The sequence below is a fragment of the Streptomyces sp. NPDC021225 genome (genome assembly GCF_044332865.1).
Classification (GTDB): Bacteria; Actinomycetota; Actinomycetes; order Streptomycetales; family Streptomycetaceae; genus Streptomyces.
In genome coordinates this window covers 1-57,671 of record NZ_JBIRPV010000017.1, presented here as the reverse complement: position 1 = coordinate 57,671, position 57,671 = coordinate 1, and the positions used below count along the sequence as shown (strand labels likewise).

At 69.1% G+C, this 57,671-nt stretch carries 44 protein-coding genes and 1 pseudogene; 28 read left to right on the top strand and 17 right to left on the bottom strand.

The window, feature by feature from the left end:
• Positions 1-85: 85 nt before the first annotated feature.
• From ACH4S9_RS42325 to ACH4S9_RS42315, 3 genes are all read right to left on the bottom strand, one after another.
• Positions 86-1,030, bottom strand: a complete 945-nt coding sequence (locus ACH4S9_RS42325) for an aminoglycoside phosphotransferase family protein (RefSeq protein WP_358847624.1) — start codon at positions 1,028-1,030, stop codon at positions 86-88.
• Positions 1,031-1,140: 110 nt separating this feature from the next.
• On the bottom strand, positions 1,141-1,644 hold the full coding sequence (locus ACH4S9_RS42320; RefSeq protein ID WP_311727730.1) for a ferritin-like domain-containing protein: 504 nt from the start codon (positions 1,642-1,644) through the stop codon (positions 1,141-1,143).
• A gap of 55 nt (positions 1,645-1,699) precedes the next feature.
• Positions 1,700-2,332, bottom strand: coding sequence for a hypothetical protein (locus ACH4S9_RS42315; protein WP_398376991.1), 633 nt, complete (start codon positions 2,330-2,332; stop codon positions 1,700-1,702).
• Between the two features lie 185 nt (positions 2,333-2,517).
• On the opposite strand from ACH4S9_RS42315, the gene rimP reads away from it, so the two are divergent.
• From rimP to ACH4S9_RS42275, 8 genes are all read left to right on the top strand, one after another.
• On the top strand, positions 2,518-3,054 hold the full coding sequence (rimP, locus tag ACH4S9_RS42310; protein ID WP_358847622.1) for a ribosome maturation factor RimP: 537 nt from the start codon (positions 2,518-2,520) through the stop codon (positions 3,052-3,054).
• 2 nt (positions 3,055-3,056) lie between these two features.
• The gene (nusA, locus tag ACH4S9_RS42305) at positions 3,057-4,049 is read left to right on the top strand and encodes a transcription termination factor NusA (protein WP_398376990.1); all 993 of its coding nucleotides are present in this window, start codon (positions 3,057-3,059) and stop codon (positions 4,047-4,049) included.
• A 97-nt stretch (positions 4,050-4,146) separates the two neighbouring features.
• Positions 4,147-4,437, top strand: coding sequence for a YlxR family protein (locus tag ACH4S9_RS42300; RefSeq protein ID WP_311727726.1), 291 nt, complete (start codon positions 4,147-4,149; stop codon positions 4,435-4,437).
• A gap of 156 nt (positions 4,438-4,593) precedes the next feature.
• Complete coding sequence (gene infB, locus ACH4S9_RS42295) at positions 4,594-7,728, top strand: translation initiation factor IF-2 (protein WP_361186560.1); 3,135 nt, start codon at positions 4,594-4,596, stop codon at positions 7,726-7,728.
• A 138-nt stretch (positions 7,729-7,866) separates the two neighbouring features.
• Positions 7,867-8,163, top strand: a complete 297-nt coding sequence (locus ACH4S9_RS42290) for a DUF503 domain-containing protein (RefSeq protein WP_398376988.1) — start codon at positions 7,867-7,869, stop codon at positions 8,161-8,163.
• A 112-nt stretch (positions 8,164-8,275) separates the two neighbouring features.
• Positions 8,276-8,782, top strand: a complete 507-nt coding sequence (gene rbfA / locus ACH4S9_RS42285) for a 30S ribosome-binding factor RbfA (protein ID WP_311727723.1) — start codon at positions 8,276-8,278, stop codon at positions 8,780-8,782.
• Positions 8,779-9,693 carry a tRNA pseudouridine(55) synthase TruB gene (gene truB / locus ACH4S9_RS42280; protein WP_398376987.1) on the top strand — a complete coding sequence of 305 codons (915 nt, stop codon included), beginning with the start codon at positions 8,779-8,781 and terminating at the stop codon, positions 9,691-9,693. Before rbfA ends, truB begins: the two co-directional genes overlap by 4 nt.
• 309 nt (positions 9,694-10,002) lie before the next feature.
• Positions 10,003-10,986, top strand: a complete 984-nt coding sequence (locus tag ACH4S9_RS42275) for a bifunctional riboflavin kinase/FAD synthetase (protein WP_311727721.1) — start codon at positions 10,003-10,005, stop codon at positions 10,984-10,986.
• Between the two features lie 111 nt (positions 10,987-11,097).
• Here the strand turns inward: ACH4S9_RS42275 and ACH4S9_RS42270 are convergent, their stop codons facing one another.
• Positions 11,098-14,643: an SCO5717 family growth-regulating ATPase gene (locus ACH4S9_RS42270; protein WP_398376984.1), complete on the bottom strand. Its 3,546-nt coding sequence runs from the start codon at positions 14,641-14,643 to the stop codon at positions 11,098-11,100.
• Between the two features lie 550 nt (positions 14,644-15,193).
• On the opposite strand from ACH4S9_RS42270, the gene ACH4S9_RS42265 reads away from it, so the two are divergent.
• Positions 15,194-16,576 carry a hypothetical protein gene (locus tag ACH4S9_RS42265; protein ID WP_398376982.1) on the top strand — a complete coding sequence of 461 codons (1,383 nt, stop codon included), beginning with the start codon at positions 15,194-15,196 and terminating at the stop codon, positions 16,574-16,576.
• Positions 16,577-16,608: 32 nt separating this feature from the next.
• Here the strand turns inward: ACH4S9_RS42265 and ACH4S9_RS42260 are convergent, their stop codons facing one another.
• From ACH4S9_RS42260 to eccE, 3 genes are all read right to left on the bottom strand, one after another.
• Positions 16,609-16,839, bottom strand: a complete 231-nt coding sequence (locus ACH4S9_RS42260) for a DUF397 domain-containing protein (protein WP_311727718.1) — start codon at positions 16,837-16,839, stop codon at positions 16,609-16,611.
• Between the two features lie 138 nt (positions 16,840-16,977).
• Complete coding sequence (locus ACH4S9_RS42255; RefSeq protein WP_398376980.1) at positions 16,978-17,826, bottom strand: hypothetical protein; 849 nt, start codon at positions 17,824-17,826, stop codon at positions 16,978-16,980.
• Complete coding sequence (gene eccE / locus ACH4S9_RS42250) at positions 17,826-19,196, bottom strand: type VII secretion protein EccE (protein WP_385347736.1); 1,371 nt, start codon at positions 19,194-19,196, stop codon at positions 17,826-17,828. Before eccE ends, ACH4S9_RS42255 begins: the two co-directional genes overlap by 1 nt.
• Before the next feature lie 179 nt (positions 19,197-19,375).
• On the opposite strand from eccE, the gene eccB reads away from it, so the two are divergent.
• The 9 genes from eccB to ACH4S9_RS42205 all read left to right on the top strand — a co-directional run bounded on the left by eccB (position 19,376) and on the right by ACH4S9_RS42205 (position 33,181).
• The gene (gene eccB / locus ACH4S9_RS42245) at positions 19,376-20,947 is read left to right on the top strand and encodes a type VII secretion protein EccB (RefSeq protein ID WP_385347733.1); all 1,572 of its coding nucleotides are present in this window, start codon (positions 19,376-19,378) and stop codon (positions 20,945-20,947) included.
• Positions 20,948-20,950: 3 nt separating this feature from the next.
• Positions 20,951-22,237 (top strand): type VII secretion-associated serine protease mycosin, encoded by a 1,287-nt coding sequence (mycP, locus tag ACH4S9_RS42240; protein ID WP_398376977.1) that lies wholly within the window; start codon positions 20,951-20,953, stop codon positions 22,235-22,237.
• A 123-nt stretch (positions 22,238-22,360) separates the two neighbouring features.
• Entirely contained in the window at positions 22,361-23,431 is a 1,071-nt protein-coding gene (locus ACH4S9_RS42235; protein WP_398376975.1) for a serine/threonine protein kinase, read from the top strand.
• Positions 23,432-23,471: 40 nt separating this feature from the next.
• Positions 23,472-25,706, top strand: coding sequence for a PQQ-binding-like beta-propeller repeat protein (locus tag ACH4S9_RS42230; protein ID WP_398376974.1), 2,235 nt, complete (start codon positions 23,472-23,474; stop codon positions 25,704-25,706).
• 66 nt (positions 25,707-25,772) lie between these two features.
• Positions 25,773-27,932, top strand: a complete 2,160-nt coding sequence (locus tag ACH4S9_RS42225; RefSeq protein WP_398376973.1) for a PQQ-binding-like beta-propeller repeat protein — start codon at positions 25,773-25,775, stop codon at positions 27,930-27,932.
• Between the two features lie 768 nt (positions 27,933-28,700).
• A complete protein-coding gene (locus ACH4S9_RS42220; protein ID WP_398376972.1) occupies positions 28,701-29,174 on the top strand; it encodes a hypothetical protein in 474 nt (157 codons plus the stop codon).
• A 1,688-nt stretch (positions 29,175-30,862) separates the two neighbouring features.
• Positions 30,863-32,119 carry a type VII secretion-associated serine protease mycosin gene (gene mycP / locus ACH4S9_RS42215; protein ID WP_398376971.1) on the top strand — a complete coding sequence of 419 codons (1,257 nt, stop codon included), beginning with the start codon at positions 30,863-30,865 and terminating at the stop codon, positions 32,117-32,119.
• A gap of 256 nt (positions 32,120-32,375) precedes the next feature.
• Positions 32,376-32,780 (top strand): WXG100 family type VII secretion target, encoded by a 405-nt coding sequence (locus ACH4S9_RS42210; RefSeq protein ID WP_385347710.1) that lies wholly within the window; start codon positions 32,376-32,378, stop codon positions 32,778-32,780.
• Positions 32,781-32,875: 95 nt separating this feature from the next.
• Positions 32,876-33,181: a WXG100 family type VII secretion target gene (locus ACH4S9_RS42205; RefSeq protein WP_358847801.1), complete on the top strand. Its 306-nt coding sequence runs from the start codon at positions 32,876-32,878 to the stop codon at positions 33,179-33,181.
• 212 nt (positions 33,182-33,393) lie between these two features.
• On the opposite strand, the gene ACH4S9_RS42200 is transcribed toward ACH4S9_RS42205, so the two are convergent.
• The 4 genes from ACH4S9_RS42200 to ACH4S9_RS42185 all read right to left on the bottom strand — a co-directional run bounded on the left by ACH4S9_RS42200 (position 33,394) and on the right by ACH4S9_RS42185 (position 37,002).
• Positions 33,394-35,532: a hypothetical protein gene (locus ACH4S9_RS42200; protein ID WP_398376969.1), complete on the bottom strand. Its 2,139-nt coding sequence runs from the start codon at positions 35,530-35,532 to the stop codon at positions 33,394-33,396.
• A 30-nt stretch (positions 35,533-35,562) separates the two neighbouring features.
• The gene (locus ACH4S9_RS42195; RefSeq protein ID WP_398376968.1) at positions 35,563-36,036 is read right to left on the bottom strand and encodes a hypothetical protein; all 474 of its coding nucleotides are present in this window, start codon (positions 36,034-36,036) and stop codon (positions 35,563-35,565) included.
• A 389-nt stretch (positions 36,037-36,425) separates the two neighbouring features.
• Positions 36,426-36,647 carry a DUF397 domain-containing protein gene (locus tag ACH4S9_RS42190; protein WP_398376966.1) on the bottom strand — a complete coding sequence of 74 codons (222 nt, stop codon included), beginning with the start codon at positions 36,645-36,647 and terminating at the stop codon, positions 36,426-36,428.
• Positions 36,634-37,002 carry a Scr1 family TA system antitoxin-like transcriptional regulator gene (locus tag ACH4S9_RS42185; protein ID WP_398376965.1) on the bottom strand — a complete coding sequence of 123 codons (369 nt, stop codon included), beginning with the start codon at positions 37,000-37,002 and terminating at the stop codon, positions 36,634-36,636. Before ACH4S9_RS42185 ends, ACH4S9_RS42190 begins: the two co-directional genes overlap by 14 nt.
• On the opposite strand from ACH4S9_RS42185, the pseudogene ACH4S9_RS42180 reads away from it, so the two are divergent.
• Positions 36,980-37,386, top strand: a pseudogene (locus ACH4S9_RS42180) (transposase); the annotation flags it as partial. The gene ACH4S9_RS42185 and the pseudogene ACH4S9_RS42180 sit on opposite strands and share 23 nt — an antisense overlap.
• 157 nt (positions 37,387-37,543) lie before the next feature.
• Here the strand turns inward: ACH4S9_RS42180 and ACH4S9_RS42175 are convergent.
• From ACH4S9_RS42175 to eccCa, 4 genes are all read right to left on the bottom strand, one after another.
• Complete coding sequence (locus ACH4S9_RS42175) at positions 37,544-38,185, bottom strand: hypothetical protein (RefSeq protein WP_398376963.1); 642 nt, start codon at positions 38,183-38,185, stop codon at positions 37,544-37,546.
• Between the two features lie 20 nt (positions 38,186-38,205).
• The gene (locus ACH4S9_RS42170; RefSeq protein ID WP_398376962.1) at positions 38,206-40,512 is read right to left on the bottom strand and encodes a hypothetical protein; all 2,307 of its coding nucleotides are present in this window, start codon (positions 40,510-40,512) and stop codon (positions 38,206-38,208) included.
• A gap of 21 nt (positions 40,513-40,533) precedes the next feature.
• A complete protein-coding gene (locus ACH4S9_RS42165; protein ID WP_398376961.1) occupies positions 40,534-40,995 on the bottom strand; it encodes a hypothetical protein in 462 nt (153 codons plus the stop codon).
• Positions 40,996-41,166: 171 nt separating this feature from the next.
• Entirely contained in the window at positions 41,167-45,123 is a 3,957-nt protein-coding gene (gene eccCa / locus ACH4S9_RS42160) for a type VII secretion protein EccCa (RefSeq protein WP_398376960.1), read from the bottom strand.
• 175 nt (positions 45,124-45,298) lie between these two features.
• On the opposite strand from eccCa, the gene eccD reads away from it, so the two are divergent.
• The 6 genes from eccD to ACH4S9_RS42130 all read left to right on the top strand — a co-directional run bounded on the left by eccD (position 45,299) and on the right by ACH4S9_RS42130 (position 52,624).
• On the top strand, positions 45,299-46,768 hold the full coding sequence (gene eccD, locus ACH4S9_RS42155) for a type VII secretion integral membrane protein EccD (RefSeq protein WP_311727696.1): 1,470 nt from the start codon (positions 45,299-45,301) through the stop codon (positions 46,766-46,768).
• A 241-nt stretch (positions 46,769-47,009) separates the two neighbouring features.
• Positions 47,010-47,297, top strand: coding sequence for a 30S ribosomal protein S15 (gene rpsO / locus ACH4S9_RS42150; protein WP_030288085.1), 288 nt, complete (start codon positions 47,010-47,012; stop codon positions 47,295-47,297).
• Between the two features lie 431 nt (positions 47,298-47,728).
• Complete coding sequence (locus ACH4S9_RS42145; RefSeq protein ID WP_311727695.1) at positions 47,729-49,966, top strand: polyribonucleotide nucleotidyltransferase; 2,238 nt, start codon at positions 47,729-47,731, stop codon at positions 49,964-49,966.
• Positions 49,963-51,342 carry a pitrilysin family protein gene (locus ACH4S9_RS42140; protein WP_352135243.1) on the top strand — a complete coding sequence of 460 codons (1,380 nt, stop codon included), beginning with the start codon at positions 49,963-49,965 and terminating at the stop codon, positions 51,340-51,342. The genes ACH4S9_RS42145 and ACH4S9_RS42140 overlap by 4 nt, the downstream gene beginning before the upstream one ends.
• A 62-nt stretch (positions 51,343-51,404) precedes the next feature.
• Positions 51,405-52,157, top strand: a complete 753-nt coding sequence (dapB, locus tag ACH4S9_RS42135) for a 4-hydroxy-tetrahydrodipicolinate reductase (RefSeq protein WP_311727693.1) — start codon at positions 51,405-51,407, stop codon at positions 52,155-52,157.
• Positions 52,158-52,165: 8 nt separating this feature from the next.
• The gene (locus ACH4S9_RS42130; RefSeq protein WP_358847787.1) at positions 52,166-52,624 is read left to right on the top strand and encodes a tetratricopeptide repeat protein; all 459 of its coding nucleotides are present in this window, start codon (positions 52,166-52,168) and stop codon (positions 52,622-52,624) included.
• A gap of 37 nt (positions 52,625-52,661) precedes the next feature.
• Here ACH4S9_RS42130 and ACH4S9_RS42125 read toward each other — a convergent pair whose 3' ends face one another.
• Positions 52,662-53,213, bottom strand: a complete 552-nt coding sequence (locus tag ACH4S9_RS42125; protein ID WP_311727691.1) for a hypothetical protein — start codon at positions 53,211-53,213, stop codon at positions 52,662-52,664.
• Between the two features lie 63 nt (positions 53,214-53,276).
• A complete protein-coding gene (locus ACH4S9_RS42120) occupies positions 53,277-53,519 on the bottom strand; it encodes a hypothetical protein (RefSeq protein WP_311727690.1) in 243 nt (80 codons plus the stop codon).
• Positions 53,520-53,708: 189 nt separating this feature from the next.
• Here ACH4S9_RS42120 and thyX point away from each other — a divergent pair, with 189 nt between their 5' ends.
• The 3 genes from thyX (at position 53,709) to ACH4S9_RS42105 (ending at position 57,368) form a co-directional block, all read left to right on the top strand.
• Positions 53,709-54,449: an FAD-dependent thymidylate synthase gene (gene thyX, locus ACH4S9_RS42115; protein ID WP_398376958.1), complete on the top strand. Its 741-nt coding sequence runs from the start codon at positions 53,709-53,711 to the stop codon at positions 54,447-54,449.
• Positions 54,450-54,658: 209 nt separating this feature from the next.
• A complete protein-coding gene (gene dapA / locus ACH4S9_RS42110) occupies positions 54,659-55,558 on the top strand; it encodes a 4-hydroxy-tetrahydrodipicolinate synthase (RefSeq protein ID WP_311727688.1) in 900 nt (299 codons plus the stop codon).
• Between the two features lie 124 nt (positions 55,559-55,682).
• The gene (locus ACH4S9_RS42105; protein WP_311727687.1) at positions 55,683-57,368 is read left to right on the top strand and encodes a ribonuclease J; all 1,686 of its coding nucleotides are present in this window, start codon (positions 55,683-55,685) and stop codon (positions 57,366-57,368) included.
• The last annotated feature ends 303 nt before the right edge of the window (positions 57,369-57,671 follow it).

The window sequence follows — 57,671 nt, the reverse complement described above, 5'->3', positions numbered from 1 at the left end:
GGGCGGAGCCTCCCACGTGGCAGCGGGCGGGGTGGGGGGAAAGATCCGGGACACGGCCCGGCGCCGCCGCGAGGCGAGCCGTGGCCTACAGCCAGCCCGCGAACTCCAGCAGCAGTTCACCCCGCCGCCTGTCGCCGACCGCCGCATGCCGCAGCCCCGCCTCGACCGCCCGGAACAGCGTCCACCCCCGCAGCCGCTCCCGGTCGACGTCCAGGGAGTCCGCCAGCTTCGCGACCCGCCGCCGCACGGCCGCGGCCGGTCCCGACCCGGCGGCCAGGTCCTCAAAGCGGTCGAGCACCAGCTGCGCCAGGTCGTACGCCCGCTCGCCGACAAGCGGCGCGGGCCCGACCGCCAGCCACGGCGCGCGCTCCCCGGCCAGCACTTTCCCCTGCCGGAAGTCGCCGTGCAGCAGGACGTGTTCGGGCGCCTGCCCGGACAGCTCGGCGCGCCGCTCAAGCGCCTCGTCGAGCAGCGGCCGCGCGTCCGCCGCCCAGGTCCCCGCGGCGATCAGCCGCAGCGTCTCGACCCCCGCGCCGGTCCGGTCCGCGACCGAGGCGAAAGGGTGCCCCTCAGCGGGCGGCACCCACAGCCGGCGCATCGTGCCCGCCGCCTCCAGCAGCGCCTTGGCCTCGGGCAGCGAGCGCAGCGACACCGCGCTGTGCAGGCGCTCCAGCAGCAGCGCGCCGTCCTCCGGGTCGGCGCGCAGCAGCTGCGCCGCGCCCCAGCCGTTCCAGTGCGCCAGCGCGGCCCGCTGCTGCTCCGCGTGCGAGCCCGGAGAGGGGAACTTCAGCGCCGCGGGGGTGCCGTCGGCCTGCCGTACGAGCGCGATCAGGCTGCTGCGGCCGCCCGGGCTCGGCACCCGCTCCAGCGTCAGCTCCCAGTCGTGCAGCCGCCGCGCGACCAGCTCGGGCAGCCGGGCCAGCCAGGCGCGGCCCGGGCTCTCGGGGTCGTTGCTCAGCGAGTCCAGCAGCCGCTGCGGCAGGGTGATGGGGGCCGCTTCAGGGCCTCCGGGCTGCGGTGCCGATGCCATCGCCGAGCTGTCCCCTTCATCTCATCTTCATACGTTTCGCGCGCGGTCTGCCGCCGCACCCGTCCGTCCGCCCACCGGGCACACCATGATCCAACAGTCGTGGCCGACCGTCACAACTCGTCCGCGGCACCGCTCGGCGTCGCCGACGGACTTGCCGCGGCGGCGCGTTCGGCGAGCCCAGGGAAGGCTACGCCGCTGCCCCGCCAGCGCACCGCCCGGACCGCCGCCTCACGCAGCGCCCCGGCCGCCTCGCGGCGCAGGGCGCCCTCGGCGGCCCGGACCAGATCGGCGTAGACGGCGGCCACCCGGCTCTCCAGCTCCGCCGCGAGCCGCACCGCGGCCGCGGCGTCCGGCACCGCGAACGGCAGCGCGTACGCGGGCGCCGCGCCCTCGGGCGTGCCGCCCAGGTCGCGCACCGTGCGCGCGAGCGCGTCCCGCCGCGCCCGGTGCGCGGCGTACCCGTCCCGCGCCTCCTGGAGCCGGTCGTCGCCGATCCGCCCGCCGACCACGCCGTATCCGTAGACGGCGGCGTGCTCGGCGGCGAGCGCCGCCTGCGTGGCCTCCAGCGCGAGAGCGCGTGCCCCGCGGCGCGCGCGGGCCGTCGAGGCGGTCATGTCAGTCCCCTTCCGCGGCGGCGCGTGCCGCCGATCGGTGTGGAGGCGGCCGGGGTCATGAGCCGCCCGCCGTGAGGAGGTACGCGTGGGCGGCGCCGCAGGCGGCGACCGAGGCCAGGAGGCGGGCCAGCTCGGGAGGGGCGTCGCGGAGGGCGGCCGTGCGGGCGTCGGCGGTGCGGCGCTCGGCGCGGGCGAGTGCCGTCAGGGCCTGCTTCTCGTCCTTCGGCACGTCCGCGGCACGCGCCTTGCCCCCAGAGGCAGAAGCAGAGGGAGACGCAGACGCGGAGGCAGACGCGGGCCGGTCGGCCGAGCGGAAGGCCTCCAGGTGGCGGGCGGTCTCCTCGCGCAGCGGCCCCAGCCGGTCCGCCAGCCTCGGATGCACGTCCGCGGTCGCGTCGTAGCGTGCCAGGAGCGCGGCGGAGTCGCGCGCGCCCCGGGTCCGCAGCCGCTCCTCGTCCGACCGGGAGCCGGACGCGTCGGGCCGGGACCCGGAGTCGCCCGAGCAGCCGGCCAGCAGCGCGGCGCCCGCCGCCGCGCCGCCGCCCAGCAGAAGGTTCCGCCGACCAGACGAGAATCGGCCAAAGGAGAGCGGGCCAAAGGAGAGCACGCCGGAAGGGCGCGGGGGCGCGTCGGAGGGCAGGGGCGCGCCGGAAGGGCGCGGGTGGGGTGAGGGGGTCGTGATCGTCACGTTCCTCTTTCCGGGCTGCGACCGGTCCCGGCCGCCGTTGGTGATCACAGCAGGCGAGCGTACCCGCGCGCGGGCCGACCGCCGGGCACCAGCCACCGAATCGTCAGTCGGCCGCCGGAACGGATAGGCTTTGACCTGACACGCGACCTTCCCACAACAGCACACGCGGCCGAGGAGTCACCCGGATGAGCACCACCCAGAGCGAGAGGCTGCGCGGACTGCTGGAACCGCTGGTCAGCGCGCGGGACCTGGATCTGGAAGAGGTCGAGGTGACACCGGCCGGGAAGCGGCGCGTGCTCCGTATCGTGGTGGACTCCGACGACGGCGTGCAGCTGGACGCGTGCGCGGAGCTGAGCCGGGCGGTCTCGCAGACGCTCGACGACGCCGATGCGATGGGCCAGCACCCGTACGTCCTGGAAGTCACCTCTCCCGGCGCCGACCGCCCCCTGACCGAGCCGCGCCACTACCGCCGGGCCACCGGCCGGCTGATCAAGGCGCGGCTGGCGGAGGGCGGCGAGCTCGTCGCGCGGATCACCGCGGTGGACGACGAGGGGCTGGACGTGGAGGTGCCGGGCGTGAAGGGGCGCAGACCCACGGCCCGGCGGCTGGCCTTCAAGGAGATCTCCAAGGCGCGCGTGGAGATCGAGTTCAACCGCAAGCCCGCCGACAAGGCCGCGGGCGAGAGCGACGCGAGCAACGACGAGAGCAAGGAGGAGGCGTAGCCGTGGACATCGACATGAGTGCCCTGCGGGGTCTGGTTCGGGAGAAGGAGATCTCGTTCGACCTGCTGGTCGAGGCGATCGAGTCGGCCCTCCTCATCGCCTACCACCGCACGGAGGGGAGCCGCCGCCGGGCCCGTGTGGAGCTGGACCGGGCCACCGGCCATGTGACGGTGTGGGCCAGGGAGGACGCCGAGGACCTGGCGGAGGGCGACGAGCCCAGGGAGTTCGACGACACCCCCTCCGGCTTCGGCCGGATCGCCGCGATGACCGCCAAGCAGGTCATCCTTCAGCGGCTGCGGGACGCCGAGGAGGAGATCACCTTCGGCGAGTACGCGGGGCGGGAGGGCGATGTCGTCACCGGCGTCGTCCAGCAGGGCAAGGACCCGAAGAACGTTCTGGTGGACATCGGCAGGCTCGAGGCGATCCTGCCGGTGCAGGAGCAGGTCCCGGGCGAGGACTACGCGCACGGCACCCGGCTGCGCTCGTATGTCGTACGAGTGGTCAAGGGGGTGCGCGGCCCGTCCGTCACCCTGTCGCGCACCCACCCGAACCTGGTGAAGAAGCTCTTCGCGCTCGAGGTGCCGGAGATCGCGGACGGCTCGGTGGAGATCGCGGCGATCGCGCGCGAGGCCGGCCACCGCACCAAGATCGCCGTTCGGTCCACCCGATCGGGCCTGAACGCCAAGGGCGCGTGCATCGGCCCGATGGGCGGCCGGGTCCGCAGCGTGATGGCCGAGCTGCACGGCGAGAAGATCGACATCGTGGACTGGTCCGACGACCCGGCGGAGCTGGTGGCGCACGCGCTGTCACCGGCTCGGGTGAGCAAGGTCGAGGTGGTGGATCTGGCGGCGCGCTCCGCGCGCGTCACCGTGCCGGACTACCAGCTCTCCCTCGCGATCGGGAAGGAAGGGCAGAACGCCCGGCTGGCCGCCCGGCTCACGGGCTGGCGGATCGACATCCGGCCCGACACGGAACAACCAGCCGATCAAGGCTGATTCACGGGATGGCCCCCGAGGATTCAGCCGAAAACATCTGACTGTTCGATCACATCCCCCAAGGGGTGAGGTCGGCTCAGGGAGGTAGACTTAAGCAGTGTCTGGCCGCGCGCGTGCTGGCGCATGCCCTGAGAGGACCTGTGTGGGTTGCCGGGAGCGGGCGGCCAAGGACGAACTGTTGCGGATCGTGACGGCCGAGGGCGTTTGCGTCCCCGACCGGCGCGGTACGCTGCCCGGCCGGGGTGCTTATGTACACCTCACACGGGTCTGCCTCGACCTGGCGGTTCGCCGCCGGGCTCTTCCTCGGGCCTTCAGGGGGCCGGGGCCGCTCGACACCACGGCACTGCGCCGCTACGTCGAGCACGCCGAGCAGGCAGCGGCGCAGTAAGAAGTTGCAAGAACGGCACGGGACACCGTGCGGTCAGGTACCTCGCGAGTCGGAAGTAGGTCGAGATTGCGATGAGCACTCGATGAGTACGCGATGAGTACGCCCATGAAGTAGCGACGGTCCGGCGGACGACCACCCCGGACCAGAAGGAGCGAAGTGGCTAAGGTCCGGGTATACGAACTCGCCAAGGAGTTCGGAGTAGAGAGCAAGGTCGTCATGGCCAAGCTCCAAGAACTTGGCGAATTCGTCCGTTCGGCGTCTTCGACGATCGAAGCGCCGGTTGTTCGCAAATTGACTGACGCTTTCCAGCAGGGCGGCTCCGGCCGGGCCGCTGGCAAGCCCTCGGCGCCGCGCAAGGCGGCGCCCGCCAAGCCGTCCGCGCCCACTCCGGCGTCGGCGGCACGTCCCGCTGGCCCCAAGCCCCCGATGCCCGGCCCCAAGCCGGTCGTGGCCGAGGGGCCCAAGACCATGCCGTCGGCGCCCACCCCGGGCCCGCGGCCCACCGCCGGTGCCCCTGGCGCCCCTGGCGCGCGGCCGACCCCCGGCCCCAAGCCGGCCCCGGCCCAGCCCGCGGCTCCGGCTCAGCCCGAGTTCACCGCCCCGCCGTCGCCGGCCCCGGCGGCGCCCCGGCCCACCGGCGCCAAGCCGGGCGGCCAGGCCAGGCCCGGCGCCGCTCCCGGCCCGCGCCCCGGCTCCCGTCCGGGCGGCCCGGGACAGGGCCGTGACCAGGGCCAGGGCGGGCGTCCCGGCGGCGCTCCGCGCCCCGGTGGCGAGCGCGCCCCGCGTCCGGGCGGTCCCCGTCCGGCCGGTCCGCGTCCGGGCAACAACCCCTTCACTTCCGGCGGCTCCACCGGCATGGCGCGCCCCCAGGCGCCCCGTCCCGGCGGTGCCCCGCGCCCCGGCGGCCAGGGCGGCGCCGGCCCGCGTCCGCAGGGCGGCCAGGGTGGCGGTCCCCGTCCCGGCGGCGGCCCCGGCGGTCACGGTGGCGGCCCCCGTCCCACCCCGGGCGGGATGCCGCGTCCGCAGGGCGCGCAGGGCGGTGGCCCGCGTCCCGGCGGTGGCCCCGGTGGCCCCCGTCCCAACCCGGGCATGATGCCGCAGCGTCCCGCCGCGGGCCCGCGTCCGGGCCCCGGTGGCGGCGGTCGCGGTCCCGGCGGTGCCGGTCGCCCCGGTGGTGGCGGCGGCGGTCGTCCGGGCGGCGGCGGCTTCGCCGGCCGTCCCGGTGGTGGCGGTGGCGGCGGTGGCCGTCCCGGCTTCGCCGGCCGTCCGGCTGGTCCCGGTGGCGGCGGTGGCGGCGGCTTCGGTGGCGGCGGTGGCCGTCCCGGCTTCGGCGGCCGTCCCGGCGGTCCCGGTGGCCGTGGTGGCACGCAGGGCGCCTTCGGCCGTCCCGGCGGTCCGGCGCGTCGTGGCCGCAAGTCGAAGCGGCAGCGTCGCCAGGAGTACGAGGCCATGCAGGCCCCGTCCATCGGCGGCGTGATGCTGCCGCGCGGCAACGGCCAGACGGTCCGGCTGTCGCGGGGTGCCTCGCTCACCGACTTCGCGGAGAAGATCAACGCCAACCCGGCGTCCCTGGTCCAGGTGATGTTCAACCTGGGCGAGATGGTCACCGCGACGCAGTCCGTCTCCGACGAGACGCTTCAGCTCCTCGCCGACGAGATGAACTACAACATCGAGATCGTCAGCCCGGAGGAGGAGGACCGCGAGCTTCTCGAGTCCTTCGACATCGAGTTCGGCGAGAACGAGGGCGGCGAGGAAGCGCTCGTCTCCCGTCCGCCGGTCGTGACCGTCATGGGTCACGTCGACCACGGTAAGACCCGACTGCTGGACGCGATCCGCAAGACGAACGTCATCGCGGGCGAGGCCGGTGGCATCACCCAGCACATCGGTGCGTACCAGGTCACCACCGAGGTCAACGGCGACGACCGGAAGATCACCTTCATTGACACCCCGGGTCACGAGGCGTTCACCGCCATGCGTGCCCGCGGTGCCAAGTCGACCGACATCGCGATCCTCGTGGTGGCGGCCAACGACGGTGTGATGCCCCAGACGGTCGAGGCGCTGAACCACGCCAAGGCGGCGGATGTGCCGATCGTGGTCGCGGTCAACAAGATCGACGTCGAGGGCGCGGACCCGACCAAGGTGCGCGGTCAGCTGACCGAGTACGGCCTGGTGGCCGAGGAGTACGGCGGCGACACCATGTTCGTCGACATCTCCGCCAAGCAGGGTCTGCACATCGACAGCCTCCTGGAGGCCGTCGTCCTCACCGCCGACGCCTCGCTCGACCTGCGGGCCAACCCCGTCCAGGACGCGCAGGGCATCGCGATCGAGGCGCACCTGGACCGCGGCCGCGGCGCCGTGGCCACCGTGCTGGTCCAGCGCGGCACCCTGCGGGTCGGCGACACGATGGTCGCCGGCGACGCGTACGGCCGCGTCCGGGCGATGCTCGACGACAACGGCAACGCCCTGGAGGAGGCTGGTCCCTCGACCCCGGTCCTGGTGCTCGGTCTCACCAACGTCCCGGGCGCGGGCGACAACTTCCTCGTCGTCGACGAGGACCGCACCGCCCGCCAGATCGCCGAGAAGCGCGCGGCGCGCGAGCGCAACGCGGCCTTCGCCAAGCGGACCCGCCGGGTCTCGCTGGAGGACCTGGACAAGGTGCTCAAGGCCGGCGAGGTGCAGCAGCTCAACCTCATCATCAAGGGCGACGCGTCCGGTTCGGTCGAGGCTCTCGAGTCCTCGCTGCTCCAGCTCGACGTCGGCGACGAGGTCGACCTGCGCGTGCTGCACCGCGGCGTGGGTGCGGTCACCGAGACCGACATCGACCTGGCGACCGGCTCCGACGCCATCGTCATCGGCTTCAACGTGCGCGCCGAGGGGCGTGCCACGCAGATGGCCGAGCGCGAGGGCGTGGACGTCCGCTACTACTCGATCATCTACCAGGTGATCGAGGAGATCGAGGCGGCCCTGAAGGGCATGCTGAAGCCGGAGTTCGAAGAGGTCGAGCTCGGTACGGCGGAGATCCGCGAGGTCTTCCGTTCGTCCAAGCTGGGCAACATCGCGGGTGTCCTCATCCGCTCCGGCGAGGTTAAGCGGAACACCAAGGCGCGCCTCCTCCGCGACGGCAAGGTCATCGCGGAGAACCTCAACATCGAGGGTCTGCGCCGCTTCAAGGACGACGTCACCGAGATTCGCGAAGGCTTCGAGGGCGGTATCAACCTCGGCAGCTACAACGACATCAAGATCGACGACGTCATCGCCACCTACGAGATGCGCGAGAAGCCGCGCGGCTGACGCGCTGCTGCTCATCCGGGGCCGGTCGGCGGAAGTATTTCCGTCGATCGGCCCCGGCCATTGCGTGTACGGTTTTGGAGTCTGCACAGCTGAGCAGGCACACGCCTAAGGCCCCACGGGTGGCTTGACCCGGACCGCATGTATGTAGGGACGCTGTCCTTCGACCTGCTCCTCGGCGACGTTCGGTCGCTCAAGGAGAAGCGCTCTGTCGTCCGTCCGATCGTCGCCGAACTGCACCGCCGCTATGCGGTGAGCGTGGCGGAGGTCGGCGATCAGGACCTCTACCGCAGGGCCGAGATCGGCCTCGCGGTGGTCTCCGGGGACGCGAGCCACCTCACGGACGTGCTCGACCGCTGCGAGCGCTGGGTCGCCGCACGGCCCGAGGTGGAGTTGCTGTCGGTGCGCCGCCGGTTCCACGGCGCTCACGATGAGTGACGCATGACCGCACGGCTGCTTGACCGCGTGACCGTCCCGACCGCGTGGCCGCCCGGACGGGTGAGCGCCCCCGATCACCGATTGTTGAACCGAAGAAGAGAGAAGAAGACGCATGACCGACACCGCGCGGGCACGCAAGCTGGCTGACCGCATCCGGGTCGTGGTCGCGGAGACCCTCCAGCGGCGGATCAAGGACCCGCGGCTCGGCTACGTCACGATCACCGACACCCGGGTCACCGGTGACCTGCGGGAGGCGACCGTCTTCTACACGGTCTTCGGTGACGACGAGGAGCGGGCGGCCTCCGCGGCGGCCCTGGAGAGCGCCAAGGGCGTGCTGCGGACGGAGGTCGGCCGGCAGACCGGCGTGCGCTTCACCCCGTCCCTGACGTTCGTCCCGGACGCCCTGCCGGACAACGCCCGGACGATCGACGACCTGCTGGCCAAGGCCAAGGCGGCGGACGCCCAGGTGCGCCAGGCCTCTTCGGGCGCCACGTACGCCGGTGACGCCGACCCGTACCGGAAGCCCGGCGAGGCCGCCCAGGAGGCCGAGGAAGCCGCCGAGGGCCCCGGCGCCGCAGGCGCCGACAGCACCGACGGCAAGGGCTCCCCGGACGCATGACGCGCAAGGAAAGGGCCCGCTCCACGGCCCCGGACGGCCTGGTGATCGTCGACAAGCCGGCCGGCTTCACCTCACACGACGTGGTGGCCAAGATGCGCCGCTTCGCCGGGACCCGGCGGGTCGGCCACGCCGGGACGCTGGACCCCATGGCCACGGGCGTGCTCGTGATCGGCGTGGAGAAGGCCACCCGGCTGCTCGGGCATCTGGCGCTGACCGAGAAGGAGTACGAGGCGACGATCCGGCTCGGCCAGTCGACGGTCACGGACGACGCCGAGGGGGAGATCACCTCCTCCTCCGGAGTCGCCGGGACCGCCCTGACCACCGTCGAGTCCGGAATCGCGGCACTGACCGGGGACATCATGCAGGTGCCCTCCAAGGTCAGCGCCATCAAGATCGACGGCAAGCGCTCCTACGCGCGGGCGCGGGAGGGCGAGGACTTCGAGATCCCGGCGCGGCCGGTGACGGTGTCGTCCTTCACCCTCCACGCGCACCGCGAGACCAAGGCCGAGGACGGCACGCCCGTCCTCGACCTGGACGTCACCGTGGTGTGCTCCTCGGGCACCTACATCCGGGCGCTGGCCCGCGACCTGGGCGCCGGGCTGGGCTCCGGCGGCCATCTGACCGCGCTGCGGCGCACCCGGGTCGGACCGTACGGGCTGGCCGCCGCCAGGACGCTGCCGCAGCTGGAGGAGTCCCTCCAGGTCATGCCCATCGCCGAGGCCGCGGCCGCCGCCTTCCCGCGATGGGACATCGACGCGGACCGGGCCCGGCTGCTGGGCAACGGCGTACGGATCGGCATGCCGGAGCGCGAGGAGGCCGGGCCGGTGGCGGTCTTCGGCCCCGAAGGGCGCTTCCTGGCCCTGGTGGAGGAGCACAAGGGCAAGGCGAAGAGCCTGGCCGTCTTCGCCTGAGACGCGCGCTCCTGTGGCCGCTCCGCACCGCGGGGCGGCCTTCGCCGTCCCGCGGTGCGTCGCGCCCCCTTTACCCCCCTGAGGTCTCTGTCCACCGCCGAGCCCGAATTCACCCCATCGGGCAGGCGCTCAGGTGGGTTCGAGGGTGTGGAAGGGGGCGCGTTCCGGTTCGCCCGGCGCCGCCGCCACCTGCGGGGACGCCGGTCCGGGCCGCCCGTCGTGCCCACCGATGCGAAGCACACGGCGACGACATGGCAGTCTTAGACCTGCGAAGTCGACATACATGAGTTCGGGCGAGGAGCGGGCACAGTGCAGCGCTGGCGTGGCTTGGAGGACATCCCCGAGGACTGGGGACGCAGCGTCGTCACCATCGGCTCCTATGACGGGGTGCACCGGGGGCACCAGGTGATCATCAGCCGTACGGTGGCGCACGCTCGTGAGCTGGGCGTCCCGGCGGTGGTGGTGACCTTCGACCCGCACCCGAGCGAGGTCGTACGGCCCGGCAGCCACCCGCCGCTGCTCGCCCCGCACCACCGGCGGGCCGAGCTGATGGCCGGGCTTGGCGTGGACGCGGTGCTGATCCTGCCGTTCACGGCGGAGTTCTCCCGGCTGTCGCCCGGCGACTTCGTGGTGAAGGTCCTGGTCGACAAGTTGCACGCGCGGGCCGTGGTGGAGGGCCCGAACTTCCGCTTCGGCCACAAGGCCGCCGGAAACGTCGCGTTCCTGAAGGAGCTCGGCACCACCTACGACTACGAGGTCGAGGTCGTCGACCTCTACCAGCGCGGGGCGGCGGGCGGCGGCGAGCCGTTCTCCTCCACCCTGGTGCGCAGACTGGTCGCCGAGGGGGACGTCGCGGGCGCCATCGAGGTGCTCGGCCGGCCGCACCGCGTCGAGGGCATCGTGGTGCGCGGCGCCCAGCGCGGCCGGGAGCTGGGCTTTCCGACGGCCAACCTGGAGACCCTGCCGCACACCGCGATCCCCGCCGACGGCGTGTACGCGGGCTGGCTGACCGCCCAGGGCGAGGCCATGCCGGCGGCGATCTCGGTCGGCACGAACCCGCAGTTCGAGGGCACCGAGCGCACGGTGGAGGCGTACGCCATCGACCGCGTGGGCCTGGATCTGTACGGCCTGCACGTGCAGGTGGACTTCCTCACCTATCTGCGCGGCCAGGAGACCTTCTCGTCCATCGAGGCGCTGCTGGAGCGCATGGCGGACGATGTGAAGCGGGCCCGCGAGCTGGTCGAGGCGGCCGGCTCCCCCGACACCGCCTTCCGGGCGGACGACGGCCACTGACGACCCCTCCGGCGGCGGCCCGAGCGGCCGACCGGAGCGGCAACCGACGTAGAACGCCGGACGGGCTGGATCCAGCCCGTCCGGCGTTCGCGTACCCGGCGCCCTGGCGGCTCAGCCGCCCTGCGGCCCGCCCGGCTGCTGTGGCTGCTGCCAGGCCTGGGCCGGCTGTCCGGCCTGCCATGGCTGTCCGGGCTGGTTCGGCTGGCCCTGCTGCCCGGGCGCCGCCTGCCCCGGCTGACCCGGCTGCGCCTGCTGGCCAGGGTGCGCCGCGCCCGGTTGGGGCTGCTGATACGGCTGCTGCTGCCATGCCTGTTGCTGCGCCCCCGGGTAACCGGGCTGGCCGGGCTGACCAGGTTGACCGGGCTGCGGATACATCGGCTGGCCCGGCTGGCCCGGCTGTCCGGGGTACTGGGGCTGTTGCTGCTGCGGGTACGGCGACGGCTGCTGTTGCTGCTGAGGCTGCTGCGCGTACCCGCCGCCGTACTGCTGCTGCCCCGGCATGGGCGGCGCCATCTGCGGCGGCTGTGTGTTGCCCTCCGCCGTCCACAGCCCCTGTGCCTGCTGCGCGCGGGCGAAGTCCTCGGCGACCATGGCGGAGAGGTTGAAGTACGCCTCCCGGGTCTTCGGACGCATCATGTCCAGGTCCACCTCGGCGCCCGCCGCGAGATGCTCGTCGAACGGCACGACGACCACACCCCGGCACCGGGTCTCGAAGTGCGACACGATGTCCTCGACCTTGATCGTCTTGCCGGTCTCCCGGACCCCGGAGATGACCGTGATGCTGCGGGCGACCAGATCCGCGTAGCCGTGGGCGGACAGCCAGTCGAGGGTCGTACTGGCGCTGCTGGCGCCGTCCACGGACGGGGTGGAGATGATGATCAGCTGGTCGGCGAGGTCGAGGACCCCGCGCATGGCGCTGTAGAGCAGGCCGGTGCCCGAGTCGGTGAGGATGATCGGGTACTGCTTGCCCAGGACGTCGATGACGCGCCGGTAGTCCTCGTCGTTGAAGGTCGTCGAGACCGCCGGGTCCACGTCGTTGGCGAGGATCTCCAGGCCGGAGGCCGCCTGGGAGGTGAACCGCCGGATGTCCATGTAGCTGTTGAGATACGGGATCGCGGTCACCAGGTCGCGGATCGTCGCGCCCGTCTCACGCCGCACCCGGCGGCCGAGCGTGCCCGCGTCCGGGTTGGCGTCGATCGCGATGACCTTGTCCTGCCGCTCGCTGGCGAGCGTGGAGCCGAGGGCGGTGGTGGTCGTGGTCTTGCCGACACCGCCCTTGAGGCTGATCACCGCGATCCGGTAGCAGGACAGGACCGGCGTACGGATCAGCTGGAGCTTGCGCTGCCGCTCGGCCTCCTCCTTCCGGCCACCGATCTTGAACCGCGAAGGCCCGCTGTTGTTGTTCTTCTTGGGCTTCTGCTTGCCGCGGATCAGCCGGTCCGAGGACAGCTCGACGGCGGCGGTGTAGCCGAGCGGGGCCCCCGCGCCCTGGCCCGCCGGGCGCTGCCGCTGCTCGGGGCTGATGACGGGCCAGCCGCCGGTGCGCGGGTCGAGGGGGGAGTCGTTGCCGCCGCTGGGCGCGCTCGCGCCGTCGCCGGGGCGCGGATAGCCGTAGCCGCCCTGCCCGGGCTGCTGCGGGTAGCCGTAACCGGCCTGCGGGCCGGGCGCGGCGGGGCCCGGCTGCCCGGTCGGCGTGCCGGGGGCGCCGGGCGAGCCCGGGCGCTGTACCGCGGCGGCGGGGACGCCGCCGGTGGGTGTGGGCTCGGCGGCCTCGGCGGGGCGCGGGAAGCCGTAGCCGTCCTGCGGGCCGGGTGCGGCCGGTCCCTGGCCGGGGTGGGGCTGCGGGTTCCCCGGGCCGCCGGCCGGCGCCGGGAAGCCGTAACCGCCCTGCTGGGCCGCCTGGTTCTGGCCGGGCATTCCGGGCTGCGGGTATCCGTAACCACGGTGGTCGGGACCCGGCTGGGCCGGGCCGCCCTGGCCGCCGGGGCCGCCTGGAGCGCCTGGACCACCGGGGCCGCCCTGCGGGAAGCCTCCGTGCGGGCCGGGCGCGTTCACGGCCTGGACAGGCCCGGCCTGCCCGGCGGCGGGGGTGCCGTCGGGGGGAGTGCTGCCGGCGGGGCGCGGGAAGCCGTAGCCGTCCTGCGGGCCGGGTGCGGCCGGTCCCTGGCCGGGGTGGGGCTGCGGGTTCCCCGGGCCGCCGGCCGGTCCCGGGAAGCCGTAACCGCCCTGCTGGGCCGCCGGGTTCTGGCCGGGGACCGCGGGCGAGGGCTGAGGGTTGACCGGGGTGCCGGGGGCGGGCTGCCCCTCGGCGCCCGGGGCAGGCGGCGGCCACGCGGCGGCCTGCTGCGCGAACGAGCCGTCCGGACCGGGCCCGCCGGGACCGCCGGTCGCGCCGGGCGGCTGCTGTGGGGCGTCCGTACGCTGCTGCGGCAGCGGCGCCGGACCCGCGGCACCGGCGCCCTGGCCCGCGGCGCTCTGCGGCGCGGCGGGCTGGAAGTCGGGCGGCAGCGGGGGCAGTCCGGCCTGCGGCGCGGCGGGCGGGGCCCACCCGGCGGGCTGCTGAGGGGGTTGCGGCGGCTGTGCGCCGGGCGGCGCGTCCTGAGGCCCGGCCTCGGCGCCCGCCGCTTCTGTGCTCTTGGCTCTGCGATCGGCGATGTCGCGGCGCAGCGAGGCCGTGGAGAACCGCAGCGTGCCCTCGCTGCGCACATCGCCGCTCTGGGGTCCCTCGGCGGGCGGGGCGGCGTCGGCGGGCGCGGGAGGCGCGTCAGCGGGAACGGTGTTGGACGGTTCGGGTGCGCCGGTGCCGCCGGCCCCGTCGCCCGCCCGATCCGCGATCTCGCGGTTCAGGGCGGCCGGGGAGAACCGCATCGTGGCGTGGGCGCCCAGATCGCCGGATGCGGAGCCGGACTCGGCGGCCTGTGCCGCCCCGTCGTCCCGGACGCCACCGGGAGCGGTGGCGGCCCCTGCGGCCGCGTCGTCCGCCGATGCGGCGCCCTGGCCACGGCCGCCGTCAGCGGCCTCGGGAGCCGCGGGCTCCTGGACCTCGGGGGTGTCGGCCGCCGCCGGGCGCTCCGCGTCGGCCCCGGACGGCGACGCCGCGTCAGTTGCCGGGGCGTCAGCCGCGGGGCGGGCGGGCGCGCTCGGCTGAAGCGTGAAGTCGGATGAATCCGACGAATTTGGCGGCGCACCCGGCGCTTGAGGGCGCTCGGCACCGGGCTCGCGCGCGGCCTCCGCCTGCGCCGCGCCACCCTGCGCGGCCTCCGCCACGGGGGTTCCGGCGGCAGGGGTTGCGGTCGCGGGAGTACTGGCGACGGGAGTTCCGGCGGCCGGGGTTCCGGACGCGGGAGTTCCGGTGGGTGGAGTTCCGGGAGCGGGCGCACCCGCCGCCGGCCACGCGGGCGTGAAGCCGTTCGGCTCGGGAACCCCGGGTGCGGCCACCGGGCCGCCCACCGGGGGCGGGGGCGGCGCCGACGCGCTCCCGCCGATCCCCGTCCCCGTACCGCCCGCCGCCGCCGACGACGAGGAGGCGTTCTGCGTGTACCAGGCAGGCGGGGTGTAATCGATGGTGAATTCGCCCGTGTGCTCGGTCTCCGCGTCGGACCGATCATCGCCGGGTGTGGTTCCGCCCGCGCGGATCTCGTCCCGATCGCTACTCACAATGCCTCCTGGTGTGGTCGAGCACCTTTAAAAATCTTGGCGAGGCCGATCGTTGCCGATCGTTACTGTCGTCCGACCGCTCGGCTTTCCCCGTTGCGACGCCGGGAACCCGAGATCAGGTTCTCCATCGTGCACACCAAGACTAATCACCATGGGCGCCGCAAGGGCAGGCCCGTCCCCGCCCTCAAACCTGTTCAGTACCTCGCGCACGCCTCACGGCAACATCCCGTATGCCGCGCACACACTCTCCCCATGACTTTCCCGGCATCAACGGAAGGCCGCGCGGCCGTCGGTGAGCCCCGGCGCCGGGTGATACAAAGATTCCCCGCTCGATTGCCGTTCGTACAGCGGGATCCCCGACCGACTCGCTCCTTTCCAGGAGGAACGGCCTTCTGGATCGCGGGGGGAGGCCGACCGGTCCGCGGATCCGGAAGAGGTGAGCGCGATGTCCCAGCCTCCCCAGCCCCCCGACCGGCCACCGTCGACGCCGTCGCCTGCGCCGCCACCGGCGGGCGCCGGACCCGAGCGCGGCAGACGGCGGAGGACCCTCGTGGTCGGTGCGGCCGTGGCCGCCCTGCTCGCGGCGGGAGCGGGCGTGTGGGCCATGGCGGGGGACGACGGCGAGCGGCCCGCCGCCGCGTCGAAGCCGTCCGGGACACCGAATACCAATCAAACCGGACAACACGCGAACACCCTCCCGCCCGGCACCACCAGTGGCCGGCACGGCGACAGCGGCGGCCCCGGCGAGGCGCGCCGACCGGGCGAGGCGAGGGTGCTGTTCCGGAAGCCCGCGCCCCGGGCTCTCAAGAGCGGCGCCGAACTCCCCGGCTTCTGGGCGATGGACGGCTATGTTGTGAAGCCCGTCCAGGACAGGGTCATCGCGTACGACGACCACGGCGGGCGGAAGTGGACCGTCAAGCTCGGCAAGGCGGTGTGCGCGGTCCCCGAAACCCCCACCGGCGGCAAGCTGGTCATCGCCTACGGAGGCCGCGGCAAGGACGGCTGCGGCCGGCTGGCGCTCATCGACCTCGACAAGGGCGCCAAGCTCTGGGACCGGCCCGCCCCCGCCGCGGGCGCACCCGGCAGCGATCACCTCGGCATGGGGCTGGCCCAGAGCGGTGATCTGGCCGGTCTCTCCTGGTACGGCGGCTCGGCCGTCATCAGGGTCGGCGACGGCCGCCGGGTCTCGCCGGGCGCACTGGACCGGGGCTGCGCCGTGGACGGCTTCGCGGGCGGCCGGTCCCTGCTGCGCGCCTACTCCTGCGACGACGGCAGCGCCGGGCTCCAGCGGATCAACACCCACACCGGCGCGGTCTCCTGGACGTACCCCGTGCGCAAGGGCTACAAGGTCAGCACCATCTTCTCCACCGCCCCCGTCGTCGTCGCCCTCGCCGACGCCCGCCACAAGTCGGGCGGGATCCTCGCGCTGTCGGACCGCGGCAAGCGGCGCTCCGCCCTCGAACTTGGCAAGCGCTCCTATCAACCCGAGTGCGGACTGGACCTCTTCGGTACGAAGCTGGGCGGCTGCCGGGGCATCGCGGTGTCCCCGGACACCTTCTACCTCCCGACCGAGCTGACGCTGAGCGGCAACGGGGTCCCGACCAGCGAGATCCACGCCTTCGACCTGCGGACGGGCAAGCGGAAGTGGGCGGCCAAGGTGCCCGGCCGGATGCTGTTTCCGCTGCGCGCGGACGGCGGGAACCTGATCGCGTACGAGGAGCCGACGGCCGGGGCGGCGGGCTCCGTCGTCAGCATCGGCGCGGGCGGCGGCAGGCCGAAGACGCTGCTGCGGCTGCCGAGCACGACCAGAGACGAGGAGGCCGGCCTCGCCTCCGCCACCCGGATCTACCGGAACGGCGTTTTCTACCTCGCCTCGGACCGGTTCGCGGGTTCGGGGGCGGCCGAGGAGATGATCATGGCCTTCTGCTCCTGACCGCCCGGCGAACCGCGCCTCACCGCGGGGCTTTACTGCAGGTCGAACTCGCCGTCCCGCGCGCCGAGCACAAAGGCGCGCCATTCGGCCTCGGTGTAGCGCAGCACCGTCTCGGTATCGGCGGAATTCCTCATGGCGACCGCTCCGCCCGGCAGATAGGCGATCTCCACCCGGTCTTCGGAGGCGCTGCCGGGCGCGCTGAGCCACTCGACATCGGAGATGTCGAGCGCGTACAGCTCGGCCTTCTCTTTGGCGTCGGCCATCGGTTCGTACGTCCCTTCGGAAACTGCGGAAACTGCGGAAACCAAGGTGCCCACGGGGGAAGCGGGGTGGACACTGTCGCCGACAGTGTCGTCGGCCGGACGCGCCGAAGCAATCGAACTTGACAGAGCTCCCCGGGCTCAGTCCATACGACGCGGCGTGCCCAGCAGACCCGACTCGGCGTCGGTCGGCTGCGTCGCCACGTACATCCGCGCATGGCGGGTGCACCAGAGGGTGACCCCGTCGGCCAGCGTGGACAGCGCGGACACGTCGACCGCGGGCAGCCCCATGATCCGGCCGATCTGCGTGGCCTCGTCCGGAGACACCCGCTGGACGCCGACCAGGCCCGCGTTCTCCATCAACCTGGGGGCGACCGGGCTCAGATACGGCAGCAGGGTCAGCACGGACTGCCAGGGACCCGCGGTCACCCGGCCGCGCGGCGGCCGCATACCGGCGTCCCGGACGACCAGCACCGGGCTGCTGACCGAGGCGCCCTGCGGCGGCACCCGCCCCACGTCGTGCAGGGTGATGCACTGCTGGTTGTTGTTCGCCGCCTGGGCCAGCGATGTCCACATCTGCTGACGGCCGGTCTCCACGGTCACCCGGGCGCCCGTGGCGACCGCGCGCAGGCCGATCACCTGCGCCGTCCACAGGCCGCCGACCAGCAGGATGTTGAAGGGAGCGGGGCGGTGCAGCCCCAGCACCGCGGGCTGTCCCTGCCCGTCCGCGCCGATCACGATGCCGTCGTCGCCGATGGGCAGCGCGAGCGACTCCAGCTGCTCGGGCGGCACCTCATGGCGCTGGCGGCGCGGCCCGAGCAGCCCGAAGCCGGACCACTGCTTGCGCGGCGGGGCGGGCGCGGGATCCGGCTCGGGGGGCTGTCCGGGGCCGACGGCCGAGGGGAAGCCGGGGGTGGGGCCGGAGCCGGGGAAACCGGGGGTGGGGCCGGGGTGAACGGCCCCGTTCGGGGCGGTCGTGGGCGTGGCCATCAGCGGGTCCCTCCCAGGGGCAGAGTGGCGAGGACGCCGGGCACCTGCTCGCGGTCCAGCCGCACCAGCCCGATCCGCACCCCGCGCGCCGCACGCTCCAGCTCCTTGCGGATGGTGACCAGCTCGTCGGCGCTGCGGCCGGTGATCCGCACATGGCCGCTGATGGTCGGCGCGTGCCGGCCGCCCAGCTTGCCACCGCGGCGCAGGGTGAGGCTGAGGGTCGTCGACAGCGCGGGCAGCGAGGTCAGCAGCGCGACCAGCTGGGGGAGCGGAGCCGTCGCCGGGTCCAGCAGCGGCCAGCGGCCGACCCAGTAAGCGGTGTGCCAGCGGTCGTCGCACCGCCAGGCCCGCGCGCTCTCCAGGGTGCGGCGGTTGAGCGTGTCCCGCCGCCCGGCCTGTGCGGTGGCCCGCTGGTTGGCGCTCGCCGCGGTCGCGACCGCGGCGGTCAGCGACTCCTCCGTCAGCACCGTCACCCCGAAGCCGGCCCCCTGCAACCTGCTCGCCAGCTGGTCCGCGGCGCGCAGCAGACACCGCTGCGCGCCGCCCAGGCCGCCGCCGCGCGCGGCCACGGCCTCCGGGCACAGCTCCGGGTCGAACTTCAGCGCCACCCACGTCATCCGGACCGCGGGCGCGCCGGTCTGCGCCTGGAGCGGCGCGTAGTTGCGCAGGGCCAGCGACTGGGCCGGCAGATGGTACGCGGGCGCGGGCAGCGTGTGCTGGACCACCTGCACCGACTCCAGCAGGATCCCGTCCACCTCCATGGCGTCCCGCAGCAGGGACAGCGGAAGCGGCCGCTGGGCGCGCTGCGGCCGCAGCGGCGCGTCCACCGCCTCCACCTGAAGCACCGCCGTCAGGAAAGTGCCGTCACCGACCATGCCCACTGCGCGCCGGTCGCGGTCGATGAATGTCAGGGTCCGCAGGGCCGGTTCGCACTCCACGGCGATCGCGAAGCCCGGATCCGTGCCCGCGTCGAGCGGCTTCGCCGCCAGCCGCTTGCGCCGCCGCAGCGAGGCGGCGGTGCTCAGCCACTCCGATATGGGCTGCTGCCGGCGGCGTACGACAGCCAGCAGCACCAGCACCAGGCCCACTACCGCGGCCGGCACCAGCAAGAGCTCGTCGACGACCCATGCGACCAGCACGACCGCCGCCGCCACCTCGATCAGCACCAGCTGCTGGAGCCGCACCGGCCCGAAACTGCCCGAATGGGAAGCCACCCGCGGCGTGACGGAGCCCGCCGCACCGCTCGCGCCGGGTGTGGCGGCGGATGCCGGAGCGGGCGGAGAGCCGGAGGGTGTCCCCGAGCGGGACTCGCCCGACCTCCTCCGGCCGGATCCGCTCCCCGCGGTGCGTGCGCGCGTGGCGGCAGCCATCCCCGTCAGCCCCTTAAAGTCCGAAACACACCCGAAAGACCCGGCGGACGTCCGTGGCCGGATCGTCCCCGAGCGACACGAGCCAATTCCTTCCCGGCATAGTAGAGGGTCGGTACGACACCCGGACCGAGGGCAGTGCCCGACGGCCGAGGCCGAAAAGCGGGGAGAAACGGCTAAAGATGGCATCACGGCGGGATGAGCTCAACGCCTACACATTCGCGAAGAAGCGGACAGTCGCCGCGTTCTTGCAACCCTCACCGAGCGGTACCGAGGAGGGCGCCCCGCGCCCGCTGCGCACGGTCCTCCCCGGTGTCGTCATAGGCGCGCTGATCCTCGCCGGGTTCGGCGCCTGGGGCATGTTCAAGCCGATCGCGCCCAAGGGCTGGGACCAGGTGGGCGCCCATGTCATCGTCGGCTCCAACTCGACCACGCGCTATGTGATCCTGAAGACCGACGGCAAGGTGCAGTTGCACCCCGTCCTCAACTTCGCGTCCGCCAAGCTCGTCCTGTCCGGCGACAACTCCAGCGTCGTCAAGGTGAAGGAGTCCGAGCTCGACAACGGCCACATCCCGCGCGGCCCGACGATCGGAATCCCCTACGCCCCCGACCGCCTCCCCGGCGCGGAGGAGGCCAAGGCGCAGAAGGAATGGGCCGTCTGCGAACAGCCCGGCGGCAACGGAAAGACCACCCAAAAGGCGGTTTTCCTCTTCTCCGACCGGGACCCGAAGGGCAAGAAGCTGCGCGGCTCGCAGCGGCTGAGCGGCGCCCAGGCCCTCTACGTCCAGGGGCGGGACGGCGCCCGCTACCTGGTCGACCCCCAGGGCACCAAGTACCTGATCGGCGGCACCAAGTGGAAGCAGCTGCCGCCGAAGGACTACGACCTCCTGCTCCGCACCATCTTCCGGGACGGAGCCAAGCCGCAACGGGTCACCGACGACTGGCTGGCCACCTTCCCGGACGGCGCCCCCCTCGTCTTTCCCGAGGTCCCGGGCCAGATCGGCGCCGGTGCCGGAGTGAACACCCTCCCGGAACGGGCCAACCACGTCGGCATGGTCCTCGAAGCGAACACGGGAACCAGCACCCAGAACTACGTCGTTCTCCAGGGCAAGGTGCAGCGCATCTCGGAATTCGTCGCCAAGTTGCTCCTCAACAGCGAGAAGCTCAAGGACCTCGGCCAGACCGGCAGTGCGCAGCGGGTGAGCACCGCGTCCTTCACGCCGGAGGGGGACTTCTACGGTGAGTACGAGTGGCCGATGCAGGTCCCGGAGCAGGTCAACTCGATCGAGCAGCAGCAGATCGCGGGCAGCGCCGAGCGGGACACCGTCTGCAGCATCATGAGCGGAATGACCTCCAAGCGCACCCCCAGGCTCGCCACCTGGGCGGGCACCGACTTCCCCGCCACCATTCCGGACGGGGCCACCAGCGCCTATGTCACCCCGGGCTCCGGCCTCCTCTACCGCCAGGTCACCGGCCGCCAGACCACGAGCGGCGCCGTCTTCCTGGTCACCGACACGGGCCTGCGTTACGGGATCCAGTTGAACAACGACAGCGGAACGGACAAATCGAAGATCGGTGCCGATGACTCCGACAAGTCGGGAACCGACTCCGCGCAGCAGGAGGCCGATCAGGCTCGGATAAAGCTCGGCTACAAGGACGTCATTCCGGTTCCGGTACCCGCCAACTGGTCGGAGTTCCTGCCGAGGGGACCGCGCCTGGACACCAACAGCGCCAAGCAGCCGCAGGGGTCGTAGCCGATGAGGAACAAGCAGAAGCGGCCCGCCCCGACAACGCGGCGGAACGCGAAGAAGGCGCTCTTCCTGTCGACAGCAGCTGCCCTCACGGCCCTCTCGGCAGCCCAGGGCCCGGTGATTCCGGCGGCTCCCCTCTCCCTCGCGGGCGCGGGCGAGTGCACGTACCCCGCGAAGCAGATCAAGGGCACCCCGTGGTCTCTACAGCGCGTGCTGCTCGACCAGCTGTGGCAGGACACCAAGGGCATCGACAAGAAGACCAGGCGCCCGGTCCTCGTCGCCGTCATCGACACGGGAGTCGACAACAAGAACCCGCAGCTCAAGGACGCGGTCGACACCAAACTCGGCTTCGAGGTCCGCAAGTCCGGCAAGAACGCCCTGGAGAAGGGCAAGAAGGGCGACGGCACGGACGACCTGGTCGGCCACGGCACCAAGGTCGCCGGCATCATCGCCGCCCGCCCCCGCTCCGGCACGGGCTTCGTCGGCCTCGCCCCGGAGGCCAAGATCCTCCCGATCCGCCAGAACGACGAAAAGGGCTCGGGCACCACCGACACGATGGCGGACGCCATCGACAGGGCGGTCGCCAAGGGCGCCCGGATCATCAACATCTCCCAGGACACCGTCAAGCCGCTGCAAGCCAACAACAACCTCCAACGCGCCATCAACGACGCGCTGGAGAAAGACGTCGTCGTGGTCGCCTCCGCCGGCAACGACGGCATTGACGGCAAGGTCAAGAAGACCTACCCCGCCGCCTACGAGGGCGTCCTCGCCGTCGGCTCCTCCGACCGGAACAACGAGCGCGCCCCCTTCTCCCAGGCCGGCGACTTCGTCGGCGTCGCGGCCCCCGGCGTCGATATGGTCTCCACCGTCCCCGGCGGCGGCCAGTGCGTCGACAACGGCACCAGCTTCTCCGCCCCCTACGTCGCCGGCGTCGCCGCCCTCATCCGCGCCAAGCACCCCGACTGGAAGCAGAACCAGGTCGTCGCCCAGATCGAGCAGACGGCCGAGCGCTCCGTCAACGCCCATGACGCCTATGTCGGCTGGGGCGTCGTGGACCCCGTCCGCGCACTCACCGAGGACGACCACCCCATCGACCACGTCACCCTCGACAAAGGCGCCGCCCACAACGTAGACGCCCCCACCCCCGCCCCCCTCACCCTCGGCGAAACCCCTCAGGAACGCCGAGAGCGCCTCGCCACCTACACCCTGGGCGGCGGAGCCCTCCTCGTCGCGATGATCACCGGCACGGCGGTCGTACTCCACGAACACAAGCGGCGCCGCCGAGCTGCGTAGTTGAGTACGAGTACTCACGCTGAGTCGAGCATGATGACTTAGAGTCGTGCCCCGTTGTCATCGTTGTCCTGGCCCGTCGGTAAGGTTGCTCCGCTGGTTTCCGTGAAGGGGGAATCGTCATCCATGGAACCGCTGCGCTCGGACGACCCCCGGCGGATCGGACCGTATGACGTCGTCGCCCGGTTCGATACGGATGGCGGCCAAGTGCCGGTCCCTGAGCGCCGCTTCATCGCATGGCTGTCGGGCGGGGACCGTACGGTCGTGATCAGCACGCCGCTGCCCGGCGTGGACGCGGGGCGCTTCGCAGTGGAGGCGGCGGCCGCCCGGCAAGGGCTGCCCGGGCCCTGGATCGCACCCGTGGTGGAAGTCGGCGGCACGCCCCGAGCCCCCTGGTACGCCTCGCCGTACCTTCCCGCGCTACCACTGACGGAGGCGCTCGCCGCGCATCGGGGCCCTCTCCCGGAGCGCACGGTCCGCGTGCTGGGTGCCGCCCTCGCGGAGGCCCTCGCGGCGTTACACGCGGCGGGCGTGACACATGGCGGCCTCTCACCCACCACAGTGCTGCTCACCGCCGACGGCCCCCGTCTGACCTGCTTCGGCGCGGTACGGGCCGCGGGCCCGGACGGTGAGCAGCGATCGGGACTGCCGGGGCTCGCCTCGGGCAGTCTGCCTCCAGAGCAGATCGCGGGCGGTCGGCCTCGGCCGCCGGGCGACATCTACGCTCTGGGCTCGGTGCTGGCGTACGCCGCGACGGGGCACCTGGTCCCCGAACGGCGCGAACTTCCGGAGGGGCTGCGCAGGACGATCGCGCTGTGTCTCACCCGGGACGCCGCATCCAGGCCGCAAGCGGTCCAGCTGCTCGACGAGTTGCTGCCCGCGCAGGCGCTCGCCGGGATGACGGGGTCCGGCTTCGCGTCACACGGGACCGTTCTGGACGGCGCGGTGAGCCGGGCCTCCGCGGCTCTCGGACCCGGCTGGCTGCCGGGACGGGTCATCGCGGCACTCGCCCGGCAGTCCGCAGAGCTCCTGGCCACGGAGGCCGCGGCACCGAGCCCGTATGCCCCTGTCGCCGGTCTGGACGCGGACAGCATGGTGAGCCATATCCCAGCCCCGCAGCCGTACCCGCCGGCGGCCCTCGGATCGGCGTACCCGCCCCCGGCCTCCACCGGCTTCCCCGTCTCTCCCGCCTCATAACGCCCGCGCGCCGCCCGCGCCCTCACCGTGGACCGACCTGATGGCCCTTCCCCTGACCCATGACGACCCTCAGCAGCTCGGCCCGTTCCGGCTCATAGCCCGGCTGGGCGGTGGCGGTATGGGCACCGTCTATCTGGGCCGCTCACCGCGCGGACGCACGGTCGCGCTGAAGACCATGCATGAGCGGATCGCCTCCGAGGCGACGTACCGCACGCGGTTCCAGCTCGAGATCGATGCCGCCCGCGTCATGGGCGCGCGGTACGGCGCCGGGGTCGTCGACGCCGACCCCTTCGCGGCCGTCCCCTGGCTGGCCACCGAGTACGTGCTCGGCCCGCCGCTGGACGACACGGTGGCCCTCTGCGGCCCGCTCCCGGAGCCGTCGGTACGGGCCCTAGGCGCCGCACTCTGCGCCGCGCTCGGGCAGCTGCACCGTTCGGACGTCGTGCACCGCGACCTCAAGCCCTCCAACATCCTGATCACCGCCCTCGGGCCGAAGGTCATCGACTTCGGTATCGCGCGGGCCATCGGGGACGACAGGCTCACCAGCGTGGGGGTGACCGCGGGCACCCCCGCCTTCATGTCGCCGGAGCAGGCGATGGGCGGGGAGCACACCGCCGCGGGCGATGTGTTCGCACTCGCGGGAGTACTGATCTTCGCGGCCACCGGGCACGGCCCCTTCGGCAGCGGCCAACCGGCCGACCTCCTCTACCGCGTCCGCTTCGCGGAGCCCGACCTCGGCGGGGTCCCCGCGGGGCTGCTGCCAGTACTGAGCCGCAGCCTGAGCAAGGACCCGGCTCAGCGCCCCGGCATGGCCGAGCTCGCAGACCAGCTGAACCATGAAGAAGCCGAATTCACCGACCACCTGCCCGAGGCGGCCCTCGCGGAGATCGGCCGACGGGCCACTGAGGTATGGCAGATCCAGCCGACGCGGCTGCCCGCACCACCCGGGTCCGTCGATGAGGCGGCTCCCCGTCCCGGCATGTCCAGACGGAAGCTCCTGACTCTCTCCGGCGGCGCGGTTCTTGGCGCAGCTGCCGCGGGCGTCGGGACGTGGGCATGGCTGACCCGGCGCGGACAGCACCGCGACACCGTCGGGCCACGGCCGAGCTCCACCGCCCGCCCGGCAAATATCCCTTCACAGGCGGTGTGGTGGGTGAAGGTCAACAGGACGGATGAGACTTTTGTCCCGACTCCGGTCGGGGATCTGATCCTGGTGATGATCGATGACGGCCTTGTGGGGCTGGACGCGAAGACCGGAGAAAAGCGATGGTCCCGCAAGTGGGAAACCTTGTCCGGCGCACAGATCGCCTGGCAAGTCGTCTCGGATGGCGAGCGAGCCTATGCCTTCATACCCGAAACCTCAACCGCGGAAGGGCTGGCAGTTCACTCGATCGACCTCGGGAACGGTAAGCCGAAGCCCCTGATAGGACCGTTCCGGGACTTCTTCGGATCTCGCACGGAGCAGGCGCAACCGCTGACTGTCGCTGACGGAGTGATCTATCTGGTGGCCCAAAGATGGAAGGCGGGCCCCGTGGATAACGAAAAGGGCTGGCATGTGATGGCCGCCGATCTCCAGAGCGGCAAGGAGCTTTGGCGCCAGCCGATCACGGGAGCCTATTATCCGGTCAGCTCCGACGACGGCATTGTCGCCAAGGCCGTCGGCAACTGTCTGGCCGTCACCCGACGAGTCGGCGTGCTCGACATCGTGGACGGGATCGGCGGCCGGGACACCCGTACGGGCCGGATGCTCTGGTCCTGGGACCTGCCCAGGGAACGGCTGGACTCCAAGTCCTACCTTGAGCCGGGCCAACTCGTGGCGGACAACGATCGTGTCTACTTTGGGACCGGGCGGCTCTACGCGTTCCGGCTCTCCAATGGAGACAAGGCCTGGGTGTTCGGCGAAGGCCGGGACAAGGGCGACATCGAGAAGGACACGCGTCCGTACGGCAGACCCGCGGTGAAGGATGGCGTGGTGTATGTGGCCGAGGGAACCCGCGGACTCGTCGCCGTGGAGGCAGACAGTGGCAAGCTGCTGTGGGAGACGAGTTTGGGCGGTGTACCCAGTCTCCTGGTCACGCCCGTTATCGGCAGGAAATACGCCTACGTCGCCATGGACGGCAACGCGAGGATCAGCGCTGTGGACCTGCATACACACAAAGTCGCCTGGACCTTCCGTGTCCCCGATATTTTCGATGGCGCGTTCGTGGCTCACGAGCGTGCTGGAACTCTCGTGTTGATGAGCGGCGATTTCGTGTACGCCCTCCCCTTCGAGTGACCCAACTCACTTACGACATCCGAAAAACCACGGCACCTGACAACTCGGCAGGGAGACATTCACCCCATGAACCCTCTCGGTCCCGGCGACCCCCTTCGCCTTGGCCCGTACCGCCTTGTTGCCGTACTCGGCGATGGCGGTATGGGCAGGGTCTATCTCGGGCGGGACGCAGCCGGCCGGGCTGCCGCGGTCAAAGTCCTCCGGCAAGAGCTCGCGTATGACCAGAACATGGCGCAGCGTTTTGTCCGCGAGGCGCAGGTCGCGCAGGCCGTCACCGGAACCGGCATCGCGCGCGTACTCGGAGCGTGGTACGAAGGGGGCTGGCCGTGGATGGCGACGGAATTCCTGGCGGGACCGACGCTGGACCAGCACATCGAAGAGTACGGGCCCTTCGACGACCAAGGTGTCCGCGAACTGGCCACAGCCCTCGCCCGTGCGCTCCAGGACATCCACGCCGCAGGACTGGTCCACCGTGACCTCAAGCCGTCCAACATCGTGATGACCTCCTCGGGCCCCCGCATCATCGACTTCGGCATCGCGCGCCCCGAGCACGGCCTCACCCTCACCATCACCGGCCAGATACCGGTCACGCCCGGTTACGGCGCACCCGAGCAAGTGCTGGGACAACGTGTCGGCCCGCCCGCCGATGTCTTCTCTCTGGGAGCGGTGCTTGCGTACGCGGCGAGTGGAGAGCGTGCGTACGACGGCGGACACGTAGCGACGGTGCAGTACGAAGTGGTCCACGGAGAGCCCAACCTGTCCGAGGTACCGGAGCCGGTACGCGTGCTCGTTGCTCCTTGCCTCGCCAAGGATCCCACTTACCGGCCTCTTCCCGAGCAGATCGCTGCGGTCTTCGCCCCGCCGCCCGGCTCCAAGCCCGGAGCCAAAAAAATCTGGCAGCTGGGAGAGTTGGCCGCCGACATCAAGCTGCGCGAGGCAGCCGCGAAGAAGTTGATCAGTCTTCCGGAAGCGCGTACACCCTCCGTTCCCTCCCGGCGCCGTCTCATCACCGCGCTCGCGGCGGGTGGCGGCACCGTACTGGCGGCGGGCGGCGGAGGACTCGGCTGGTGGCTGCTGTCCAAGGACACCGGAGCGGGGGAGGCCCGCAAACCGACTGAAGAGGAGAGCGCGGCGCCACCGAAACCGTGGGATGCGAAGCGTCTGACAGCTTCGCAGTACAAGGACGGAACCGCGCCGCCATCGCTGTGGGGGCCGCAGGACGGCCCCTCCCCGGTTGTTATCCAGCCCCTGCCTGTGCGCGATCTCGTCGTGGTCCACGAGGGAGGAAGCAGCAATCTGGGCGCCTATAACGTGATCGAAGGGACACGTAAATGGGGCACTGACTGCGGCTCGTATGCCCACTACGTCGCGCCCTCCGACGAACTCGTTGTGACCGTTGGCCCTTTGACCGGCGACCATAAGGGAGGGCTTCTCGCCCTCGACAGTGCTACCGGCAAGGAGAAGTGGACGGCCCCTGCCAACGCCGTCCATGTCATCGCCGCGGACACCGAGAGCGTCTATTTCACGGCTAGGAGGGACTGGGCATCGACCGATGTCAGCCTCCTAGGCGCCTTCGACATCGCCTCGCGCACCACCCGCTGGACGGTTCCGATGCCTGTGGAGTGCTCACTGGTCACTCCACCCGAGGCGGCAACGGACAGCGGACGCTTGGTTCTCTGCGGCCAAAACGGCAAGGTGGCCACACTCGACACCCAGACGGGGAAACAGGTCTGGACGCTGCCGCGGCAGGCAGTGGCTATCGTGCCCATCGCCCCTGCCGTCTCCGAAGGGATCGTCTACTTGGGTGGGAAATCCCTGACAGCCCGTAAGCTCAAGGACGGAGAAGAGATATGGTCGGTGCCTGCCAGAAGCGAGTTTAAGAAGACGTACGGAGGCTGGGGCGCGCCGACGCTCGACGGCGATGCGCTGTACGCCCTGGACGGCGAGGAGATCAGCCGTCGCGACAGAAGACACGGGAATGCTGACTGGACGCGTTCTCTCGGCGATGTCCTCCAGCGGCTCTATCCTCCAGTGGTCCAGGGTGAGACCCTTTGGGCGAACGTTGACAGTATCGATGAGGGTGGTATCGCGGTCCTGCACAAGGACACAGGTAACCCGGCGTGGACCTATGCTCGGAACGGCAGGGGCGAGTGGGGGATGGCGGCTTCGGGAAACCGTGTGTTCTTGGTGCACAACGGCAAATTGACGGCGATGCCGGTGTTTTAACGTCGTAAGTTCAATGAGCTGCTTGGCAATGTGACGTCGCGGTGCGTGACGGCCCCGCGTCGTGCTTGCTGTGCGAACGGCGACCGCTGAGGATCTTGCGAAGCTGCTTCACGCACGCCAGGACCAATTTGGACCGCAAGGGCACGATCGCGATGGGCTTCTTCAAGTAGGTGGGACTCGTGCCGCAGCGGTGCGTCGGTGTCACCCGGCCGGCTCAACTCGCCCGGGAGCACGGTTTTTCGATTCTGACCGTCAACTGCTGCGCGTTCGTGGACCTGGACGCCCTGGCTCAGCACGCATCGGATCCGTCCACTTCGCTGGAGCGTCCTCTACCGGCAGGGGACGGCCACTTCAACCTTGACGGCGCCATGATCCGCACCGATCACGACGCGACCGCTGGCCCCAGGTGCACCACTCCCCCGGCCGGCTGGTCGCCGTGGGTCTCCTCAGCCAGACCGAGCTGCGGAGGCGCCACCACTTGCACCTGCCCATCCTGGCTGACCTTGGCTACTGGAATGCCTGGCCCAGCTTCCGTCAAGAGGGGAAGTGCGGGTTTACCGGGCGTGAACTGCAAACGTCGCCGGGTGTCGCGTCCCCTGTAGCCGGAGCGTAGACCGATGATTGAGGGGGCGGCGGCTGCCTGGGGTCCGCTGAGTAGCGATCTGTTACAGAGTCGTCGAACTACCTTGACGATATGATAGTTGGGCCACGCAGGCGCGATCGCTAGAGTGGTTCAGGACATCGTTGGTGTCATACGGGGAGGATGCGGTGGCGAAACCAGTCGACCCAGGCGGTTCGGCTCCACAGTCGCACTTGTTCGGCAAGGGCATGGCCAAGGAAGCCGAGACTCTCGCGAAGTTCAAGAGCCGGATTGACAAGGTTTTGTCCGATCTTGAGAAGTCGCCTGCGTCCAAGACGAAACTTGATGAGCAAACTATCTCCCGGGCCGCCTATGGCGACGGAACCCTCACATCTGCCGATAAATTGTCGGAGTTGTACGACCAAGTTCACGAGAAGATCAAGATTTACTCCAAGACCTTCGGTGACCAGCTTGAGGCAATGGGCCTCGCGGCCCTGATCGCCGAAAACGGATACGACGGTATCGACGCCGAACAAAGGCGCCGAATGCAGGAGATCCAGGCCGAGGCGCAGAAGTACTACCGTGCCCCGAACGCCGATCAGTCGGGGGCGTCGGGCAACTCGCCGCAGGATGGTAAGTCCGTTGGCCCGGACGCAAGCTGAGGGGGTAGACGCAGATGAGCGAGGAAAGTTCCATCGAGTACGATGGAATGAGTCACTATCGGCTCTACCAAATAGTACAGGGCGCCGATCCGATCAAGTTGAGCGATGCCAGTTCTGCACTGATGGACGCGTGGACCGATTTGACGGCCATCGCGGACGAGATGCGGGCACACGCTGAGAACGTCAAATGGAAAGGTGAGGGAGCCGACGCCTTCCGTGATTGGGTTGAAGAACTGTCCAAGCAGACTCTGAGCTTGGCCAGCTACACGTGGGGGGTTGGCAACAACATAGGGGTTGCTGCCCTGGGGCTAGCCGATGTCAAGTCGTCCATGCCGAAGCCGGACTCTCCCGGGGCGAAGCTGGTCCCCATGTGCTACGTGGATGAGGAAAAAGAGAAGGCTCGGCTGAAGAACGAGCCCGACCGGCAAGAGGCCATCAAGCAGATCGCCAAGCTGGACTCGTATTACGAGACGGCCCACGGGTTTCTGGACAAGGCGCTTGTGGAGCCGAACTTCCCTCCTCTTCCTGGTGATGTGGTATCGCAGGACGCTTACGACGCGTACGAGACCCCGCTGGGAACGTCGTCTTCATCGAGTGGAGCCACGCCTGCAGTAAGAGGCGGTCATGCCACCCCGCTGTCTGCCGCCGACCTCAATGGCGCAGGCCCGAAGGCCGCGCCTGTACTACCTGCTGAAACAAGGCCCCACACGCCCTTGACCCCGAACGGCGGCGGTGCGATCCCCGGCGTGGGCGTCCCGGACCCGACCAACACGGCTATCGACTCCGTCAAGACTCCGCCGGCGCCGGACACAATCAACAGGCCCAACACCCTTCCTCCGATGCCCGACGACGTTCCCAACGTCCCATCGAATGGCCCCAAGATGCCTCCGGTCACCGGCCTTCCCGGGCCGCGGCCGGTCATTCCCACTGCTCCGCCTGTTGGCCGAACCGCACCGATCCCCGGACCGGGGCAACTCGGCAAGCTTCCCCCGAGCGCACAAAGCGCACCTCGGACCTCGAGTGTGCCCCCGCGTATTCCGACGAATGACGGAATCGTCGGCGGCAAGCGGAGTGTCGGACCGACCAACACTCCGCGGATTCCGCGCGGCATGGTGGTCGGGGAAGAGCCGCACTCCCCGATGGCTCGTGGCCCCGTCGGACCGGGTACCTACTTCGGGCACGGACCGAACACACCTGGGGGTGGCGGTCCCGGGCGACGTCTTGGTTCGGAGCCGGGAGGCGTCGTCGACCGCCCGAAGGGAACGAACCCGGCCAACCGGAGTCTGCCGCGCAGCATGGTCGTGGGGGAGGAACGAGGTGTTCTGCCTCGTGGCCCCGTGGGAGGGGGAGTTCACCCGGTTGACGGCGGTGCACACGGTTCCGGCGGTGCTGGCTCGGGCCGACGGTTGACGTCGGAGCCTGGTGGAGTCACCGGAGGGCCGCGCGTCCCGCGTGAGGGACGCTCCGAATTCACTCAGGGGGGATCGGGGCTCGTGCGCGGGAGCCATGGCCCTGTAACGGCGCCGCACTCCACATCCCTTCCACACGGTGGAAACCAGCGCAATGCCGGGGCCAGGCCGGACTACCTCGAAGAGGACGAGGAGACCTGGTCCGGCGGGCGGCGCAACACCGTTCCACCGGTCATCGAATAGCCTACGGAAGTCGCTCACCTGAGGAGTTACCACTACATGCTGCTTTCATCCCCTGGAGTGCGGCGTCGGGCCCTGTTGGCTTTGGCCGGTGCTCTACTTGTTTCCGCGGGCGGTATCGCGCCGCCCGCGGAGGCGCAGGATGTCCGCTCACGGCAGTGGTATCTCACCGCAATGAAGGCGGACGACATGTGGAAGGTGAGCAAGGGCAAAGGGGTGACTGTCGCAGTCATCGATACAGGGGTCGATGATTCCATCCCCGAATTGCGTGGCCAAGTGTTGGGAGGCGCCGATGTGTCTAATAACCCGACAGGCGCGCGCGCGGACAAGGAGGGTCATGGCACGAACATGGCAGCCTTGATCGCCGGCACGGGAGCCGGAGGGGGAATTCAAGGGGTTGCCCCCGAAGCCAAGATCCTTCCCATCAAGCACATTGCAGATAGGAAAGTAGACTCCGTCGACGGGATTGAGGCGCGGGCAATTCGCTATGCCGCCGATCACGGTGCACGTGTCATCAATATCTCGGCTGGATCGGTGACTGATGGGTCACAGCTCCCCAAAACACAGTCAGCTGTGGAGTACGCGCTCAAGAAGGGAAGCCTGATCTTTGCTGCGGTAGGAAATAATGGCGATGCCGGGAATCAAAAATCTTATCCCGCTGGATTTCCCGGAGTTGTTGGAGTAGGAGCGATCGACCGCAATGGCAACGTAAGCAAGTGGTCAACCTCTGGAGATCAACTTTCACTTGTCGCTCTGGGCGATAACATCCCCATCCACTGCACCAAGACAGAGGGTATCTGCACCTCCGGTGGTACGAGCCAAGCCACCGCCATTGCTTCCGCCTCAGCAGCCCTTATCTGGTCCAAGCATCCCAAGTGGACCAACAATCAAGTCCTACGTGTCATGATGCAGACTGCGGCCAAGCCCACCACCGGCGAGATTCCCAGCATCTATGTCGGCTACGGCTCCATCCGTCCCCGTAAGGTCCTCCTCGACGGAGAGGGAGCCCCCGGCCCCGCCGACGTCAACCCCTTGCTGGCCCGCGAGGGCGCCACGAAGCCGGACCCCTCTGCGTCGGCGTCTGCCTCCGAGTCCCCAAGCACCGACCCACAGTCGACGCCCACGGCCACGGACGACAAAAAGGGCGACAAGAAAACCATCGCGGAGCCCAAGAAAAACGACAACAGTAGCAGTACTCTCTGGATCGCCATTGGCGCAGGCATCGCCGTTCTCCTAGCGGCTGCCGTCGCGATCGCGCTTGTCCGCCGCCGCGGCAGTGCATCGGCCAGCCTATGACGAGCCGTCACTGCCGTGTACCGGACCGGGAACTCCGCCAAGACGCCCCTGGGGAGCCGGGGTGCTGCCGAGCACCTAGCTCTCGTTCAACAAATGAAATAAGCGTGAACGTTGAGCGAGGTGTTGCGGACGCTTACTACAATGTGTAGGACACCTAAAAGCAGTACGATGAACCCCAAGGGGTTCGTGCACAGCGGTGAGTTGAAGAGCGAAACCCCATGTCAACTCACCAACAATTCATGGGGGAAGGTGGAAAATGGGCAAGCAGCGGGTTAGCGACTCAGCGTTCCAGAAATTCACGCAGGAGCTCGACCAGTCCATCCAGGGCTTCGGCAGCAACATGAAGCTCATGGCGGACATCCTCGCCACGGTGGACGCGGGTTGGCAGGGCCAGGGTGCCGGCGCCTTCAAGAAGGCGCAGATGGACCTGGAGCAGGACCACGACGCCGTCCGCCGCCTGGTCGAAGGCATCCGCGAGGCAGTCGCACTGACCCACCGTTCCGGTGGCGCGAACGATGACGACATCGCTGGTCAGCTCAAGAGCATCGACGTCAACGGCTCGGCCGCCGGCGGACACATCACCCCGGGCAGCAGTGTTGGCGGCCTTGGCGCCGGCACCGACGCCCCGATCGCTTCGCACTCGAGGGTCGACGGCTTCTAAGCCACGCAGAACGCAGAAGAGGGTGCCTGGTGGCACCGTGGCACCCCTTCGGAGCCTGACAACAACGCACACAGAACTATCGAGTTGGGGGACACGTGTCTCTGCAAGACGGAATCCTCGTCGATTACGAGTCGGTACAGCAGCTCGCCTCGCAGCTCCGCACCGCGGCTGGCAACGTCCGCAAGGAGATGGACGACATCCAGGCCGCCGTGAAGCGAGTCACCGAAGGCTGGGAGGGTGAGGCCCACCAGGCCATGCTCGCGGCCGAGAAGCAGTTCCAGGCCCGGGCCGACCACATCCAGGGGCTCGTGACGAAGGTCGCGGCGCTGGTCGAGTCGGGTAAGGACTCGTACCGCGAGACCGACGTGAAGGCGTCGAAGCTGTTCAGCCTGGGTTTCTGAGCGATTCGCCTCCGCGATGGGGTGGGCAGCGGTGAGCACCGCCGCCCACCCCATCAGCGTTCTCAGGGAGTCCACGTACGTGCTGGACAGTGACCGGTCCACGCGCCACATGCAAAAGCCGCCGGTGGGGCAGAAGCCCTCACCGGCGGCCGGCAGAAAGAAATAAGGCAGCTCAACCCGCGAGCCAAGCGGAACCCAGGCTTATCGGCTCATTAGTCCAGGTAAATAAGGGCTTCCGTCCGCGCGCTGTCGTAACGTTCCTGCCCGGAGCCGACGAGATGCCGTGACAGACCGGTGTCGACACCGTGGCCGTTCGCCTGAGCCCACCCCGAGACCAAGTGGTTCACCTGCTTCTGTCCGGTGGTGAAGTGATACTCGGTCTCCTGCGCCGCCGCAGCGTTCGCCTGAGCGATCTGGTCCTCTTTCCAGTCATAGGCCCCCGCGTAGAGGATGCGGTAGACGGCATCCGAGATGAACCCGATGGGCTGGCCTTTGAGCGCACTGGCGGCAGCCTGCATACCGCCGGTGATGACGAACTCGGCCGTCTGGGCATGGTTGGCAAACGAGACGGCGTCGTTCTTCTTGTCGCGCGCGATGTCGGAGCTGATGCCGTCGTAAAAACCGAAGACATGCGAAGCACCTTCGATGGCCGCGGCACGTTCGTTGGGGTTGGCGAAGTCCGTCTGGGAAAGGGTCCCAGCGGCGTAGAACCGCTCGGCCTCGAACATCTCGCCGAACGCCTTACCGTCATCCGCCACACCACGCATGATGCGTGTCAGGCTCTCCTTCGGGACGGACATATGGGAATCCTTGCCACCCGTGCCGTCGTGCCACACGCCGTCCTTGTCCATGTATGGACCGGTGCCGGTCAGGATCTCATGGGTTTCGGGCGTGTAGTCGACGAGCATGCGGCCCAGGTTCGTCCGCAGGTTGTCGGGTATATGGGTTCCCTTGCGGCCGTCGTCGAGGATCGTGATCGTGTCGTGCATCACCCGGGACTCGGCTTCGGTGTGATAGCCGAGAACGTGGTCCGCGCCCGGGACATCCCCGGTGGCGGCCGCCTCCAGCGCCGCGCCAAAGCCCACACGGTTGAAAGGGAGGTCGGACGTGTGGACCGATATGCTGCTGGGCGTGGCCGTTGTCGGCCAGTCACGATCCTTGAGTAGATATTTCAGGTGATCGTTCTTTCCGTCTGCGCCGGGGTCGAGGAACGATGTCGCAACGTTCGGCTGCTGGCTCATGATGCCGAGCAGGCTGTCGAGCGGGTCGGCCGCTATGCCCTTGTGGGGGGCCAAACCGGCGCCCTGCCACATGGTCCACCTGCCGGTCCCGTACTTGTCGCTCTTCTCCAGGGCGATGATGTCGTTGCCAACATCGGTCAGGAACTGCTTCCCGTAGTTCTTTCCGTGAGTCATCAGCTCCACGAACGACTGATAACCGTAGAGCGGGACCGTCCCCCCGTCGAAGTCCTTCGCACCCGCCTTGCGCAGGCCCTCGCGCCACTTGTTGTAGAAGGGGTCGGAGGGTGACTTGGTCGCGGTGGCCAGCGAGGTGGCGACGCCTTCCTGGAGGGCGCGGAAGTCCTTCTCGTTGTCGCCCTTGGCTCGGTCGTTGAACTTGAGGTTCAGATCGATGACGCCCTTGGGGCCGATACCGTCCAGAAACGTCTGACTGAACGCCTTGTTGTACTCGTTGTCCCGGAACAGCCGCTTGAACTCGGCCATCTCCTTGTCGCTGAGCTTGTCGCCGGAGTTGATTCTGGTCGCGAGCTCCTCGGCTTCCTTGCCCTCGACCTTCTCGATGTCGCCTTCAGCCTTGTTGTTGAACCCGTTGACTGCGCCGTCGATGGGATTGGGGTCCTCCACGGCTGCCTTGAGCGCGAGCTTCACGCCCTGGTCCGCGTCGTCGACGGCTCTGACCGCCGCCTCGATGTGCCGGGTCCACGACTGCTCGATGTTGCGCAGATCCGGGTCATGGCGCGCGGCATTCGCATCGGCCGTGCTGGCCTTCGAGTAGTCGTAACTCGCGATGCCGGCGTCCGAGACCTTCATCCCGGCCTTCTCCGCGTCCGCGACCGCGGACTTCACCTTCCCGCGCAGCTCCACGAACTGGCTGTGCGCGTCCCGTAGGATCGAGGCGATGGCGCGGGCTTCCTTGGGCGCCGCGGTGAATTGGTCATGGGTCAATTGCATGTTGGGGCGCGCGACGATGTACGCCTGACCGGACCAGTTTCCGTCGGTCGAGACCGTTTTGACCTTGCTGTCGTAGATTCTCTGGACTGCCTCGAACTTCTTGGCGGCCTCGTCCCATTTGGTGGCGGCCGTCTCGAGGAGGGACAGGTCGATGGTCATGACCTGGTGGTACGTGAGCAACGAGCCCCCCTAGCGGTAGTAGTCCGAGATGCGAGACGAGAACGGAACGTTGTCCGAGGACTGGGTGGGCGGAACGGCCGTGGTGAGATCCGACCCGACGAGGAAGTCATTGGTCAGGAAATACTTGTTGGTCCCACTCAGTGCGGACTTCTCCTGCGTGAGGCGTGTCTGAAGCGCCTTGACCGAGGTGTGCCACCCCTTGAGGGCATCAGTGATCCCACTCCCGGTGGCCCAGTCCTTGAACTCCTTCTCGGCCTTCTCGGTTGATTCGTCGACGCACTCGCCGGCCGTCTTCGTCTGCGGCTGGACATCGTCTTCCAAGGCCTTGGCGGCGCTCTTCTTCTTGGATGCGCTGGACTTCAGGTTGAGCGATCCAGGCAGGCTCGGGCCAGGGGGGTCGGTCTGGTTGAGCCGCATGTGGGTGGACTTCTGCCCCGCCACAGCATCGGTGCGGAGCTTGGACCACTCGTCCTCAAAAGTCATGATTCCCCCATGGCTAGGCATCAAGTGGCGCGTCGCATAAGGCGATTAGCCTTCCGAAGTTAGCACGCTGGTGCCTTGTTATTCACCCCTTTCCGGGCACACTGGTCGAACGATCGGTCGGTTTGTGTGCTTCGGCCCTTGCCTGCACCGGTTCTCCTTGCGGAGGATGACGTAACGACTACGCCGTGTACCGGAGGCTCGAACCAGGGGTGTCCGAAGGGGAAACTTACGGGGTTAGACGCGAGTTCGTCTACGCGGGTTCCAGGTTGAACTTCATTCACAGGTTACGAGTTGCCTGCGGCCCTGGTGTTGGCCTGGACCTTAAGTCATCGCGTCCGTGCTGTGGGTTAGCGGAGTGTTAAGTTGAGGGCGCTTCTTGTTCTGTGCCCTCAGTTGAGAGTGTCCGCCGCGGCAGCATAGACGAAGGCGCGCCAGGCGGCAGCGCTGAATGAGGTGTGGGCAAGGTCGGGGCGCTTGGAGTCCCTGACCAGTATGTGCTCGTCGGCTATTGCGAACCCAACACCGTCATCGTTACCTCCGCTCTGCGAATTCTTCTTCCAGCGAGTCCCTTCGGAGCGAAATGCTGCACGTGTGGTGTTAATGTTCTTCATTTTGTAGCTCCTTTGCAATTGAACTGAATCCCAAGCGCGCGGTCCCGTAGTTGGTCGAAAACCTCGATGTACCGGTCCACATCCTCCGGGTCCACAAAGTAGACGGTGTGAGGTTCTCGGACCACACTACTTCGGGAGTTGGCGTGGGAAAATCCATGACCATGAACGATCCATAGAGGCCGGCATGCGCGCCGGCTGCGAAGGGCAGGAACTGGATGGTGATGCGCGGATACTCTGAGGCATGCGCCAGTCGCTCCAGTTGCTGTCGCACTACCTCTGTCGAGCAGACGTGGTGCCGGATTGCAGCTTCGTTGATGACTGCCCACAGCTTGGACGCGGACGGTATACGGATCACTTGTTTCGCCACGAACACCGCAGGCCATCCGATTGCCGAGCTGGAGCTCCGTCATTGGCTGCGGGGCCGCGCGGAGGACCGGATCCGTGCCGCCCGGGGCATCGGCCTGCGGCACCTTCCCCTGCACGCGGCCGCGCAGAACCGGGTGTGGCTGGAGATCGTGCAGATCGCGCTCGTCCTGCTGGCCTGGATGCCCATGCTCGCCCTGATCGGCAAAGCCCATCACTGGGAGCCCTATCGCCTGCGGCTCCGCGTGTGGTAAGCGCGGCCGGACAACTCGTCACCACCGGCCGCCGCCGGATCCTCCACCTTGCCGGCCACTGGCCTTGGGCTCACGACATCGCGGCCCTCGACCGGCTCGCTCAACTCCCGAACCCCGGCTGACCGACACTTTCCCCGTCCCGGCAACCTATCCGACTCGGAGCAGTGGATTCCGGCACCCGCCCGGTGCGACAACCGGGCCGCTGACTTGCCCAACGTCAACCACACAAAGCGAAACGGTCCACCGACTCCGTTGGCAGACCGTCACGAAAGATCGAGGTTAGCGAACGGCTGGCTTGTCCCAGTGGATGGTTACGGGGCCGTCCGGCAGTTTGTCGGCTCCGGGGCACCTGAACCAATTCTGGGTCAGGTCACGGACCGCCTGAGCGGTAAATGCGGCTAAGGAAGACAGTCCGCTGGTCGACTCGTCCAGCTTACTTCCTGCCTCCAGTTTGTCCTGCACAACGGAGGCGTTTGTGCCTATAAGAATTGTATTTGAAACCGATCTCGGGATCGACTTGCAGGATAAATATAGTTCAATGCTACCCCTGGGTGACATATATCCGTAGGCGTCACCGAGGGAGACAGGGATCTCCTTGCGCTGGGCGCGTTTCTCTCCTAGAGCATCCTCATATGTTACGGAAATTGTCTCTCCGCCACTTTTGATGATGCAGTGTCCCAGAGATGTCCATGCATTGAAGTTATAGGTGTCCTCCTGTGGCTTCGTCCCCTTGTTGGGCAATAGGGGCTCTGCCCTATCTCCAGATATGCGATGATTGCAGAGGGTTTCAGGGAAACTTGTGGTGTCGCTGTCTGAGTGTGAATCGTAGATAGCCCACCATGCCCCGGTTCCGGCGGTCAGCAAGATCAGGGCGGCTGTAATTCCTCTGCCTAGGCCTGAGTTCGATGATCTGAGCAGCATCTACAAAATACCTGCTTTCTTCAGGAATTCTCGCCGGAATTTGCTTCGTATGCCGAGTTGTAAACGCTGTCGGCGGCATTCTTTACGTTGTCGCTTTTCATGTTAAGGCCTGCGTCTCTCGCTGCAAGGAGGAACGCCTTTGTTGATGCCTGGCCTATGCGATCGTGCTCGGTATCCAGGAATGCTTTCCGATTCCTTTCGAGCTGCTTGACTACATCGTCTGAACTCTCTACCTGATGGCCCAGGATGGCTTCCCGGAAGTCCTCGATTACCCATCCTGCAACTTCGCCGGCCACTGGGATGTTATCTAGGGTACTCATCCCTAGGTCCACGAATCGACCGAGCCATGCGTCTCCGCGTTCCAGTGACTCGTTGTATTCATCGATCTTCTCTAGGCTGTTGTCGGCTGCCGCTATCGCATGGGCTCGACCCTCGGCGGTGACGCCCTCGAGTCGCGCTCCCGCGGCGGCGGCAATCGCGGCAACGCCCTTGAGGTCCTTGCTGTCTCCGCACTGTGCTACTACTTCGCGGAACATTTCAGTTGTCACGGCCTGCTGGGCGTGTGTGATGGTTGAGTATGCCTTGGGATCCTCTGCAGTTGTTTCCAAGAACAGGTCCAGTGCACCCCTTTCTCTTGTGAAATCTGGCTCAGCTCCAGTGTGTCTGATGTAACCACTATGATCTCCGCCCGCGTAAACTCGCTGAATATCGTGCATGTATTCAGCCGACATATTTCCAAGGCTGCCGACGATCGGAGTGAATTCGCCGTCACTCTTGAAGAGCTCTGGGTTTGCGGCCACCTTTTTCACGATCGAGCGGAAGACATCTGCCTCCGCCTGCGTGTGGTCTTTTGAAGGGGCGTCGCCGCCGTACGGGTCCCCGGATGTGGCGGACTCAAGGGCGTGCCCTAGCGCTTCCATGCCGTAGATCTTGTCCTCGGCGTCCGGGGAGCCCGTTCCGCCTGTGGCGTCGGGGAGCCACTGACGTGCGTTCTCTCCGTGCTTGTCGCCCAGGAAGTAGTCGAGGTTGCTGAGCTTCTCGAGGCCGTCGGTCGTGCCTTCACCCGTGGAGTCGCCAAAGAACTTCGTCGATGCTTCTGGGTTGTGCGCGAGACTTTCCAGAAGCCCGGTCATGGGGTCCCATCCAGGGCCGCCCTTCTTGTCGAGATTGAGTCCGAATTTCTCCATTCCGTCACCAGCGTATGCGTTATCCGCCCATGCCCACGCCCTCGGGTGCTTGCGCTCGAAGGTGACCATGTCCTCTGCGATGGGAGTGAGGAACTCTTTGTCGTAGTTTCCGTGGCGTAGCAGGGTCGAGAGCACTTGATAGCCCCGTGGTTCAACCCGTGCGTTATTCATAGAGAGTCGGAGTCGCTCGCGGCCAATCTGCTTGAGTTCTGTCTGCCACGACTTCCCGAGGTAGTCCTTGTCCTCGCGGAAGGCGGTGTTGGGGTCGTCCTTCCCGGTGGGGGGCCGAGTCGCCGTTGCGAGGCTCTCGCCCATGCTCGTCTGAATGCTTTGGGCGAGCTTGAGCTGTGTTTTGTCGCCCTCTGCCGAAGCGTCGAGGGCGATCTGGGCCTGAAAGCGCAGGGCATCCTTCGGGCCTAGGGCCTTGTAGAAATCGACAGCGAACTCGCGGTCCTTGGAGTTCTGTGCGAATAGCCGCTTGAGCTCGGCGAGTTCCGTGATGCTGAGCTCACCACCGTCCCGGTACTTAGCGAGGCTTTTCCTGGCAAGCTGAACTGCCCGCGCGGACTGGGCATCGTCCAGGGAATCGTATTTCGCGTGGCCGAAGTTGTGGCTGTCGTTGCCGTGAATCCTATTCAGGGCGCTTGACGCGGAGTTGTCGATCTCATCAGCCTGAGCGATGAGTTTGATGATCCGGCGCTCCAAGCGGTCTTTGTAGTCGAGCTGCGCCTGCGTCTGCACGTCATTGGTGTCGCGTCGATGCACATAAACACACGACACCGTGCCGTCCGGTAGACCGGTGACCTGAATGAACTTGTTCTTGGCGTCGACGTCCACGGCCTCCTTGAGTGATGATTGGAGTGCCACGAGTTCCTCGTGGGCGTCGCGGAGAATAGCCCAGATGGCTTTGGCCTCGGCGTGGGCGTCGCCGAACTCTTTGCCGGTCTTGCGAACGAAGGGCCTGGTGACATCGGCGTTGACGCCGGCCCAACGGGCGGCCTCGGACTGTTTCACCATGCCGTCCCTGGCATCCGTAGCCAGGGTTTCGAGTTGGTCCATCATCTCCTTCCAGTCGTCGGCTGCTGAGCCGAGGCCGGCGAACGAGACGTGATACAGGTCGTCGAAAGTCAGGCTTGCCATGTGCGGTCCCCCTCCCGTCCCCTACTTGTAGTACTTGGAAATCTCGGAGACCGGCATGGCGGTCCCGTCCCGGCGTGCCATGTCAGTGGCGATCTTCGCGTCCGTATGGGCCTGCGAGCTCTTCGAGTAGTCGAGGTGGTTGGAAATATGGGCGCAGGCCTGTAACAGCGTCTTGAGCTGGTCGTTCCAGATCACGGCCATGTTGGTGAGGGCGCCGCCCAAGGTGAAGTGATGGGTGGTGAGCGAACTGGCGGCCTTGGCGGTCGAGCCGTCGTCCTTCGCTCCACGGGTCATGTCGCCCGCCTTCTTGAGACGGTCGTGGAGTAAGAAGGCCTCGTGGCCGACCCGTCCCAGATCGTCTTGGTGCACGATCAGGTCGCCGGAGCCGCCGCCACCCCCGGACGAGCCCTTGCCGGCTTCGTTGAGACGCATGCGCGTCGTCGCCTCGGCCCGGAGTCCGTTCCACTCTTCTTCGAACGACACGCTTCTCTCCCCTGGTGTGCGTGTTCGAGCGTCAAAGTCATAAGTCACGCTCAGCTTAGGGGAGTTGACCGTACGTGTGGGTAGCCGGCGGGGCGTGTCGCCGTACAAAAAGACCTCTGCCCCGGGCCGGCGGCCCAGGGCAGAGGTCTGTGGTTGCTCGAAGGTGCAGGCTTACTGGTCCGGGAGCCATCCAAGCTGCACCAGCGGCGTTCCCCGCTTGCGGGAGACGAAGAAGCCGCGGCCCGGGGGCATGGGGCGGGGGCGGACGCCGCCCAGGAGGTCGCCTTCCGTCGGGTCGCCGGAGAGCAGTACGCCCTGGGCGCCGAGTTCCTTGATGCGCTGCATGAAGGATTCGAACATCGATCGGGAGGCGCCCGCGGAGTTACGGGCGATGATGAAGCGCATGCCGACGTCGCGCGCGAAGGGGAGGTTGTCGGTGAGGACGGCCATGGGGTTGCCGCTGCTGGTGGAGACGAGTTCGTAGTCGTCGATGATGACGAAGAACTGCGGTCCGCTCCACCAGCTGCGGTCGCGGAGCTGCTGGGGGGTGATGTCGGGCTTGGGGGCGCGGCGTTCCATGAGGCCGTTGAGGGCGGTGGTGTGGACCTGGAGGGCTGAGGCGATCGGCGCGTATTCCAGGAGGTGGGTGTCGGGGATGACGTCGAGCAGGGAGCGGCGGTAGTCGCCGACCACGATCTTCGCCTCGTCCGGGCCGTAGCGTTCGGTGATCTGCTTGGCGATGAGGCGCAGCAGAGCCGTCTTGCCGGATTCGCTCTCGCCGAAGACGAGGAAGAAGGGGTCGGATTCGAAATCGACGAAGACGGGTTCGAGGTTGGTCTCGTCGATGCCGATCGCGATGCCGTGCTGCGGGTATTCGAAGCCCTTGGGGAGGTCTTCGGCGCGGAGCCGGCGGGGGAGGAGGCGTACGCGGGGGGCGTGCGGGCCGTTCCAGCCGCTGCGCACCGCGCTGATGAGCTCGCCGAGGGCGTCCGTGATGTCGTCGGGGTCGCTGCCCGAGTCGATACGCGGCTGGGCGCCCATGAAGTGGAGCTTCTCCGGGAGCTGGCCGCGGCCGGGGACGCCCGGGGGCACGTTCGCGGCGACCTTACGGTCGAACTCGGAGTCCATGGTGTCGCCGAGGCGCATCTCGAGGCGGTTGAGGAGCTGGTCCTTCAGAGAGGCGCGGACTTCCATGTTGCGGGAGGCCGTGACGACGATGTGGATGCCGTAGCCGAGGCCGCGGCTCGCGATATCGGCTACGACCCCTTCCAGCATGTCGTACTCCTGCCGGAAGTTGGCCCAGCCGTCGATGACGAGGAAGACGTCGCCCCAGCCCTGTTCCGTGTGCTCACCGCGGGACCGCTGCCGCCGGTAGGTGGCGATCGAGTCGACGTTCTTGGCGCGGAAGTACTCCTCGCGCCGGGCCAGGATGCCCGCCACCTCGGCGATGGTGCGCCGTACCCGCTCCGGGTCCAGCCGGGAGGCGACGCCGCCCACATGCGGCAGGTCGGCGACGGCGCTCATGCCGCCACCGCCGAAGTCCAGGCCGTAGAACTGCACCTCGGCGGGGGTGTGGGTGAGCGCGAAGGCGGCGATCAGGGTGCGCATCAGCGTGGACTTGCCGGACTGCGGGCCGCCGACGACCAGCATGTGACCGGCGGCGCCGGAGAAGTCGCGGTAGAGCACGTCACGCCGCTGTTCGAAGGGCTTGTCGATGAGGCCGAGCGGAACGACGAGGTTGCCCAGGCGGGGGTATTCGGGCGCGGTGAGACCCCGGCCCTCGACCGGGGACAGCGGCGGCAGCAGCTGGTCCAGCGAGGGCGCCTCGTCCAGCGGCGGGAGCCAGACCTGGTGGGCCGGGGCGCCCTGGCCCTCCAGCCGGCGGACGATGACGTCGAGGACCGTGTCGGCCAGCGCGTCGTCCTCCTGGCGGGACGGGGTGGTCAGCGCCGCCGGGTCCGGGGTGGTGTAGGTGACCGGGACCGGGGAGGCCGTGAAGAGCACCGGCCGGCGCTCGATGGGCAGCGAGGTGCCGTCGAAGTCGGCGCGCGCCGCCCCCGTGCGGTACACGCCGGAGACGTACGCGGCCTTGAAGCGCGTCATTTCGTCCGTGCCGAACTTCAGATAGCCGGAGCCGGGGACGGACGGGAGGTGGTACGCGTCCGGCACGCCCAGCGCCGTACGGGACTCGGCCGCGGAGAAGGTCCGCAGACCGATGCGGTACGACAGGTAGGTCTCCAGGCCGCGCAGCCGGCCCTCCTCCAGCCGCTGCGAGGCCAGCAGCAGATGCACACCCAGGGAGCGGCCGATGCGGCCGATCTGGATGAACATGTCGATGAAGTCGGGCTTGGCCGTCAGCAGCTCGCTGAACTCGTCGATCACCAGGACGAGTGAGGCCACGGGCTCCAGCGGGGCGCCGGCCGCCCGCGCCTTCTCGTAGTCGTGGATGTTCGCGTAGTTGCCGGCCGCGCGCAGCAGCTCCTGGCGCCGCTGGAGCTCACCGGTGATCGAGTCGCGCATGCGGTCGACGAGCGTCAGGTCGTCCGCGAGGTTGGTGATGACCGCCGCCACGTGCGGCAGGTGTGACATTCCCGCGAAGGTCGCACCACCCTTGAAGTCCGCGAGGACGAAGTTCAGCGTCTCGGACGAGTGGGTGACCGCGAGCCCCAGCACCAGGGTGCGCAGCAGCTCGGACTTGCCGGAGCCGGTGGCGCCGACGCACAGGCCGTGCGGGCCCATGCCGTCCTGCGCCGCCTCCTTGAGGTCCAGCATGACCGGCGAGCCGTCCTCGCCAACCCCGATCGGCACCCGCAGCCGCTCGGCCACCGAGCGCGGCCGCCAGGTGCGCGTGACATCCACCGAGCCCGCGTCGCCGAGCCCCAGCAGATCGGTGAAGTCGAGGTTGGCCAGCAGCGGTTCGTCGTCGTCGCCCCCGCCCATCCGCAGCGGCGCCAGCTGCCGGGCGAGCGCGTCCGCGGCCTCCAGCGACAGCAGGTCCGGGACGCCGTCGTACGCCGCGACCTGCGACAGCAGCTCGAGCTTCCCCGGCCGCACGATCACCGAGAGACCGCCGCGCAGCTCGTCGAGGTCGCCCGGCACCACCTCGAGGACGGTGACACCCTGAAGGCCCTCCTGCGCCGCGAACGCCGACTCCGGCGGCACCATCCCGCCGTCCAGCACGACCACCACATGCGGCTGGTCGAGCAGCGGCTGCGCGTCCTTGCTGAACCGGGACCGCCCCTCCAGGCGCCCCTTGAGCAGCTCCTCCAGCTCCGCGAGGGAGTCGCTGAACAGCCGTCGCGAGCCGGCCCCGTCGATCGCGCCCGGCACCTGGAGGTGCGGCAGCCACTTCGTCCAGTCCCAGTAGGGCGCCGCGCTGCGCGGCGCGACCACCGCGATGACGAGGTCCTCGGGCGAGTGGAGGGTGACCAGGTGGGCGACCAGCGCCCGCGCCGCGGCCCGCACCGAATCCGGCTCCCCGGACACCGTCACGTGGTAGAAGGCGCGCAGCGACACCGCCATCGGCATCTGCTCGAGCGATCCCTGGGTCGCCAGGAACTTCTGCATGGCGCCCGCCGTCAGCGGCTCCAGGTCGTCGACCGCGGCCGTGTCGGGGGCGACCAGCGGGGTGGACAGCTGCTGTGAGCCGAGCCCGATCCGGATCTGCCCGAAGTCGTTGTCGCTCGCCCGCCGTTCCCACACCCGGCTGCCCTGGGCCACGATCGACCACAGCTGGTCGGGGGAGGGGTGCAGATAGAACTGCGCGTCGCGCTGCGACCGTGCGGTGCGCCGGATCGTACGGCGGGTCTGCGCGAGGTACTTGAGGTAGTCGCGGCGCATGTCCGCGAGCTGCCCCTGGGAGCCCTGCCGGTGCCGGATGAACATCGCCACGGTCATGCCGAGCGTGGAGAACATCATCATCACGCCCATGATCTTCATCATCGGCGCGGCGCCGGGCATGAAGAAGTAGACCATCGACGAAGCCATGCCCAGCGTGGGCAGCAGCTGCATCAGAACGCCCTCTTGCTGGCCACGCGGCAGCTCAGGGGGCGATTCGAGGCGGAGTTCCTCGCTCGGCACCTCGGGCGGGAGGGCCCGCGGTTGGCGCTTGACGACGACCTGGCTCACCGGATCCCTCAACCCCTCCACGCAGATGAACAGTTCCTCTCCGGCACCCCCGTGGCGACGGACTCCCTCTGCGAGACGGCGATCCTACCGACGTATGAGCCGCTCGGCCCCGGTAGGGTGGCCGCCGCGCGTGCGGTGCCGTGCGCCGCTCCACAGCGAACAGGGGGCCATAAAGGTGAGTACGTCCGCTACGACCGGCTTCTGCAGGGTGACCGTGGTCGCGCCTGACAGTCGGATCGATGTGGCTCTTCCGGAGGACATCGCCGTCGCCGACGTCTACCCCGAGATCCTCCGCCTGACCGGACAGACCCAGCCCGTGGGCGCCCCCACCGGCTACCACCTCGTACGCCGCGACGGCACCGTCCTGGACGGCTCGCTGTCGCTGGGCGCCCAGCAGGTGCTCGACGGCGAGCTGCTGTCCCTGCGTCCCTTCGCCGAGTCGCTGCCGCCCGCCGTCTACGACGATGTGTCGGACGCCATCGCCTCCGCCGTCACCCGCGACCGGACCCTGTGGAGCGACGGGTACCTGCGCGCCTTCGGGCTGTTCGGCGGCTCCCTATTGCTGGTCCTCATGGGCTTCGTGCTTTGGTTCGCCGATCCGCTCAAACATGACATGCACGGTCTGCCGGGCATCATCGCCGCCGCCGTCGCGGTGCTGCTCGCGGCCCTTGCGGGGGTACGGGCGCGGGTCTACGAGGATCGCGCCTCCGCGATCGCGCTCGGCCTCGCTGCCCTGCCACACGCCATGATCGCGGGCTCGGGGCTGCTCCCCCTCGACCCGGGCGAGGGCATCGGCCGCCTCCAGTTCCTGCTCGGCTGTGTCGCCGTCCTCGTCGTCTCGGTCGCCCTGGTGGTCGCCATGCCCACCGGCGACGCCCCGTTCGTCGCCGCGGTCTTCGCGTCGACCGTCGGCACCCTCGCCACCTTCTGCGCGATCCTCACCGAGGTCAGCCCCACGGAGACCGCCGCGGTGTGCGCCGCCGTCGCGATCGGCGCCGTCGCGTTCCTGCCGGGCCTGTCGGCGCGCGTCGCCCGCCTGCCCATCGGATACGCCGCGCCGCGCTCGGCGGCCGAGGACGACGAGTTGGACTCCGGGTCCGCGCCCGCCCCCGAGCCCGTCGACGCCGACCGCATCGCCGCCCAGGCCCGCCGCGGCCACGAGATGCTGCTCGGCCTGGTCGGCGGCTGCTCCGCCATCGTGGTCGGCGCCTCGTCCGTGCTCGGCTTCGCCGACAACGTCTGGGGCCAGGTGCTCGCCCTCGTCTCCGGCCTCGCGATGCTGCTGCGCGCCCGACTCTTCCGCTACACCGCCCAGGTCGCCGCCGTTCTCTCCGCCGGCCTGATCGGCCTGGGGCTGCTCGTCCTCGGGCTGTCCCTGAACCCGCCGGCCGACGCCATGTTCAAGCTGCTGGTCCAGCACGACAGCGGCCCGCTGGACGTCCGTACGATCTGGCTCGCCGCCTCCGTCACGGCGGGCGCCGCGCTGATCACCGGCATTGCGCTGATCATTCCGAAGAAGGGGCTCTCGCCTTTCTGGGGCCGCTTCTCCGACCTGGCCGAGAGCGCCCTGCTGCTCTCCCTGGTGCCCCTCGCCCTGGCCGTGCTGGACGTCTACAGCTCCGCGCGCAGCCTGACCAGCGGGTGATGCGCGGCCTGACCAGCGGGTGATGCGCGGCCTGACCAGGGGATGTAGGTCGGCGGTCAAAGGGGTGGCCGTCGGCTGGTAGGGTGTGCGACGGCCGTTTGTGTACGCGCCCCCGGAGCTCTCGTACGAGCACTCTGGAGACAGCGCCCAGCGGACCTCGCCTCCCGAGTCACGGAAGCTCCCCTGAGACCAAGACCAGGGGCACTCGGTGGCCGAACAGAAGAACCTGAAGGAGTACCGCGTGTCGCTCGACGCCGCTACGAAGAAGCAGATCATGTCCGAGTTCGCCACCAAGGAGGGCGACACCGGTTCCCCCGAGGTCCAGGTCGCGCTGCTCTCGCGCCGCATCTCCGACCTGACCGAGCACCTCAAGACCCACAAGCACGACCACCACTCCCGTCGTGGTCTGCTGCTCCTGGTCGGCCAGCGCCGCCGCCTGCTCCAGTACCTGGCGAAGAAGGACATCACGCGCTTCCGTGCGCTGGTCGAGCGCCTGGGTATCCGCCGCGGCGCGGCGGGCGCCAAGTAAGACGCCGTGGCAGGGAGCGGTTCCCGGGACAGGGGACCGCTCCCTTTGCCGTACGTGCCGCGGACTGGCGGCCGTACGCGCCACAGAACCGCTGCCGCACGGGCGGCGGAACCCGCGCGGCGCGCCGCGCACCGGGACCGGCCGCCGTCCGCGCACCTCGCCCACCGTCGGCACCGATATCCACAGCCGTCGTGAGGACGGGCGAAGCTTTGTAGTCTGGTCCCAACAACGTCACAACGAACGAGGAGGAGCGCCTCATTCCCGTGGCACCGGCGCCATAGGAGCCGGTCCTCGGTAGTGGCTCCCGGAACTGGCAATTCCGGTAGCTTCGATCGAAGACCGGCCCGGCCGCCGGAGCAAGGCCAGGGGCGCTGCTCCACCACCGTTCCTCCGTCACACGGACGAGGGACGCAGAAGAGGAGATTTTCCTGGTGGAGAACGAGACCCACTACGCCGAGGCCGTCATCGACAATGGCGCCTTCGGCACCCGCACCATCCGTTTCGAGACGGGCCGCCTGGCCCGTCAGGCCGCCGGCTCCGCCGTGGCCTACCTGGACGACGACACCATGGTGCTGTCGGCCACCACCGCATCCAAGAACCCCAAGGACCAGCTCGACTTCTTCCCGCTCACGGTCGACGTCGAGGAGCGGATGTACGCCGCCGGGCGCATCCCCGGTTCGTTCTTCCGTCGTGAGGGCCGCCCGTCCGAGGACGCGATCCTCACCTGCCGCCTGATCGACCGCCCGCTGCGCCCGTCCTTCAAGAAGGGCCTGCGCAACGAGATCCAGATCGTCGAGACGATCATGGCGCTCAACCCCGACCACCTCTACGACGTGGTCGCGATCAACGCCGCCTCCTGCTCCACGCAGCTGGCCGGCCTGCCCTTCTCCGGGCCGATCGGCGGCACCCGGGTCGCCCTGATCAAGGGCCAGTGGGTGGCCTTCCCGACCCACTCCGAGCTCGAGGACGCCGTCTTCGACATGGTCGTGGCCGGCCGCGTCCTGGAGGACGGCGACGTCGCGATCATGATGGTCGAGGCCGAGGCCACCGAGAAGACCATCCAGCTGGTCAAGGACGGCGCCGAGGCGCCGACCGAGGAGGTCGTGGCAGCGGGCCTCGAGGCCGCGAAGCCCTTCATCAAGGTGCTCTGCAAGGCCCAGTCGGACCTCGCCGCCAAGGCCGCCAAGCCCACCGGCGAGTTCCCGATCTTCCTCGACTACCAGGACGACGTCCTGGAGGCGCTCACCGCCGCCGTCCGTGACGAGCTCGCCCAGGCGCTGACCATCGCGGGCAAGCAGGAGCGCGAGACCGAGCTGGACCGCGTCAAGGGCCTGGCCGCCGAGAAGCTGCTGCCGCAGTTCGAGGGGCGCGAGAAGGAGATCTCCGCCGCGTACCGGTCGCTGACCAAGGCCCTGGTGCGCGAGCGCGTGATCAAGGAGAAGAAGCGCATCGACGGCCGCGGCGTCACGGACATCCGTACGCTGGCCGCCGAGGTCGAGGCGATCCCGCGGGTCCACGGCTCGGCGCTGTTCGAGCGCGGCGAGACCCAGATCCTGGGCGTCACCACGCTGAACATGCTCCGCATGGAGCAGCAGCTGGACACGCTGTCGCCCGAGACCCGCAAGCGCTACATGCACAACTACAACTTCCCGCCGTACTCCACCGGCGAGACCGGCCGCGTCGGCTCCCCGAAGCGTCGCGAGATCGGCCACGGCGCGCTGGCCGAGCGGGCGCTGACCCCGGTGCTGCCGTCGCGCGAGGAGTTCCCGTACGCCATCCGCCAGGTCTCCGAGGCGCTCGGCTCCAACGGCTCGACCTCCATGGGGTCGGTCTGCGCCTCGACCATGTCGCTGCTGAACGCCGGTGTGCCGCTGAAGGCCCCGGTCGCCGGCATCGCCATGGGCCTGATCTCCCAGGAGATCGACGGCGAGACCCACTACGTCACCCTCACCGACATCCTCGGTGCGGAGGACGCCTTCGGCGACATGGACTTCAAGGTCGCCGGCACCAAGACGTTCGTGACCGCCCTCCAGCTGGACACCAAGCTGGACGGCATCCCGGCGTCCGTGCTGGCCGCGGCCCTGAAGCAGGCCCGCGACGCCCGGCTGCACATCCTCGATGTGATGAACGAGGCCATCGACGTCCCGGACGAGATGTCGCCGAACGCGCCGCGGATCATCACCGTCAAGATCCCGGTGGACAAGATCGGTGAGGTCATCGGCCCCAAGGGCAAGATGATCAACCAGATCCAGGAGGACACCGGCGCGGACATCACCATCGAGGACGACGGCACGATCTACATCGGTGCCGCCGACGGCCCGGCCGCCGAGGCCGCCCGCACCACCATCAACGGCATCGCCAACCCGACGATGCCGGAGGTCGGCGAGCGCTACCTGGGCACGGTCGTGAAGACCACCACCTTCGGTGCCTTCGTCTCCCTGCTCCCGGGCAAGGACGGCCTGCTGCACATCTCGCAGATCCGCAAGCTCGCCGGCGGCAAGCGCGTGGAGAACGTCGAGGACGTGCTGAAGGTCGGCGCCAAGGTCCAGGTCGAGATCGCCGAGATCGACCAGCGCGGCAAGCTCTCGCTGATCCCGGTCATCGAGGACGAGGCGGGCTCGGACGCGAAGGACGCCAAGGACGAGCCGAAGGACGAAGCCGCCCAGTGACGTCCCGTGTTCACGCGGCGACGGCCCGCCCCTCCTCGGAGGGGCGGGCCGTCGCCCGTACCCAAACGCTTCTCAAGGGCGAGAACGGCATCGGGACGGTCCGCAGGACCACGCTGCCCGGGGGCCTGCGCGTCGTCACCGAAACCCTGCCGTCCGTGCGCTCGGCCACCTTCGGGATCTGGGCACACGTCGGCTCCCGCGATGAGACCCCGGTGCTCAACGGCGCCACCCACTACCTGGAGCATCTGCTCTTCAAGGGCACCCGGCGGCGCACCGCGCTCGACATCTCCTCCGCCATCGACGCGGTCGGCGGTGAGATGAACGCCTTCACGGCTAAGGAATACACCTGCTACTACGCGCGGGTGCTCGACACCGATCTGCCACTGGCCATCGATGTCGTCTGCGACATGCTGACCGGCTCGCTGATCGACGCCGCGGACGTGGACGCCGAGCGCGGCGTCGTCCTGGAAGAGATCGCGATGACCGAGGACGACCCGGGCGACTGTGTGCACGATCTGTTCGCGCACACCATGCTCGGCGACACTCCCCTCGGCCGCCCGGTCCTCGGCACCGTTGACACGGTCAACGGGCTCAGCCGCGACCAGATCGCCCGCTTCTACAAGAAGCACTACGACCCCACCCACCTGGTGGTCGCCGCCGCGGGCAATGTGGACCACGCCGCGGTCGTCCGCCAGGTGCGCAAGGCGTTCGACAAGGCGGGCGCCCTGTCCCGTACGGACGCGGTCCCCGTCGCCCCGCGCGACGGCACCCGCACTATCCGCGCGGCCGGTCGCGTCGAGGTGCAGGGCCGCAAGACGGAGCAGGCGCATGTCGTCCTCGGCATGCCGGGGATCGCGCGCACCGACGACCGGCGCTGGGCCCTCGGCGTCCTCAACACGGCGCTCGGCGGCGGCATGAGCTCCCGCCTGTTCCAGGAGGTGCGGGAGAAGCGCGGGCTCGCCTACAGCGTCTACTCGTACACCTCGGCCTTCGCCGACTGCGGCCTGTTCGGCGTCTATGCGGGCTGCCGCCCGAGCCAGGCGCCGGACGTCCTCAAGATCTGCCGTGACGAGCTCGACCACGTCGCCCAGCACGGGCTCACCGACGAGGAGCTGCGGCGCGCGGTGGGCCAGCTGAGGGGCTCCACGGTGCTGGGCCTGGAAGACACCGGCGCGCTGATGAACCGCATCGGCAAGAGCGAGCTGTGCTGGGGCGACCAGATGTCGGTGGACGACATGCTGGCCCGGATGGCGGCCGTCACCCCGGACGAGGTGCGCGAGGTGGCCCGCGATGTACTGGGGCAGCGTCCTTCGCTGTCCGTCATCGGCCCGCTGAAGGACAAGCAGGCGGCGAGCCTGCACGAGGCCGTCGCCTAGCCCGGCGGCCGCGCAAGAGCGCACGATCAGCACGATCTTCAGGTAGCAGAGGGAAGCGAACGATGAGCAAGCTGCGCGTGGCCGTTCTCGGCGCCAAGGGCCGGATCGGCTCCGAGGCCGTACGAGCCGTGGAAGCCGCCGAGGACATGGAGCTGGTCGCCGCGCTCGGCCGGGGCGACAAGCTGGAGACGATGGTCGAGGCGGGCGCCGAGGTCGCGGTGGAGCTGACCGATCCCGACTCGGTGATGGGCAATCTCGACTTCTGCGTCCGGCACGGCATCCACGGCGTCGTGGGCACCACCGGCTGGACGGACGACCGCCTGGCGCTGCTGCGGGGCTGGCTCGAGGCCGCGCCGGGCACCGGTGTGCTCATCGCGCCGAACTTCTCCATCGGCGCCGTGCTGACCATGCGGTTCGCCCGGCAGGCCGCCCGCTTCTTCGAGTCGGTCGAGGTCATCGAGCTGCACCACCCGAACAAGGCGGACGCCCCCTCGGGCACCGCGGCCCGCACCGCGCAGCTGATCGCGGAGGCCCGGGAAGAGGCGGGGTGCGCGCCGCAGCCGGACGCGACGAGCACGGCGCTGGAGGGTGCCCGCGGCGCCGATGTGGACGGGGTGCGGGTGCACTCGGTGCGGCTGCGCGGGCTCCTGGCCCACCAGGAGGTACTGCTGGGCGGCGAGGGCGAGACCCTCACCATCCGCCATGACTCCACACACCACAGCAGCTTCATGCCCGGCGTGCTGCTGGGGGTGCGCCGCGTGGTGTCCGCTCCCGGCCTGACCCTCGGCCTGGAACACTTCCTCGATCTGGACTGAGACAAGCGGTGCGCGCAAAGATCACGTATTTCGTCCTCGCGGCCGTCCTGGTCGTGTACTTCGTCCTGGTCGGCAGCCGGGGCGTCCTGCTCATCGAGCAGGGCACGCCGCTGACCGTGGCCTTCGGCGCTGCCGTGCTGGTGCTGCCGGTCATCGGCGGCTGGTTCCTGTGGAAGACCACGGTGTTCGCGCGCAGCGCGAACCGGCTGGCCCGCGAGCTGGAGGCCGAAGGCGGCCTCCCGGTCGACGAGCTGGTACGGACGCCCGGCGGGCGGATCGACCGGGACTCCGCGGACGAGGTCTTCGCCAAGCGGCGGGCCGAGACCGAGGAGTCGCCGGACGACTGGCGCTCCTGGTTCCGGCTGGCCGTCGCCTACTACGACGCGCGTGACACGGTGCGCGCCCGCAAGGCGATGCAGCGCGCCATCGCCCTGCACGACGGCCGGCCGGTGCGGGCCCAGGGCTGACCCCGGGCCCGGTGGCTCAGCGCCCGGTGCCGCCGGCTCAGCGGTACCGGGCCGCCGAGCCCTCGATCGCGTCGGCCGCCATGGCGAAGGACTCGGGGCGGCCGAGGAAGTCGGCGCTGTGGTCGGTGACGGCCACCCGGGGGGAGGAGCCTCCCGCCACCTCGATGAGCACCGCCTGTCCCTGGACGCTTCGCGGCAGCCCCAGCCACCGCACCGGCTGCTGGGTCGTGCGTATCGCGGTGATCTGCGACCAGCGCATCGTCGTGGCCGAGAAGAGGCCCGTCAGCCGCAGCCCCTCCTCGTCCATCCACACGCCGGCCCGCACCAGTCGGACGGCGCACACGATCACCAGCGCGGCGACCGCCACACACACGCCCGCGGCGGGCACCGAACCGGCGAGGGCGATGATCATCGCCGAGAACAGCACATACGAGGCGAGCAGCAGCAGGAGCGCGGCTCCGCCGACCCTCCAGGGACCCGGCCGGTACGGGCGCCGCCTGCGGCCCGGGTCCTCGTAGGGGAGGGCCGCTCCGGCCTCCGGCCCCTCGTCGTCAAGGGCGCGGTCCGCTGTCAGGAAGGGCAGGGGCACGAATGGTCCTCACTCACACACATGTCCGGATGGGCCTGTGGTGGGTGAGGCTATCCCAGGGACTCAGCGTCCGTCCGACGCCTCCGACTGCTGCGTCTGGTGCGTGGTCCGCGGCCCGCTCTCGAGCGCGGGCAACCCGAACATCAGCGAGCCCACGAACCCGGCGACGATCGTGAGGGTGATGAGGGTGCGGCCCGCTAGCTGCGACGGGGTGGCGCGGGGGCGGGGCGGCGGGGTGACATTGCTGCGGAACCGGTCGGCTTCAGCGACGAAGGCGAAGGGCACGGACTCGCGCCGGCGGAACATGATGGGGGCTCTCCTTGGAACCTCGAACGTGGGCACTTCAGTAGGTAGGACGCATGAACGGGTGGTGAGGTGCCCTTTTTCATCGACTTCTGTTGAGATTTTCAGGGTTGTGACCGGTCGGAGGGGATGTCGGTGGCGGCCCGTAAGCTGGGCGAGCCCTGAGCGAGAAAGACATGGAAGGACCCGCCGGTGACCGATATCCCCGCCGAGAGCGAGAAGGCCAGTTTCCGCAGCGACGTGACCGTCGAGCTGGTCAAGCACAGCGCGGCCGACTCCGATGTGCTGTGGGCCGCCCGGGTGTCCACCGCCGGTGAGCAGTCCCTCGAAGAGCTCACCAAGGACCCGGAGCGCTCCAAGGGGCTGATCAACTACCTGATGCGGGACCGGCACGGCAGCCCCTTCGAGCACAACTCGATGACCTTCTTCATCAGCGCCCCGATCTTCGTCTTCCGCGAGTTCATGCGGCACCGCGTGGGCTGGTCGTACAACGAGGAGTCCGGTCGCTACCGCCGGCTCGAGCCTGTCTTCTACATCCCCGGGGAGGCCCGCAAGCTGGTCCAGCAGGGCCGTCCGGGCAAGTACGAGTTCGTGGAGGGCACCCAGGCGCAGCACGAGCTGACCGGCCGCGTGATGGAAGACGCCTACCGCCACGCGTACGAGGCGTATCGGGAGATGCTGGCGGCCGGAGTCGCCCGTGAGGTGGCCCGCTCCGTCCTGCCCGTGGGCCTGTTCTCCTCCATGTACGCGACGTGCAACGCGCGCTCGCTGATGCACTTCCTCGGTCTGCGCACCCAGCACGAGCAGGCCGCGGTGCCCTCCTTCCCGCAGCGGGAGATCGAGATGGTGGGCGAGAAGATGGAGGAGTTCTGGGCCGGGCTGATGCCGCTCACCCACGCAGCCTTCAACGCGAATGGACGCGTCGCCCCGTAGCGCTCCCTGGACACTCCTCGGATACTCCCCGGACGGGCCATGCGTGAGAGGTGTCCGTATTGCGGCGTTTCGTGAAGTTCATCTAGGCTGAACAAACGGATCCGGCACTGCCTGAACCCCCGAGCAGGCAGTGCCGGGTCCCATACCGCCGCCCCCGGTCGCCGCCCCGAGCGAGCACGGCGAGGCGCGCTACGAGTAGCGTGGGACCCATGGCACCGACATCCACATCGCAGACCCCCTTCGGGCGGGTGCTGACCGCCATGGTCACGCCATTCACCGCTGACGGCGCGCTCGACCTCGATGGCGCTCAGCGGCTCGCCGCCCACCTGGTGGACGCCGGCAATGACGGCCTGATCGTCAACGGCACCACCGGTGAATCCCCGACCACCAGCGATGCGGAGAAAGCCCAGCTCGTACGAGCCGTGGTGGAGGCGGTCGGCGACCGCGCCCATGTCGTGGCAGGAGCAGGCACCAACGACACCCGGCACAGCGTCGAGCTCGCCCGTGCCGCCGAGCAGGCCGGCGCCCATGGCCTCCTGGCTGTCACGCCGTACTACAGCAAGCCCCCGCAGGAAGGCATCTTCCGGCACTTCACCGCCATCGCCGACGCCACCGACCTGCCGGTCATGCTCTATGACATTCCCGGCCGCAGTGGTGTGCCGATCAGTACCGAGACCATCGTGCGGCTCGCCGAGCACCCGCGCATCGTCGCCAACAAGGATGCCAAGGGCGACCTCGGCCGTGCCAGCTGGGCCATCGCGCGCTCCCGACTGGCCTGGTATTCCGGCGATGACATGCTGAACCTGCCACTGCTGTCCGTCGGTGCCGTCGGCTTCGTGTCCGTGGTCGGCCACCTCGTCACTCCCGAGCTGTGCGCGCTGCTCGAAGCCCACACCTCGGGCGACGTGGCGAAGGCCACCGAGATCCACCAGAAGCTCCTCCCGGTCTTCACCGGGGTGTTCCGCACTCAGGGCGTCATCACGACGAAGGCCGCGCTCGCCCTTCAGGGCCTGCCGGGCGGGCCGCTGCGCCTGCCGCTCGTGGAGCTCACCGCCGAGGAAACGGAGCAGCTCAAGCGCGATCTGGCTGCTGGCGGGGTACAGCTGTAAACAGAGGCGATTTTCGCAACTTCGTACTTCACAAGTTCATACAGACACATCAAGCAAGTGCACGAATGTCACGCGCGCCATGTGCCCCACGGGGGCACGTGGCGTGTGTGGTGAGGAGAGTCTTTTGAGTCATCCGCATCCTGAACTCGGCCCTCCGCCGAAGCTCCCCGAGGGGGGACTGCGCATCACCCCGCTCGGCGGGCTCGGCGAAATCGGCCGCAACATGACGGTCTTCGAGTACGGCGGCCGGCTGCTGATCGTCGACTGCGGAGTGCTCTTCCCCGAGGAGGAGCAGCCCGGAGTCGACCTGATCCTGCCGGACTTCACGTGCATCCGGGACCGTCTCGACGACATCGACGGCATCGTGCTCACGCACGGCCACGAAGACCACATCGGCGGCGTCCCGTTCCTGCTCCGCGAGAAGCCGGACATCCCGCTGATCGGCTCCAAGCTGACCCTCGCCCTGATCGAGGCGAAGCTCCAGGAGCACCGCATCCGCCCGTACACGCTCGAGGTGGAGGAGGGGCGGCGCGAGCGGATCGGCCCCTTCGACTGCGAGTTCGTGGCGGTGAACCACTCCATCCCGGACGCCCTCGCCGTCGCCATCCGCACCCCGGCCGGCATGGCCGTGCACACCGGCGACTTCAAGATGGACCAGCTGCCGCTCGACGGCCGCCTCACGGACCTGCCCGCCTTCGCGAAGCTCGGCGAGGAAGGCATCGACCTTCTGCTCTCCGACTCCACGAACGCCGAGGTCCCCGGCTTCGTCCCGCCTGAGCGCGACATCTCCGGCGTGCTGCGCCAGGTCTTCGCCGACGCGCAGCGGCGGATCATCGTCGCGAGCTTCGCCAGCCATGTGCACCGCATCCAGCAGATCCTCGACGCGGCCCATGAGTACGGGCGCCGGGTCGCCTTCGTCGGCCGCTCGATGGTCCGCAACATGGGCATCGCGCGCGACCTCGGCTATCTGCGGGTACCGGCCGGGCTCGTGGTCGATGTGAAGACGCTCGACGATCTGCCGGACGACGAGATCGTGCTCGTCTGCACCGGTTCCCAGGGCGAGCCCATGGCCGCGCTGTCCAGAATGGCCAACCGCGATCACCAGATCCGGATCGTCCAGGGCGACACGGTGATCCTGGCGTCCTCGCTCATCCCTGGCAACGAGAACGCGGTCTACCGCGTGATCAACGGCCTGAGCCGGTGGGGCGCGACGGTGGTTCACAAGGGCAACGCCAAGGTCCATGTCTCCGGGCACGCCTCGGCCGGGGAGCTGCTGTACTTCTACAACATCTGCAAGCCCCGGAACCTGATGCCGGTGCACGGCGAATGGCGACATCTGCGCGCCAACGCCGAGCTGGGCGCGCTGACCGGTGTGCCCAAGAACCGCTGCGTCATCGCCGAGGACGGGGTGGTGGTCGACCTGGTCGACGGCATCGCGAAGATCGTCGGCAAGGTGCAGGCGGGCTATGTGTACGTCGACGGACTCTCAGTCGGCGACGTCACGGAGAGCTCGCTCAAGGACCGCCGCATCCTCGGTGAGGAGGGCATCATCTCGGTCTTCGTGGTCGTGGACAGCACGACCGGCAAGATCGTGGGCGGCCCGTACATCCAGGCGAGGGGCTCCGGTATCGAGGACTCCGCCTTCTCCGCGGTCATCCCGAAGATCGAGGAATCCCTGGCCAAGTGCGCCTCGGACGGCATCGCCGAACCGCACCAGCTACAGCAGCTGATGCGGCGCTCGGTGGGCAAGTGGGTGTCCGACAGCTACCGCCGGCGCCCCATGATCCTGCCTGTGGTCGTCGAGGTCTGACGCCGGCTCAGCGCCCGCCCGGCGCCTAGCCACGAGCGGGGCTCCCCGATTTGCATCCGGGAGCCCCGCTCCAGTACGTTTACGGCTCCGCCAGAAGGGGAACCCCGAGCACTCAGCGTGCGAGGGAGGACCCGGAAGGCGGGTGGGAATCCGGCTCAGAGAATTCTGATAAAGTCGGAGACAGCCGAAAGGCAAAGGCCACTCCAATGGCCACCAGAAATGGGAATTCGGACCGGGAACGGACCGGAAAACGGATCTGGTAAGGTTGGAAACACCGAAGGGAAGCGCCCGGAGAAACCGGTG

What these genes read in the sequence shown, in the direction of transcription:
- ACH4S9_RS42325 (WP_358847624.1), bottom strand. Translation starts at nt 1,030, where the DNA reads ATGGCATCGGCACCGCAGCCCGGAGGCCCTGAAGCGGCCCCCATCACC.
- ACH4S9_RS42320 (WP_311727730.1), bottom strand. Translation starts at nt 1,644, where the DNA reads ATGACCGCCTCGACGGCCCGCGCGCGCCGCGGGGCACGCGCTCTCGCG.
- rimP (WP_358847622.1), top strand. Translation starts at nt 2,518, where the DNA reads ATGAGCACCACCCAGAGCGAGAGGCTGCGCGGACTGCTGGAACCGCTG.
- ACH4S9_RS42290 (WP_398376988.1), top strand. Translation starts at nt 7,867, where the DNA reads ATGTATGTAGGGACGCTGTCCTTCGACCTGCTCCTCGGCGACGTTCGG.
- rbfA (WP_311727723.1), top strand. Translation starts at nt 8,276, where the DNA reads ATGACCGACACCGCGCGGGCACGCAAGCTGGCTGACCGCATCCGGGTC.
- truB (WP_398376987.1), top strand. Translation starts at nt 8,779, where the DNA reads ATGACGCGCAAGGAAAGGGCCCGCTCCACGGCCCCGGACGGCCTGGTG.
- ACH4S9_RS42260 (WP_311727718.1), bottom strand. Translation starts at nt 16,839, where the DNA reads ATGGCCGACGCCAAAGAGAAGGCCGAGCTGTACGCGCTCGACATCTCC.
- ACH4S9_RS42255 (WP_398376980.1), bottom strand. Translation starts at nt 17,826, where the DNA reads ATGGCCACGCCCACGACCGCCCCGAACGGGGCCGTTCACCCCGGCCCC.
- eccE (WP_385347736.1), bottom strand. Translation starts at nt 19,196, where the DNA reads ATGGCTGCCGCCACGCGCGCACGCACCGCGGGGAGCGGATCCGGCCGG.
- eccB (WP_385347733.1), top strand. Translation starts at nt 19,376, where the DNA reads ATGGCATCACGGCGGGATGAGCTCAACGCCTACACATTCGCGAAGAAG.
- mycP (WP_398376977.1), top strand. Translation starts at nt 20,951, where the DNA reads ATGAGGAACAAGCAGAAGCGGCCCGCCCCGACAACGCGGCGGAACGCG.
- ACH4S9_RS42235 (WP_398376975.1), top strand. Translation starts at nt 22,361, where the DNA reads ATGGAACCGCTGCGCTCGGACGACCCCCGGCGGATCGGACCGTATGAC.
- ACH4S9_RS42230 (WP_398376974.1), top strand. Translation starts at nt 23,472, where the DNA reads ATGGCCCTTCCCCTGACCCATGACGACCCTCAGCAGCTCGGCCCGTTC.
- ACH4S9_RS42225 (WP_398376973.1), top strand. Translation starts at nt 25,773, where the DNA reads ATGAACCCTCTCGGTCCCGGCGACCCCCTTCGCCTTGGCCCGTACCGC.
- mycP (WP_398376971.1), top strand. Translation starts at nt 30,863, where the DNA reads ATGCTGCTTTCATCCCCTGGAGTGCGGCGTCGGGCCCTGTTGGCTTTG.
- ACH4S9_RS42210 (WP_385347710.1), top strand. Translation starts at nt 32,376, where the DNA reads ATGGGCAAGCAGCGGGTTAGCGACTCAGCGTTCCAGAAATTCACGCAG.
- ACH4S9_RS42200 (WP_398376969.1), bottom strand. Translation starts at nt 35,532, where the DNA reads ATGACCATCGACCTGTCCCTCCTCGAGACGGCCGCCACCAAATGGGAC.
- ACH4S9_RS42195 (WP_398376968.1), bottom strand. Translation starts at nt 36,036, where the DNA reads ATGACTTTTGAGGACGAGTGGTCCAAGCTCCGCACCGATGCTGTGGCG.
- ACH4S9_RS42190 (WP_398376966.1), bottom strand. Translation starts at nt 36,647, where the DNA reads ATGAAGAACATTAACACCACACGTGCAGCATTTCGCTCCGAAGGGACT.
- ACH4S9_RS42175 (WP_398376963.1), bottom strand. Translation starts at nt 38,185, where the DNA reads ATGCTGCTCAGATCATCGAACTCAGGCCTAGGCAGAGGAATTACAGCC.
- ACH4S9_RS42170 (WP_398376962.1), bottom strand. Translation starts at nt 40,512, where the DNA reads ATGGCAAGCCTGACTTTCGACGACCTGTATCACGTCTCGTTCGCCGGC.
- dapB (WP_311727693.1), top strand. Translation starts at nt 51,405, where the DNA reads ATGAGCAAGCTGCGCGTGGCCGTTCTCGGCGCCAAGGGCCGGATCGGC.
- ACH4S9_RS42120 (WP_311727690.1), bottom strand. Translation starts at nt 53,519, where the DNA reads ATGTTCCGCCGGCGCGAGTCCGTGCCCTTCGCCTTCGTCGCTGAAGCC.
- dapA (WP_311727688.1), top strand. Translation starts at nt 54,659, where the DNA reads ATGGCACCGACATCCACATCGCAGACCCCCTTCGGGCGGGTGCTGACC.